This window comes from Acidobacteriota bacterium (assembly GCA_012729555.1).
Classification (GTDB): Bacteria; Acidobacteriota; UBA6911; order UBA6911; family UBA6911; genus UBA6911.
Genome location: JAAYCX010000011.1, coordinates 57,672 through 115,342, shown reverse-complemented (window position 1 = coordinate 115,342; position 57,671 = coordinate 57,672). Strand labels below are relative to the sequence as shown.

At 68.8% G+C, this 57,671-nt stretch carries 41 protein-coding genes and 1 pseudogene (2 of these 42 cut by a window edge); 14 read left to right on the top strand and 28 right to left on the bottom strand.

The features are described from left to right. The 3 genes in view from GXY47_02665 to hrpB are tightly spaced (at most 31 nt apart) and all read left to right on the top strand, a layout consistent with a single transcriptional unit that may run on beyond the window. Positions 1-283, top strand: partial view of a DinB family protein gene (locus GXY47_02665; protein ID NLV30032.1) — the 3' portion only. 185 nt of this gene lie to the left of the window's left edge; the window shows 283 of its 468 coding nt (coding positions 186-468); the start codon falls outside the window, past its left edge; it ends in the stop codon at positions 281-283. 31 nt (positions 284-314) lie between these two features. Next, positions 315-2,939 (top strand): serine hydrolase, encoded by a 2,625-nt coding sequence (locus tag GXY47_02660; GenBank protein ID NLV30031.1) that lies wholly within the window; start codon positions 315-317, stop codon positions 2,937-2,939. Positions 2,940-2,956: 17 nt separating this feature from the next. Further along, positions 2,957-5,518 (top strand): ATP-dependent helicase HrpB, encoded by a 2,562-nt coding sequence (gene hrpB, locus GXY47_02655; GenBank protein NLV30030.1) that lies wholly within the window; start codon positions 2,957-2,959, stop codon positions 5,516-5,518. 6 nt (positions 5,519-5,524) lie between these two features. Here the strand turns inward: hrpB and GXY47_02650 are convergent, their stop codons facing one another. After that, positions 5,525-6,085: a UpxY family transcription antiterminator gene (locus GXY47_02650; GenBank protein ID NLV30029.1), complete on the bottom strand. Its 561-nt coding sequence runs from the start codon at positions 6,083-6,085 to the stop codon at positions 5,525-5,527. Positions 6,086-6,367: 282 nt separating this feature from the next. Between GXY47_02650 and GXY47_02645 the strand changes: the two genes are divergently transcribed. The 4 genes from GXY47_02645 (at position 6,368) to GXY47_02630 (ending at position 14,556) form a co-directional block, all read left to right on the top strand. After that, positions 6,368-8,770 (top strand): M1 family metallopeptidase, encoded by a 2,403-nt coding sequence (locus GXY47_02645; protein NLV30028.1) that lies wholly within the window; start codon positions 6,368-6,370, stop codon positions 8,768-8,770. 189 nt (positions 8,771-8,959) lie between these two features. Continuing rightward, positions 8,960-10,672: a hypothetical protein gene (locus GXY47_02640; protein ID NLV30027.1), complete on the top strand. Its 1,713-nt coding sequence runs from the start codon at positions 8,960-8,962 to the stop codon at positions 10,670-10,672. Between the two features lie 33 nt (positions 10,673-10,705). Beyond that, positions 10,706-12,136, top strand: a complete 1,431-nt coding sequence (locus tag GXY47_02635; protein NLV30026.1) for an FAD-dependent oxidoreductase — start codon at positions 10,706-10,708, stop codon at positions 12,134-12,136. Positions 12,137-12,144: 8 nt separating this feature from the next. Beyond that, positions 12,145-14,556, top strand: a complete 2,412-nt coding sequence (locus GXY47_02630; protein ID NLV30025.1) for a molybdopterin-dependent oxidoreductase — start codon at positions 12,145-12,147, stop codon at positions 14,554-14,556. A 9-nt stretch (positions 14,557-14,565) separates the two neighbouring features. Here the strand turns inward: GXY47_02630 and hydF are convergent, their stop codons facing one another. From hydF to GXY47_02520, 22 genes and pseudogenes are all read right to left on the bottom strand, one after another. Beyond that, positions 14,566-15,780: a [FeFe] hydrogenase H-cluster maturation GTPase HydF gene (gene hydF / locus GXY47_02625; protein ID NLV30024.1), complete on the bottom strand. Its 1,215-nt coding sequence runs from the start codon at positions 15,778-15,780 to the stop codon at positions 14,566-14,568. Continuing rightward, a complete protein-coding gene (locus tag GXY47_02620) occupies positions 15,777-17,189 on the bottom strand; it encodes an aspartate ammonia-lyase (GenBank protein ID NLV30023.1) in 1,413 nt (470 codons plus the stop codon). The genes hydF and GXY47_02620 overlap by 4 nt, the downstream gene beginning before the upstream one ends. Positions 17,190-17,212: 23 nt before the next feature. After that, positions 17,213-18,637, bottom strand: coding sequence for a [FeFe] hydrogenase H-cluster radical SAM maturase HydG (hydG, locus tag GXY47_02615; GenBank protein NLV30022.1), 1,425 nt, complete (start codon positions 18,635-18,637; stop codon positions 17,213-17,215). Between the two features lie 11 nt (positions 18,638-18,648). Beyond that, the gene (locus GXY47_02610; GenBank protein NLV30021.1) at positions 18,649-19,788 is read right to left on the bottom strand and encodes a response regulator; all 1,140 of its coding nucleotides are present in this window, start codon (positions 19,786-19,788) and stop codon (positions 18,649-18,651) included. Between the two features lie 16 nt (positions 19,789-19,804). Then, the gene (locus GXY47_02605) at positions 19,805-20,188 is read right to left on the bottom strand and encodes a response regulator (protein NLV30020.1); all 384 of its coding nucleotides are present in this window, start codon (positions 20,186-20,188) and stop codon (positions 19,805-19,807) included. Between the two features lie 30 nt (positions 20,189-20,218). Continuing rightward, positions 20,219-22,216, bottom strand: a complete 1,998-nt coding sequence (locus GXY47_02600) for a 4Fe-4S binding protein (GenBank protein ID NLV30019.1) — start codon at positions 22,214-22,216, stop codon at positions 20,219-20,221. A 49-nt stretch (positions 22,217-22,265) separates the two neighbouring features. After that, a complete protein-coding gene (locus tag GXY47_02595) occupies positions 22,266-22,682 on the bottom strand; it encodes a response regulator (protein ID NLV30018.1) in 417 nt (138 codons plus the stop codon). A 64-nt stretch (positions 22,683-22,746) separates the two neighbouring features. Then, positions 22,747-24,462, bottom strand: coding sequence for a 4Fe-4S binding protein (locus GXY47_02590; GenBank protein ID NLV30017.1), 1,716 nt, complete (start codon positions 24,460-24,462; stop codon positions 22,747-22,749). 66 nt (positions 24,463-24,528) lie between these two features. Further along, entirely contained in the window at positions 24,529-27,795 is a 3,267-nt protein-coding gene (locus GXY47_02585) for an FAD-dependent oxidoreductase (GenBank protein NLV30016.1), read from the bottom strand. Beyond that, positions 27,785-28,258 carry an NADH-quinone oxidoreductase subunit NuoE gene (nuoE, locus tag GXY47_02580; protein NLV30015.1) on the bottom strand — a complete coding sequence of 158 codons (474 nt, stop codon included), beginning with the start codon at positions 28,256-28,258 and terminating at the stop codon, positions 27,785-27,787. Before nuoE ends, GXY47_02585 begins: the two co-directional genes overlap by 11 nt. Beyond that, entirely contained in the window at positions 28,255-28,938 is a 684-nt protein-coding gene (locus GXY47_02575; protein ID NLV30014.1) for a redox-sensing transcriptional repressor Rex, read from the bottom strand. Before GXY47_02575 ends, nuoE begins: the two co-directional genes overlap by 4 nt. 104 nt (positions 28,939-29,042) lie before the next feature. Next, positions 29,043-33,728 carry a TolC family protein gene (locus GXY47_02570; protein ID NLV30013.1) on the bottom strand — a complete coding sequence of 1,562 codons (4,686 nt, stop codon included), beginning with the start codon at positions 33,726-33,728 and terminating at the stop codon, positions 29,043-29,045. Positions 33,729-33,740: 12 nt separating this feature from the next. Beyond that, complete coding sequence (locus GXY47_02565; protein ID NLV30012.1) at positions 33,741-35,021, bottom strand: efflux RND transporter periplasmic adaptor subunit; 1,281 nt, start codon at positions 35,019-35,021, stop codon at positions 33,741-33,743. Positions 35,022-35,518: 497 nt separating this feature from the next. Continuing rightward, positions 35,519-35,686, bottom strand: a pseudogene (locus GXY47_02560) (helix-turn-helix transcriptional regulator). Positions 35,687-35,814: 128 nt separating this feature from the next. Next, a complete protein-coding gene (locus tag GXY47_02555; GenBank protein ID NLV30011.1) occupies positions 35,815-37,269 on the bottom strand; it encodes a response regulator in 1,455 nt (484 codons plus the stop codon). A gap of 3 nt (positions 37,270-37,272) precedes the next feature. After that, on the bottom strand, positions 37,273-37,713 hold the full coding sequence (locus tag GXY47_02550) for a response regulator (protein NLV30010.1): 441 nt from the start codon (positions 37,711-37,713) through the stop codon (positions 37,273-37,275). Continuing rightward, complete coding sequence (locus GXY47_02545) at positions 37,710-39,704, bottom strand: 4Fe-4S dicluster domain-containing protein (protein NLV30009.1); 1,995 nt, start codon at positions 39,702-39,704, stop codon at positions 37,710-37,712. Before GXY47_02545 ends, GXY47_02550 begins: the two co-directional genes overlap by 4 nt. Before the next feature lie 33 nt (positions 39,705-39,737). Further along, entirely contained in the window at positions 39,738-41,432 is a 1,695-nt protein-coding gene (locus tag GXY47_02540) for a 4Fe-4S binding protein (GenBank protein NLV30008.1), read from the bottom strand. Then, positions 41,429-43,438, bottom strand: a complete 2,010-nt coding sequence (locus tag GXY47_02535) for a 4Fe-4S binding protein (protein NLV30007.1) — start codon at positions 43,436-43,438, stop codon at positions 41,429-41,431. Before GXY47_02535 ends, GXY47_02540 begins: the two co-directional genes overlap by 4 nt. A gap of 2 nt (positions 43,439-43,440) precedes the next feature. Then, positions 43,441-43,893, bottom strand: coding sequence for an NAD(P)H-dependent oxidoreductase subunit E (locus GXY47_02530; GenBank protein NLV30006.1), 453 nt, complete (start codon positions 43,891-43,893; stop codon positions 43,441-43,443). Positions 43,894-43,918: 25 nt separating this feature from the next. Next, positions 43,919-44,311: a response regulator transcription factor gene (locus GXY47_02525; GenBank protein ID NLV30005.1), complete on the bottom strand. Its 393-nt coding sequence runs from the start codon at positions 44,309-44,311 to the stop codon at positions 43,919-43,921. Positions 44,312-44,415: 104 nt separating this feature from the next. Beyond that, positions 44,416-45,099 carry a redox-sensing transcriptional repressor Rex gene (locus GXY47_02520; GenBank protein NLV30004.1) on the bottom strand — a complete coding sequence of 228 codons (684 nt, stop codon included), beginning with the start codon at positions 45,097-45,099 and terminating at the stop codon, positions 44,416-44,418. 162 nt (positions 45,100-45,261) lie between these two features. On the opposite strand from GXY47_02520, the gene GXY47_02515 reads away from it, so the two are divergent. Continuing rightward, positions 45,262-46,269, top strand: a complete 1,008-nt coding sequence (locus GXY47_02515) for a hypothetical protein (protein NLV30003.1) — start codon at positions 45,262-45,264, stop codon at positions 46,267-46,269. Between the two features lie 32 nt (positions 46,270-46,301). Here GXY47_02515 and GXY47_02510 read toward each other — a convergent pair whose 3' ends face one another. Next, positions 46,302-48,071, bottom strand: a complete 1,770-nt coding sequence (locus GXY47_02510) for a hypothetical protein (protein NLV30002.1) — start codon at positions 48,069-48,071, stop codon at positions 46,302-46,304. A gap of 205 nt (positions 48,072-48,276) precedes the next feature. Between GXY47_02510 and GXY47_02505 the strand changes: the two genes are divergently transcribed. The 3 genes from GXY47_02505 (at position 48,277) to GXY47_02495 (ending at position 51,747) form a co-directional block, all read left to right on the top strand. After that, complete coding sequence (locus GXY47_02505; protein NLV30001.1) at positions 48,277-49,161, top strand: aldo/keto reductase; 885 nt, start codon at positions 48,277-48,279, stop codon at positions 49,159-49,161. Positions 49,162-49,173: 12 nt separating this feature from the next. Further along, positions 49,174-50,403, top strand: a complete 1,230-nt coding sequence (locus tag GXY47_02500) for a hypothetical protein (GenBank protein ID NLV30000.1) — start codon at positions 49,174-49,176, stop codon at positions 50,401-50,403. Between the two features lie 150 nt (positions 50,404-50,553). Then, entirely contained in the window at positions 50,554-51,747 is a 1,194-nt protein-coding gene (locus tag GXY47_02495) for a hypothetical protein (GenBank protein ID NLV29999.1), read from the top strand. A 4-nt stretch (positions 51,748-51,751) separates the two neighbouring features. On the opposite strand, the gene GXY47_02490 is transcribed toward GXY47_02495, so the two are convergent. Together GXY47_02490 and nadA are read right to left on the bottom strand one after the other, a co-directional pair. Next, on the bottom strand, positions 51,752-52,696 hold the full coding sequence (locus GXY47_02490) for a hypothetical protein (protein NLV29998.1): 945 nt from the start codon (positions 52,694-52,696) through the stop codon (positions 51,752-51,754). Positions 52,697-52,784: 88 nt separating this feature from the next. Continuing rightward, positions 52,785-53,759, bottom strand: a complete 975-nt coding sequence (gene nadA, locus GXY47_02485; protein NLV29997.1) for a quinolinate synthase NadA — start codon at positions 53,757-53,759, stop codon at positions 52,785-52,787. A 117-nt stretch (positions 53,760-53,876) separates the two neighbouring features. On the opposite strand from nadA, the gene GXY47_02480 reads away from it, so the two are divergent. From GXY47_02480 to GXY47_02470, 3 genes are read left to right on the top strand one after another with little or no spacing between them, the layout of a single operon-like run. Continuing rightward, positions 53,877-54,257, top strand: coding sequence for a transcriptional regulator (locus tag GXY47_02480; GenBank protein ID NLV29996.1), 381 nt, complete (start codon positions 53,877-53,879; stop codon positions 54,255-54,257). Between the two features lie 58 nt (positions 54,258-54,315). Beyond that, positions 54,316-55,284 carry a cysteine synthase A gene (gene cysK / locus GXY47_02475; GenBank protein ID NLV29995.1) on the top strand — a complete coding sequence of 323 codons (969 nt, stop codon included), beginning with the start codon at positions 54,316-54,318 and terminating at the stop codon, positions 55,282-55,284. A 21-nt stretch (positions 55,285-55,305) separates the two neighbouring features. Continuing rightward, a complete protein-coding gene (locus GXY47_02470) occupies positions 55,306-56,619 on the top strand; it encodes a bifunctional O-acetylhomoserine aminocarboxypropyltransferase/cysteine synthase (protein NLV29994.1) in 1,314 nt (437 codons plus the stop codon). Here the strand turns inward: GXY47_02470 and GXY47_02465 are convergent. Together GXY47_02465 and GXY47_02460 are read right to left on the bottom strand one after the other, a co-directional pair. Then, complete coding sequence (locus GXY47_02465; GenBank protein NLV29993.1) at positions 56,598-57,398, bottom strand: formate dehydrogenase accessory protein FdhE; 801 nt, start codon at positions 57,396-57,398, stop codon at positions 56,598-56,600. The genes GXY47_02470 and GXY47_02465 overlap by 22 nt on opposite strands. Further along, on the bottom strand, positions 57,395-57,671 hold the end of the coding sequence (locus tag GXY47_02460) for a formate dehydrogenase subunit gamma (protein ID NLV29992.1). Its footprint extends 356 nt past the window's final position; only the last 277 of its 633 coding nucleotides appear in the window; the start codon falls outside the window, past its right edge; the stop codon is at positions 57,395-57,397. Before GXY47_02460 ends, GXY47_02465 begins: the two co-directional genes overlap by 4 nt.

Sequence of the window (57,671 nt, the reverse complement as noted above, 5' to 3'; positions counted from 1 at the left end):
CTGGCCGCAGCAGGCCGAAGGACAGGGGATGCCCTCCTGCAGCGCCCGGGACGCCCTCTCCATGCTGGAGCGGGACAAGGCCACCCTCCGCGCCCTGCTCGACGCGGTGACCGAAGAGGAATTCGCCGAGAAGGTGGTCTCCACCCCCTGGGGGGCCTCGGGGAAGCTGGAGAGAATGGCCTTCTTCTTCCAGGAGCACTTCACCAACCACAAGATGCAGCTGTTCACCTACCTCAAACTGCTCGGGCTCCCCGTCAACACCCAGACCCTCTACATGGGATAGGCCCGAACAGCCCGTTGCCGAGCGAACGAAAATGGACCGGTTGCCCAAACCCGCGAAACTGTTTTCCCCCCGGACGGTCGTCGCCATCCTCTGCGTCTGGCTTCTGGCCACCGCCTTCCAGCGCGACCCGGGCGAAGCCTGGGCCGAAAAAACCCTCGAGGCTCTCTCCCTGAGGGACAAGATCGCCCAGCTGGTGCAGATCCGGGTTCCGGGCACGTTCACCAACCGCCGCAGTCCCGAATTCCGGAAAATCGCATCGGACATCCGCGAGCACCACGTGGGCGGGCTGGTCCTGTTCGCCGGCGACATCTACGAATCGGCCGTCCTGCTCAACGAACTGCAGGGGCTTTCGCGGCTGCCGCTGCTGGTCGCCTCCGATTTCGAGCGCGGGGCGGCGTTCAGGATTTCGGACACGACCCCCTTCCCCTGGGCGATGGCGCTCGGCGCGGCGGGGGACGAGGGGCTGGCCCGGGAGCAGGGCCGGGTCACGGCCCGCGAGTCCCGGGCCCTGGGGGTTCACTGGATCTTCGCCCCCGTGGTGGACGTCAACAGCAACCCCGACAACCCCGTCATCAACATCCGGTCGTTCGGCGAGGACCCGGAAACGGTCGCCCGCCTGGGCGCCGCCTTCATCCGGGGGGCGCGCGAGGGGGGCGTGCTGACCACCGCAAAGCATTTTCCGGGGCATGGGGACACGGCCGTCGATTCGCACATCGGCCTGCCGGTGATCCGGGCGGACGCCCGCCGGCTGCACTCGCTGGAATTCGTCCCCTTCAAAAGCGCCATCGCCGCGGGGGTGGACTCCATCATGACGGCCCATGTCGCCGTCCCGGCGGTGACGGGAGATCCCGGGACCCCGGCCACCCTCTCCGGGAAGGTCCTCACCGACACCCTGCGGGGTGAACTGGGGTTCGAGGGTCTGGTCGTCACCGACGCCCTGGAAATGGCGGGGGTGACGGGGCACACCTGGGGCGGGCGGGCGGCCGTGGCCGCCATCGCGGCGGGAGCCGATGTCCTGCTCCTGCCCACCGACGCCCTCGTGGCCATCAACGAGGTCGAGCGCGCCGTCCGGCGCGGGGAGATTTCCGAAGCCCGCATCGACGGTTCGGTCCGCAGGATCCTCGAGGCCAAGAGCCGGATGCGGCTCCATCTCCACCGGCGGGTCGAAGTCCCCCCGATCGGCGAAGCCGTGGCCGCCCCGGAGAGCCTGGCCCTGGCCCAGGAAATCGCCGACCGCGCCGTCACCGTCGTCAGGGACGACGCACGGCTGCTGCCCCTCGACCCGCTCGAGGACAGGAAGATCTACAGCCTCGTGCTGACCCCCGAACTGGACTCCTCCCCCGCTTCCGTTTTCCAGGCCGAACTGCGCCGCCGTTTTCCCTCCGCGGCCACGGCGTGGGCCAACGCCCGGATCCCCGCCGAGCAGGAGGCGGCCATCCTGCGGAGCGCGGCGCGCGCGGATGTCGTCCTCTGCTCCATCGTCGTCCGGCTGGCGTCGGGCAAGCCCGCCCGCTCGGTGCCCGCCGTGCAGCGCCGGCTCCTGGCGCAGCTGGCCGCCTCCCCCCGGCCCGTGATCTGGATCGCGCTGGGCAACCCCTACGTGCTCGAACTGGCGCCCCCTTCGGCGACGTCCCTGTGCACCTTCAGCTATTCCGATTCCTCGCAGATCGCCGCCGCGCGGGCGCTTGCGGGCGCCGTCCGCGTCGCGGGGAGGATGCCCGTTACGATCCCGGGGCAGGCCGATGCCGGCTCCGGGGTCGAGATCCCGAAGCTCGAGATGGTGCTCGAACGGGCCGATACGGCGTCGACGGGGTTCCCCCCGGGCGCCTTCGACCCCACCCGGAGCCTGCTCCGGGGCCTGACCGGGTCCGGGGTGCTGCCCGGCGTCGAACTGGTCGTCGGGCTCGGGGGGAGGATCGTGCTGGAGGCGTCGATGGGAAGGACGGGGTCGGCGCCCGACGCGCCGGCCGTCGGGCCGGATACGATCTTCGACCTGGACGCCCTGTCCGGCCCGGTGGCGGCCACCATGGCGGCGGTGCCGGCGATGGAGGACAGGGGGTTCGACCTCCGCTCCGCCGTCGCCGATTACGTCCCCGAAGCCGGGGATACGGCGCCCGGGAAGGGGGAGATCCGGGACCTCTTCGGCTCCCTCGGCGGCCCCGAAACCGCCGGCGCGGAACTCTTCGCGGAGGCGGTCTCCCGCTCCCTGGGCGTCCCCTGGAGCCGCTTCGCCGCCGAAAACCTCCTCGCGCCCCTCGGGATGAAGCACACCTCCCCCGTCCCACCGCCCCCCCTCCAGGGAAGGCGCCCCCCCCTGCCGCTCGACCTGTACAGCACCGCGGGCGACCTGGCGACCTGGGCCCAGATGCTGCTCAACCGCGGACTGTACGCCCATCGCCGTTACGCCCATGCGGCCACGATCGCGACGCTTACCGGATCGCGGGGCCCCTGGTCGAAACCCTCCGCGGCGGACTGGACCGCGGCCCTGGGGCGCACGGCCTTCGGGCACAACGCGCCGAACGGCTCCTTTTTCTGGGCCGACCCTTCACGCGGGGCGTTCGCCATCCTGCTCGCCAACGGGCGGAAGGGGGAAGCGGCGGTGCTCGAGGCCCAGGGGGCGATCGGCGCGGCGGTCCTCGCGGCGCTCCCGGATTGACGCCCGGCGCCTTCGTCATGGAAACGCCGTCGGAACCGCTCCCCATCGACCCCCGCCTCCCGGACATCGCTGCGGCCCTCGCGTCCGCGGGGGCCCTGGTGCTGACGGCGCCCCCGGGGGCGGGAAAAACGACGCGGATCCCGCCTTTCCTCTACCGGGAAGGGTTCGCCGCCGCGGGCGAAATCCTGGTCCTGGAGCCGCGCCGGCTGGCGGCCCGCATGGGAGCGCTGCGGGTCGCCCGGGAACTCGGGGAAAAGCCGGGGGAAACCGCGGGCTACGCGATCCGGTTCGAGACCGTCGGCGGCCCGCGCACCAGGATCCGCTTCCTGACCGAGGCGATCCTGGTGCGGCGCATGACGGAGGATCGCGGCCTCGAGGGGGTTTCGCTCGTCATCCTGGACGAGTTCCACGAGAGGAGCCTCGCGACCGACCTCGCGCTCGCCTTTCTCCGCCGGCTGAGGCGGCGCGCCGGGCGCCCGAAGATCCTCGTCATGTCGGCGACCATGGACCCCCGACCGGTCGCGGAGTTTCTGGACGGCGCCCCCGTCATTTCGCTCGCGGAGACGCGCTACGACCTCGACATCGCCTACGATGAGACGATCGACCGCCGGCCGCTCGAGGAGAGGGTGGCCGGCGCGGTCCTGGGCCTCTTCCGCTCCGGCCTGGAGGGCGACATCCTGGTCTTCCTCCCCGGCGCCGCCGAAATCCGCCGCGCCGGGGAGGCGCTCCGCCCGGCCGCCGGCCGCCTCGGATTCCGGATCCAGCCCCTGCACGGGGACCTCCCGGCAGGGGAGCAGACACGGGCGCTCCAGCCGGGGGAGGGACCCAGGGTGATTCTGTCCACCAACGTGGCCGAGACATCGATCACCATTCCCGGCATCGGCGCCGTCGTCGACAGCGGGCTCGCCCGTGTCTCCACCCATTCCGCCTGGAGCGGCCGGCCCAGGCTCGCCACCGCCAGGATCGGCAAATTCAGCGCCGCGCAGCGCGCGGGACGCGCGGGACGGACGCGCTCCGGACGGGTCCGCCGCCTTTATACCCGGCACGATTGGAGTACGCGCCCCGATGCGGACCCCCCCGAAATAAGCCGCGCCGATCTCTCGGAAACCCTCCTCGTGCTCCATGGCTCCGGGGTCCGCGACACCGGCGCCTTCCCCTGGCTGGAGCCCCCGCCCCCGGCGGCGCTCGAGGCCGCGCGCACGCTCCTCGGCCGGCTGGGTGCGATCGACGCGGCCGGCCGCATCACCGCCGACGGGCGGCGGATGCTCCGGTTCCCGGTCCACCCCAGGATTGCCCGGATGATGGTGGAGGGGGAAGCGCAGGGGGTGGCCGAAGACGCGGCGCTGCTCGCCGCCCTCCTCGGGGAAAGGGACATCCGCCTCGACGCCCGCGCCCGCTTCGGCGCCCCGGGCGCGGCGCGCAGGGGCGCCGCCTCGGGCCTGTCCGACCTCCTGGACCTGGCGGACCTGTTCCGCGAGGCGGAGTCGGCCCGTTTTGACCCGGAACGGATCCGGGCGCTCGACCTGGACCCGCGCGCCGTCGGCGCCGTCCGGCTCTCCCACCGGCAGCTCGCGAGGATCTCTTCCCTCGCCCCGGCGCCCCCCCGCCCTCCTCTCACCCCCGGCGAGCGGGAGGAGGCGCTTCTGGTCGCCCTGCTCCGCGCCTTTCCCGACCGGGTGGCCCGGCGGCGGCGCCCCCACTCGCACGAACTCCTGCTGGCCTCGGGAGGAGGGGCGCGGCTGTCGGACCGGAGCGTGGTGCGCGAGCGGCCGTTCCTGGTCGCGGTGGATATCGAGGACCGCCCCGACCCCTCCGCCCCCGCAGCGGCGCTCCCCATCGTCCGGCTGGCCTCCTCCGTCGAGATCGAATGGCTGGCCGCGCTCTTCCCCGATGCGCTGGTCGATAAGACCGAACGGGTGTGGAACGCCGCCGCGGGGAGGGTGGACGAGGTCCGGAGAACGATGTACGAGCGGATCGCCCTCGAGGAGTCGATCCGGCCCGCCCCCCCGTCGGAGGAGGCTTCGCGCCTGCTCGCCACGGCCGCCGCGGATCGCGGCATCGGGCTCTTTCCCGATCACGCCTCGGTCCCCGGGCTCGAGGTCCGCGCGGCGCTCCTGGCCCGCCACTTCCCCGACAGCGGGTTCCCCCCGCTCGGCGCCGAAGCCGTCGCCGCCGCCGTAGAGCGCCTCTGCCGCGACCGCCGCAGCCTCGCCGAACTCGCCTCCGCCAGCCTCGTCGCCGCGCTCGTCGAGCCGCTCTCCGGACGCCAACGCGCCCTGCTCGAGCGGGAAACGCCCGAACGGATCGGGCTCGCGCGGGGGCGCTCGGCGCGGATTCATTACGAACCGGGGCGCCCCCCCTGGATCGCATCGCGCATTCAGGATTTCTTCGGCATGACGGCGGCGCCGGCGATCTGCGCCGGGCGGGAGGCCCTGACGGTGCACCTGCTGGCCCCAAGCGGGCGGGCGGTCCAGGTCACGCAGGACCTGGCCGGTTTCTGGAAAAACCACTATCCCGCCATCCGCCGGGAACTGGGCCGGCGCTACCCGAAACACCCCTGGCCGGAACGGCCCGCGTGATGCGGACTAGAGCGGCCGGACGTCGGCAGCGTTTATGTCGACGGCGACGGCCTGGCGGATCAGGTCCACCTGGAGCACGAACCGGAGGCGCCCCCGCTTCTCGACCAGGATGCCGACGACGCCCTCGAGCGGACCGGCCGTGACTTCCACCCGCGTCCCCACCCTCACGTAGGGGTAGGGGTCGGCGGCGACGCTGGCCTCCAGGAAACGGCGGACGGCGACGATCTGCTGGTCGGGAACCGGCTCGGCGCGCCCCTCGAACCCCACGAAACGCACCGCGCCCGGGAGCTTCAGGACGCGGTGGCGGTTCTCCGGGGTGTCGGCGTGGCGGACGAACAGGTAGCCCGGAAAAAGGGGGAGCCAGACCTTTTTCCTGCGGTCCTTCCACCGGCTGAGGACTTCGCGCATCGGCAGAAAGACCTCGATCCCCCGCTCCGCCAGGGCGGCCAGCATCTTCTTTTCGAAACGGCTCCGGGTATAAAGGGCGTACCAGCGGGGCGCCGGCACGGCATCCCCCCCGGGCGGCGCGGGCGGGGTGCCGGATAACGGGTCATGCGGTTCGGCCATGGCTCTGGAACGTCACCCTTCCTGAAACGATGAGGGCCTCCCGGGGGAGAACGGGTTGAATATAGCCGCCGGGCCGGGGCGTGTCAACCGGCCCCTCCGGGGCGCACCCCGGTCCGGACAAATGCGCCCGCACTCTCAGTTTCTTCATTTGATTTATGGATATTTCGTATATCATAGCGGCAGTCTTGGACATTGCACACAACCGAGCCGGGATCCCCCGCACCCCCCGGTGCGGGAACGGACCCGGAGCATTAGGCCCATTGTCAGCAACAGGAGGATTCGATGCATCTGCCGAAACGGTTTCACCGCTATGGTCCCCTTCCCGCCCTGATCGTGTGCTCGGCGCTCTTCGCCGTCGGGATCCCGGCGCAGGAAGCCGCCCCGACGAACGGCCGCGCCCTCTACGAGGCCCTGAAGGCGTTCGATCTCCAGGGGAAGGCGGCGGTGAGCGGCCTCACGCTCAAAAAAGACCGCGCCGAAATGGTCTTCAACGGGGACTTCTATTTCGCCGCCCCGGTCAACGGCCGGGTTACGGGTGCGGTCTTCATCGGCAGCGGGAGTTTCAAGGCGCCCGCGCCCGACATCTCCTATGAAAAAGAGGCCATGGTGCGCTTCATCGACACCGACACGGCCGAGAGCGATTTCCGCACCGCCGTGCTGCGCTTCAGCGACGACACCTTCGAGCAGATCGGGAAGGGGATGGAGCCGGGAGCCGCGGTGCCGGACGACGCCCGGAAGCTGGCGGCCGAGCTCGGGCCGAGGCTGCTCAAGGAAACGGGGGCCAACGTCTCCGCGCGCCTCATGGTTTCCCTGGCCAACGCCGAATCCCCCGGCGTTTTCCTGGGGCAGTTCGACAAGGGGAGCCGCGGGCGGTTCACCTATCTCGTCGACCCGCAGACGCGCCTTCCCGGCTCGGCCTTCGGCATCAACGGGGGGGAAAAAGTGCTCCTGTTCGCCTACGCCCCCTACGTCTACACCAACGACATGTGGATCGCCACCTACTCGGAGGAGAATTTCGCCCGGAACCAGGCCAGCTATTCCGACAGCTTCGACCTGGTCGCCCCGCTCCATTACGACATGGAGATCGATGTGCGCGACGCGCGCAAGATCCTGCGCACCAGGATGCGGATCGATTTCCAGTCGCTGGTCGACGGGCTGCAGGCGGTCCCGATGGACGTCAACGAGGGCCTGACGGAGTTCGACAACGTCCGGCTGAAGGAGGCGATGCGGGTAACGTCGGCCCGCCACGGGGGGAAGGACATCCCCTGTATCCAGGAGGACTGGGAATCGGGACTGACGATCCTTCTGCCGAAGGCGATGAAGAAGGGGGAGGCCTTCAGCGTGGAGGTGGCGCTCGAGGGCGACTTCATCGACAACCAGGACAAGTTTCTGAACTGCTACTACCCCCAGGACAACAACGGCTGGTACCCGAAGCACGGCTACCTCAAGCGCTCCACCTTCAATGCCCTGTTCCGCCACGACAAGAACGACCGCGTGGCCAGCATCGGCAAGCTGGTCCGCGAAGGCACCTGGCCCGATTCCGGTGACGGCCTGACCGAATTCCGGATGGACACCCCGGTTTCCTTCATCTCCTTCGCGGCCGGAAAGCTCGTCCGCCACACCGATCACCGCAAGCTGCAGTTCGGGGAGATCGATCTCGACTTCTATTCGGTCCCGGCCTCGGTCAGCAACGTCAAGGAGGAATTCATCCTCGCCGAGATGGGGAACGTCCTGAACTATTTCAGCGAGTACTTCGGGGCGTACCCGTACCCCTCCTTCAAGGCGACCATCCACCCCTTCAACTTCGGACAGGGGTTCCCCACCATGCTGATGATCCCCAGGGCGGACGAGGCCAACTACGCGGTCTTTTCCTTCATCGCGCATGAAACCGCGCACCAGTGGTGGGGCAACATCGTCGCCTGGCGGTCGTACCGCGACCAGTGGCTGAGCGAGGGTTTCGCCGAATACTCCGGCATGCTCTACACCGGGTTCCGCGACAGCATGAAAAACCAGAGGGAGTTGATCGACGACGCCCGCTACGTGCTCCCCTTCCCCCCGAAAACCGACCGGGGGGTCGGCAAGGAGAAGCTGGCGGAAATCGGGCCCCTCATCCTGGGGCAGCGCCTGAGCACCCGGAACACGATGAACGTCTACAGCGACCTGATCTACAACAAGGGGGCGATGGTGCTGCGCATGCTCCACTTCCTGCTCTCGGACCCCAACACCGGGTCGGGCCAGCCGTTCTTCGACATGATGTCCGATTTCGTCAAGCAGTACCAGAACCGGGCGGCCACCACCGAGGACTTCATGCGCGTCGCGGGCGCGCATTTCGCCAACGCTCCGATCGGGAAGATGTTCGGGTTGAAGGATCTCGGCTGGTTCTTCCAGCAGTGGGTGTACGAGGCGAAACTGCCCAATTACCGGATGGAATACAGGATCGAGCAGGGAGACAACGGCTCCGCCGTGGTCACCGGGACCATTTTCCAGGAGAACGCCGGACCCAACTGGTTCATGCCGCTCCCCGTCGTCTTCAAATTCCCGGGGGACCAGATGGGGCGCGCGGCGGTCTATGCCAACGGGCCGGAAACCGCGTTCAAGATCCCCCTGCCGATGAAACCCTCCTCGGTCGCGCTGGACCCCGACCTGTGGATCCTGTCGGAAAAAACCAGCACCAAGAAAAAGTAGTCCCCGGAGCCGGCCGCCGCGGGCTGCATCCGCGGCGGCCGGCTTTCCCCGCCCCCTTCCCCATCAGGTCTTGCCACCCCCTCCCCCTTCTGTGGTACAAAGGGCCGGCAGGGACACGGGGCGCCTCCCGCCGGTTCGGCGGCGGCACCCCGGTCACGGGATACACCCTCCAGGGAAAGACGGGGATCGATGGATAAAAAACTGGCGCCGCTCCTCGATCCGCGCGGGCACCAGGAACGGCCGACCGTTCCCCTGGCGCCCCGCGGCGGCATCGAGGACCTCAGGCGGGGCAAAATTCTCTTTTACGACAACACGAAACTGGGCTTCTGCAACTACGACGAAGTCTTCGTCCGCATCCGGGAGCGCCTCCGCGGGCTGGGAATCTCGAATTTCGTCGATTACCGGGAAACCGTGCGCGGCAAGGACACCCGGGAACTGGAGGCGTACGCGGCGATGCTGGCCCGGGAAAAGCCGGCGGCCGCCGTCGTGGCCCTCGGCGACATGGGGACCTCCCCCGCGACCTGCATCGTCACCATCGCGCTGGAGAAGCTGGGCATCCCGAGCGTCTACATCACAGCCCCCCCCGGCGGGGACCTGGTCGAGGGGGTCGCGGTCTACCGCGCGGGGAACCTCTGCCTGTGCAAGATCGACATCTACCAGGCCAGCACCCGGGAAGAGGTGCGGGCCCAGGTCGACCTCAAGTGGGACTTCATCATGGACTCGCTCGCGGGGACGCCCGAGCGGGTCCGGGAGGCCGCCCGCATCGATTTCAAGATGGACCTCGTCCCCCCCGCCGCCGACGGGCTGCTTCCCGTCACCGCGGGGATCGAGCCGCGCGAGGAGAGGGTGTACGAACCGGGCTGCTACATGGAAGAGATCATGGAGTACCTCGACCGGGAACACCTGGGGGACGGCCTGCCGGTCATCCCCCCGACCGCGGCACGCCTCGAAAGGATGTTCTCCTGCTGCCCCTTCGCGCCGGGAACCCCCCTCTGGCGCGAAGTCGGACCCGCGGGCAAGGACGTCACGGTCCGCGACGTCGCCGTCGCGGCGGTGATGGCCGGGTGCCGGCCCGAGGCGATGCCGGTCCTGGTGGCCGCGTTCCGGGCGATGGCCGACCCGCGCTACAACCTGCTGCAGTCGGTGACGACGTCCCACCCCGGGGGGAACCTCGTCCTGGTCAGCGGCCCGATCGCCCGGGAGATCGGGATCTCGGGCCGGCAGGGGTGCCTGGGTCCCGGGTATCCGGCCAACGCCACCATCGGGCGGGCGGTCAACCTCGTCATCCTCGACGTGTGCCGGGCGGTCCCCGGCGTCTGCGACCTCGACTGCCTCGCCTCCCAGGCGGAGTTCACCTACTGCTTCGCCGAGGAGCCCTCCCTGGCCCAGTGGCCGATGATCAACGAGGAGCGCTGCGACGCCCGGACCACGACCGTCTACGTGCTCAAGGCGGAGCCGCAACACGACATTATCGATTTCCTGAGCCTGGACGGCCACGACCTGCTCGACACCCTGACCGACTGCTGCACGACGCTCGGGACCAACAACGCCTACATCCCGGGGCCGCTGGTGCTGGTCCTGACCCCGGATCACGGGATGATGCTGAAAAACTCGGGGTACACCAAGGACGCCATCCGCGAGCATATCCACCTGAGGGCGGTCCACGACGTGCCCATGGTGCGTAACCGCGGGCTGGTCCCGGTGCGCCCCCCGCAGTTCGCCCACCGCCACCCGATGCCGGTGACCCGGTCGCCCCGGGACATCGAGGTGGTCGTCGCCGGGGGGCGCGGGGGGCATTCGGGCGTCATCCTCCCCTGGGCGCTGCACAGCGAGGGGATCGTCCTGCCGGTGACCCTGCCCGACGGCACCCCGGCGCGGAGCATCGAGCAATTCAGGAACTGACCAGCCGCCCGCGGGGCGCAGCGGAGAGAGTGCATGGAAATATACGGTGAATACGATGTCGTCATAGCCGGCGGGGGCACCTCGGGGGTAGCGGCCGCCATCGCGTCCGCGCGCGCCGGCGCGCGCACCCTCCTCATCGAGCGCCTCGGCGCCCTCGGGGGGCAGATGAACGTGTCCGGGCCGCCGGGGTTCGCCTACGCCTACATGTTCAACCCGCGCCGGGAGCAGATCATCGCCGGGATCATGGAGGAAACCCACCGGCGGCTGCTCGAGGCGGGGCACGCCCTGCCCCACACCACCCCCGATTTCCGCGTCGGCTACAGCTTCGCCCTGGTGGACCCCGATTACTGGGGGCTCCTCGTCTTCCAGATGATGGCGGAAAACAACGTCGAACTGCTGCTCCATTCCCTGGTCGTGGACGCGGTCATGGAAGGGGACGCGATCCGCGGGGTGATCGTGGAAAACCCCTCCGGCCGGCAGACCGTGCTCGGCAAGGTCGTCATCGACTGCACCGGGGAGGGGGAGCTGGCCGCGCGCGCCGGGGCTCCCTGCGACCAGGTCCCGAAGGAGGAACTGGAGCCGCACACGGTCTCCTTCACCGTCGACGGGGTCGACTGGGACAAGGTGCTGGGCTACGTCAAGGAGAACGCGGCCTACGAGTTCAACGCCATGACCCATCCCTACCTCGGCTGGACCGAAGAGGAGATCGTCGAGAGGATCCGGCGGGTCGAGGACGTGAGGGAAATCACCAATTTCATGGGGTATTACACCCTGCGGGATCGCGCGGTGGCCGCCGGGGAGTACCACCCCTACAGCGGCGTCGGCTTCTTCATCATGCCGCGCGACAACGGGGTCCTGCAGGCGCACTTCCAGCATTCCTCGCAGGTGGGCAACGCCGACCCCACCGACGTCCGCGACCTGACCCGCTGCGAAATCGAGTGCCGGGCGCAGATCCGGATGGCCCTGGGCTTCATCAAGCGCTACATGCCGGGGTTCGAGAACTCCTACCTGACGCGCGTCTGCCCGGAGCTGAGGATCCGGGAGAGCCGGCGGATCGTGGGGGACTATGTCCTGTGCAAGCGGGACGTGGCCGAGGCGCGCAAATTCCCCGACGTGATCGGGAAGAGTTCCTTCGCCAGCGGGGCCAAGCACGTGGCCACGGCCGACACCATCTCCTACGAGGGGATCGTCTACCCGAAGGACGGCGGCTCCTACGACATTCCCTACCGCTGTCTGGTCCCCCGGAAGGTCGAGAACCTGCTGGTGGCGGGAAAGGCGATCTCGACCGACCGCGCCTCCTATGCGCGCTTCCTGCAGCTGACCATGGTCACGGGCCAGGCCGCCGGCGTCGCCGCCGCCCTCGCGGCCCGGCAGGGGATCACTCCCAGGCGGCTCGAGGCGGACGTCACGGAACTCCAGCGGGTCCTCCAGCAGCAGGGGGCGATCCTGTTCGGGACCCACTAGGGGGGGGGATGGAATACAGGCCGTGGACATGGAAGGTGCCGGAGAACTACCGCGAGACGCAGCCGTCCATCCGCCGGCAGGACGCCTGGGAGAAGGTGAGCGGGAGGGCGGCCTACACCCGCGACATCACGCTGCCGGGAATGCTGTACGCCAAGATCCTGACCTCCCCATACGCCCACGCGCGGATCACGCGCATCGACTGCGCGCGCGCCCGGGCGCTCCCGGGGGTCCGGGACGTGCTCCAATTCACGGACCCGGACATCGCCCATGACAGCGCCACCGGGGCCTGGTACGAAATCTCGGGCAACTACGACATCCTGACCCTCCCCGGCACGGCCGACTTCTTCCAGCACCCCATGGGGGTCGCGATCACGGCCGACAGCGAGGAGGTCTGCGACCGCGCCCTGCGCCTCGTCGAGATCGAATGGGAGGAGATCCCCTTCGTCCTGGACATGGAGGCGTCGGTCCGCCCGGACGCGCCCAAGATCATGGCCGACGTCCGGCGCACCGGCGCCCATGCCCGCGAACCCAATACCATCCTGGCGGAGAGTTTCACCCTCGGGGATCCGGACCGGGGATTCGCCTCGGCGGACGGAGTGATCGAATACAAGGTCACCCGGGAAATGAACGCGCCGGTGGGAGCCGAACCCGCGGTATGCATCGCCCAGTGGCGGGGGGAATTCGTCGACCTCTGGGTCCACCACCACGACATCCCGCACTGGTTCCTCGTCAACCCATCCGACGCCCGGGAGCGACCGGTCCCCCCCCTCGCCGAGTGGTCCAAAATCACGGCCACCCTCCCCTACCAGGGGTGCATGTTCGGCGGCTTCGCCTGGCTCGCCTACTCCGCCTGCTTCACCCGGCTGGCCGTCATCCTCGCCCGCCGGGCCGCGGGGAGACCCGTCAAGCTCCTGTACGACGAGAGCGCCCATTACTGCCTGGGGGACGACGGCGGCACCTACAGCTGCAAGGTCGGCGCGAAAAAGGACGGGACCATCGCCTCCGCCGCCTGGCACGTCGTCGGCCCGCGCAACGCCCTGGCCGAGAAGACCTACGAGGGGACGGCGATCCCCAATCTGCGGGCCACCTGCGAGTGGGGGCTCGTCAACCGGGGGCACCAGATGTGCTTCCGCCACGGGGCCAACAGCTGCGTTCCTCATGGGGTCATGTTCGACCGGGTGGCCGCGGAGTTCGGGCTCGACCCCACGGAGGTGGCGCTGCGCAACGACGGCTGCCGGGGTCGCGGCCGGGACTGGGTCACGCGCTACCAGAGGGAGAACGGCTTCCCCGAACGCTGGAGCCTGCGCGAGGTGATCGAGAAGGGGAAAGCGGCCATCGACTGGGACCGGAAATGGCACCCGCCGGGAGCGCGAAAGCTCCCGGACGGGAAAATGCACGGGATGGGCTTCATGCAGGTGCTCGAATGGACCTGGCAGGCGCCCGCGAGCGCGATGTCCTGGGCCTGCCTGATGCTGCGCAACGGCATCGTGGCCATCGTGGGGGTCCGCAGCGACATCGGCTCCGACACCGAATCGGGCGCCCGGCACGTCGTCGCCTCGGAACTGGGGCTGAAATACGAGGACACCGTGATCCAGGAGCGCCGCTCGGACAACTCGAGCTTCTACATGTGGCAGCCGGGCGGTTCCTTTTCCACCGCCTATATCAACACCCAGCTGGTGATGGCCGCCCGCGAGCTGAAGCGGAAGATCCTCGAGTACGCCGTGAGGCCCACCCCCGCGTACAACTCGAGCCACTTCTTCAAGACCGCCGGGCCCCCGGCGTTCCCCGGCCTCCGCCCGGAAGAGCTCGACGTCCGCGACAGCTTCGTTTTTGAAAAAGCCCGCCCGGAAAACAGGAAGACGGTGCGCGAGGTGGCCGACATCTTCTGGGACGCCGACCCCGCCCTGTCGCATCCCGTGGTCGGAACCGTCGCCGGCCTGACCGCCGACGGCAGCCCCGATCCGACGATGTACGTCATGGGGCGCCAGGCGCATTTCATCGAGGCCGGGGTCGACACCGACACCGGGATGGTCGACATCACGCGCATCGTCTGCGTCAACGACGTGGGCCACCTGTTCAACCCGCGCGGGGCGCAGGCCCAGCAGTACGGCGGCGCCGTGATGGGGCTCGGCCGGAGCGCCACGGAGGAGCAGATCTGGTGCCCGCGCACCGGGGTGGGGCTGAACTTCGACCTGGTCCAGTACCACATCGGGACGATGAACGACTACCCGCCGGCCGAGTGCCATGTCACCGAAAGCCACCTGGGATACGCCGCCTTCGGCGCCTTCGGGGTGGGGGAAAACGTGGGGGCGGCCATGTCGGGAATCACGGCCTCGGCCATCTACAACGCCACGGGGAAATGGGTGACGGACTATCCCACCACCCCCGACCGGGTCCTCCGGGCGCTCGGCAGGATCTGACGGCCGGCGTCAGCGCCCGCGCCCGAGTCCCGGGAAGGGGGACAGCGCCCGGTCGAGCGCCCCGAGCGAGTAGGTGATCGCCACCCCGTAGTTGGTGATGGGGACCCCGGCCTCCCGGCAGCGCAGGATGCGGGAGATCACCTCGCGGCGGTTGAGCATGCAGGAGCCGCAGTGGACGACCAGCCGGTACGACCCGATGTCCTCCGGGAAATCGTGCCCCTGCAGGTGGACGAAGTCGAGGTCGGTCCCCGTGTATTGCCGGAGCCAGCGCGGGATCTTGACCCTGCCGATGTCCTCCCCGATGGGGTGGTGGGTGCACGCTTCCAGGACCAGGACGCGGTCCCCCCGCCGCAGCCGGTCCACCGCCTTCACCCCGCGCACGAACTCCCGCAGGTCCCCCCTGAGCCGGGCGAAGAGGATGGAAAAGGAGGTCAGGGGAACGCTGTCCGGCACGTCCCCGGCCACCTTCAGAAAGACCTGGGAGTCGGTTACGACCAGCGCCGGGGGCTCGCGCAGCCCGTCGAGCGCGCCCCGGAGCTCCCGCTCCTTGACCACCAGGCAGCAGGAGTCGTGGTCGAGCACGTCGCGGATCGACTGCACCTGCGGAAGGATGAGCCGGCCGCGCGGGGCCTCCAGGTCGATGGGGACCACCAGTACCACCACCCCCCCCGGGGAGATCAGGTCCCCCAGGATCGGCGGCGCCTCGAGGAACGCCTCGGGGGCCGACCGGATCAGGGCCTCGCGCAGCTGCGGCAGTCCCCTCCCCTCCCGGGCGGCCGTCGCCACCACGGGGACCTTCCGCCCCTCGAGGTCCCGCAGCGTCTCGGGCGCGGCGGCTCCGATATCCGCCTTGTTGAACACCACGATGACGGGCATCTTCCGCTTCTCGAGTTCCCCGAGGACCCTTTCCTCGAATTCACCCCAGCTCCCCGCCTCGGCCACCAGGATCCCGAGGTCGGTCCGTTCGAACACCTGCCGGGTGCGCCCCGCGCGCAACTCCCCGAGGGCGCCCACGTCGTCGACCCCGGCCGTGTCGATGAAGAGCACCGGCCCGAGCGGCAGCAGTTCCATCGGCTTCTCCACCGGGTCGGTCGTCGTTCCCGGGACATCGGAGACGATCGAAACCTCCTGGCGGGTGAGGGCGTTGAGCAGCGAGGACTTCCCCACGTTGCGGCGGCCGAACAGGCCGATGTGAAGCCGCATCCCCCTGGGCGTATCTTTCATTCCTTTTCCTCCGGCGGCGGGGACCCCAGCCGCGTGACACTGTCGGGCGCGATCAGCTCCTCGAACTCCGCTTCGGTCAGCCCCCCGTGCGCGAGCGCCGCCTCCCTTACGCTCTTCCCCTCCTCCCGGGCCAGGCGGGAGATCTCCTGCGCCCTTTCGTAGCCGAGCGCGTCCGCCAGGGCGGTCCACGCGGCGGTGGACGCCTCCACCCCCCTGCGGCAGCGCGCCTCGTCGGCCTGGAGGCCCCGGATGCAGTGCTCGCCGAGGATCCGGGCGGCGCGGGCCAGCAGGTCCAGGTTTTCGAGCAGGCAGTCCGCCACCAGCGGCAGGAACGGGTTCAGTTCGAGGCACCCCATCCCGCACGCCTGGCCGAGCGCCTGGTCGTTGGCCGCCACCCGCAGCGCCGCCTGCGTCACCGCCTCCGGGATGACGGGGTTCACCTTGGCCGGCATCAGCGAGGAGCCCGCCTGCCTGGCCGGCAGCCGGATTTCTCCGATCCCCGCCTCCGGGCCGGAAGAGAGGAGCCGCAGGTCGGACGCGATCTTCACGAGGTTGGTGGCCGAGGCCTTCAGGATCCCGCCCACCTCCACGTAGGCGTCGGCGTTCTGGGTGCCGTCGATCAGGTTCTCCGCCCGGGCCAGCCCCAGCCCCGTGATCTCCCGCAGGCGGTCGACCACTCGGAAGATATACTCCCTGGGCGCCGCGATCCCGGTCCCGATGGCGGTCCCCCCCAGGTTCACGACCCGCAGGCGCTCCTCGCACTTGTAGATGCGCCACCGGTCGCGGGCGATCGCCTCCGCCCAGGCCCCCATCGCGCACCCGAGCGTCGTCAGGACGGCGTCCTGCATCTCCGTCCGGCCCACCTTCACCACGTGGGCCAGCTCGAGCTCCTTGGCCTGCAACTCCCCGAGGAGGCCGATCACCTCCCCCTGGAGGCGCCGGAGCGAAAAGATGGCGGCCACCCGGAGCGCGGTCGGGTAGGTGTCGTTGGTGGACTGGTGCCGGTTGAGGTCCTCGAGCGGGTGGATCCGCGCGTAGTCCCCCGGCGCGGCGCCCAGAAGCTGGAGGGCGCGGTTGGCCAGCACCTCGTTGACGTTCATGTTGGTCGAGGTGCCGGCGCCCCCCTGGAGCGCATCCACCAGGATATGCCGCTCGAGCACGCCGTCCATCATCTCCAGGCAGGCGGCCTCGATGGCCCGGAACGTCCCTTCGTCCCAGCGCCCCAGCTCGTGGTTCACCCGCGCGGCCGCCAGCTTCACCGCGCCGTAGGCGCGCACGAGCCCCGGGTGGACGGGGCGCAGCGAGAGCGGGAAATTCTCGACGGCCCGGGCGGTGTGAATGCCGTAGAGGGCGTCCGCGGGCACCTCCCGCTCCCCCAGCAGATCGTGCTCCGTCCGGCAACCTTCCATGTCGGCACCCGCGGATCGTGGATTCAGAAAAGGAGGTCCCGGTCGCCGGTCGCCCGGATGCGCTCGAGCCGTTTCTCGATCTCGTCCCGGTTGGCCTCCGGGCCGAGACGCCCGAGCTCCGCGCGGATGAGGGCCTCCCCGGCCCGCCGCGTCGCGGGCGACGCGTAGTCCACCAGGTATTCCTGGAGCGTCGTGAGGGCGTTGGGGGTGCAGTAGCGCTTGATGAAACCGGGGATGGCGAATTCCATGAAGTGCTCGCCCGTCCGGCCCAGCCGGTAGCAGGCGGTGCAGAAGCTGGGGAGGTACCCGTCCTCGATCAGTTCGTGCATCACCGCGTCCAGGCCCCGGGTGTCCCCCAGCTCGAACTGCTCCCGGTCCCGGACCTGGCGGGAGTCCCGCTCGGTGTACCCGCCGATCTCGATGCGGCTGCCGGCGTCGATCTGGGAAACCCCGAGCTTGAGGAGTTCGCGCCGGAGCCCGGCCGGCTCCCGCGCCGTCAGGATCAACCCGGTGTAGGGGACGGCCAGCCGCAAGGTGGCGATCACCCGGCGGAAGTCCTCGTCGGCGATCGGTCCCAGCCCGGCGAACTCCACGCCGCTGGCCGGGCGCAGCCGCGGGAAACTGATCGTGTGGGGACCGACGCCGTGCCGCCGGCGCAGGTACTGCGCATGCGCCACGAGCCCCAGGACCTCGAAGCGCCAGTCGTAGAGGCCGAACAGGACGCCGATGCCGACATCGTCGCACCCCCCCTCCATGGCCCGGCTCAACCCGTCGAGGCGGTAGGCGTAGTCCCCCTTGCGGGTGCCGGGGGCGTGCATGCGCCGGTAGGTCTCGTGGTGGTAGGTCTCCTGGAAGATCTGGTAGGTGCCGATCCCCGCGCCCTTGATGGTGCGGTAGCCCTCGACGTCCATCGGCGCCGCGTTGATGTTCACCCTGCGGATCTCTCCGTGCCCCTTCCGCACCCCGTAAACGGTGCGCACCTGTTCGGCTATGAACTCCGCGTCGTACCTGGGGTGCTCGCCGAAAACCAGGATGAGGCGCTTGTGCCCCGCGTCCTCCAGCCGCTCGACCTGCCCGCACAGCTCCTCCGGCGTGAGGGTGCGGCGTACCGCCAGCCCGTTGCTGCGCCGGAAGCCGCAGTAGACGCAATCGTTGACGCAGTCGTTGCCGACATAGAGCGGAGCGAAGAGCACGATGCGGTTGCCGTAGACCGTTTCCTTCAGGGTCCGGGCGGTGCCGAAAACCATCTCCAGCAGCTCCGGGTCCTCGACCCTCAGGAGCGCGGCCGTCTCCTCGACCGTGAGCGGCTCCTTGCCCAGGCTCTTGGCGACGATGTCCCGGACCCTCTCCCGGTCGGGCGCCGGCTGGTCGAGGAGCCGGGCGAGGAACTCGTCGTCGATGAAATCGACCGCCCCCGGGCTGGTTTTCAATGCACTCAATCCAGGCATACCCTGCTCCGCTAGCGGGAAGCGCTCGGGACGTCCCGGCGGAGCACCACGCTGAAGGTGCTGCCGGCGTCCGGCTGGCTCTTCACGGCAATATCCCCGTCGTACAACGTGACGATCTTTTTGAGTGTCGACAGGCCCAGGCCGCTTCCCAGTATGTGCCGGGTCTTGTCGTTCTTGATGCGCGAGAAATCGCTGAAAAGGCGCTGGCACTCCTCCGGCGTCATGCCGATGCCCGAATCCTCCACGGCGATACGGACCTCGCCATCGGAGTCCCGGACCCGCACTCCCACGCGGCCCCCGTCCCGGTTGTATTTCACCGCGTTGGAGACGAGGTTGTTGAAGATCATCTCGATCTCGGCCCGATCCGCCTCCATCCGGGCCCCTTCCGGCACGTCCAGTTCGATCGCGATGCCGCGCCGCGCGGCCTCGCCCCTCACGTTTTCCGCCGCCTGGCGCGCGAGCTCGCCCAACTCGACGGTCGCGATCGCCCGCTGGCGCTGCCCCGACTCGATCGAGGTCATGTCGAGCAGGTCCGAGATCAGCTTGCGCATCCCCTCGATGCGCACGAGGCAGCGGTCCACGATATGGTCGTAATCCGCGAGACGATCGCCCACCGCCCGCTCGCGCATCATCTGCAGGTAGCCCTCGATGGCGGAGATGGGCGATTTCATCTCGTGCGCGAGGACGCTGACGAACTGGAAACGCACCTGCCGCTTTTCCTCGGCCAGGCGCCGCGCCTGGCGCTGCAGGATCAGGTGCCGCGCCGCCTTCCGGACGGCGCCCCGGAGTTCCTCGGGCGTGAAGGGCTTGGCGAGAAAATCGTAGGCCCCCCGGCGCGTGGCCGTCACCGCGGTATCGAGCGAGGCGTAGGCGGTGATCATGATGACCAGCAGGTCCAGCGGCTGCTTCATGAGACGGTCCAGGATGTCGAGTCCCGTCGTATCCGGCAGCTTGTAGTCGAGGACCAGGATGTCGGTCGGGCCCTCGTTCATCTTCTCTTCGAGTTCCTTGCCGTCGGCCGCCGTGCGGATGCTGAAGCGGACGTCCCCGTTGATGTCGTGCAGGTGCAGGTGCATGTCCCGCAGGGCGCGCTCCGCCCCCCGCCGCATCCCGTATTCGTCGTCCACGATGAGTATGTTCAGGAGATCCACTGCCGGCGTCCTTCCGTTATGCAGTCTCTTTCAGGAGACCGTCGACCTCGTCGGCCAGGATGCGGGGATTGATCGGCTTTTCCAGGAACTTGCTCACCGGCAGCCAGGTCTCGTCGGGCCCGAAGCTGAATCTCAGGTCCATCTCCTTGCTGATGCCCGTCAGCATGACCAGTTTCATCGCGGGATAGAGAGCATGGAGCTGGCGCGCCAGCTCGAAACCAACCGTCTTTTCCTCCATCATGACATCCAGCACCGCCAGTTCCGGCGCGTCCGCCTCGGCGGCCTTTTTCGCCTCGGCGGCCGAAAACGCGGCCGTGATCCTGTGCCCCCGCTGGGAGAGCGCCGTCCGATTCATCTCGATTATGTCCTGGTCGTCGTCGACCAGCAGAATGTGAGCCATTGCAGTCTCCTTTCGAGAACCACGCCCGGCCTATTCGTCCCGCGACCTGCGCGGAAGCCTGACCGTGAATTGAGTCCCCGTCGGCCCCGCCGACGGGTCGCTGTTGGACACCATGGTGATGTCCCCCCTGTGCATCTTAACAATTCCGTAGGTAACGGCAAGCCCCAGCCCGGTCCCCTTCCCGATCTGCTTGGTGGTGAAGAAGGGCTCGAAGATCTTGGACTGGTTGTCCTTCGGCACCCCGATGCCGGTGTCGGCGACGGAGAAGCGGACCCCGTCCGCGTCCCCTTCGGCGGTCACCAGGACGGCCCCGCCGTCCGGCATCGCGTCGCAGGCGTTGCCGAACAGGTTGGTCAGGACCTGGTTGATCTGGTCGGGGTCGAGGTCGACCACGGGGTCCTCGATCGGGGTCTCCACCCGCGCCTGGATATGGGCGGGAAAGGGGTAGGCCTTGACCGCGTGCCGCAGCAGTTCGCCGAGGTCCACCGTCCGCAGGACCGCCTTGTTCTGGCGGGCGAAGTGGAGCAGCCGCATCACGATCTTCTTGCAGCGGTCCGCCTGCTCCGCGATCATGTCGAGGTCTTCCTTCCACTCCGTCTTCTCCCCGGCCTCCTCGAGCAGCATGTGGGCGTGCATCAGGACGATGCCGAGAGGGTTGTTGACCTCGTGGGCCACCCCGGCGGCCAGCTGCCCCATACTGGCGAGCCTTTCGGAGTGCATCAGCGCTTCCTGCGTGCTGACCAGCTGCTCGTGGGACTCCTCGAGCTGCTGGTTGGTGTCCCGGAGCTTCTCGATGGTGTACGGCAGGCACATCTCGGTTTCGGCCAGGTGCCGGTGGATGGCGATGGCGTGCTCGACGCAGGTGTCGTAGCCGCACGCGCCGCAGTTGAGTTCGTCCTCCGGCCTGAGCTTCCCCATGCGCGCGAGGATGGCCGTCACCTCCTCCCGTGAGGGCTGCGCGATGCGCTGGTCGTAGGGGGTGAACCTGCGCGCGAGGTCGACGTCGCCGAAGCGCTCCATGTCGGACTCCCACCGATCCTGCCGCTCCCCCCGCCAGCGGTTCTTGACGTACCGGCCCACCAGGTTCCGGCGCCAGAACAGGGTGGTGTCGACCGTCATGCCCGCCCCCATGATGCAGCCGTTGCAGCAGAGGACCTCGAGCAGGCGCACGTCCAGGCTGTTGGATTCGGCCGCCTGGATCGCTTCGACGAAATTGGTCCGCCCGTCGGTGGCCATGATCTCGCCCTGCATCAGGTCTTCCCGGATATCGGCCGCCTGCAGCAATCCCCGGCTGATGGGGAAAAGGCCCCCGGGACCGCTCCAGGGGGGATCGAAATCCCCCGGAGCCACCGCGCCGGGCGTGATCCCGGCGCTCGAGAGCATCTGGCGGAACTCGGCGAACGTCAGCACCGCGGCGACCTCGCCCTCCACCTCCTGCCCGGCCGCCTCCCCCTTCTTGGCGATGCAGGGCCCGATGAACACGACCGGGACCCCGGGGCCGTAGAGAGTCCGGAGCACGCGCGCGGTCGCCACCATCGGGGAGACGATGGGTGCCAGCCTGGGGACCAGGTCGGGATAGTACCTTTCGACGTACCCGACCAGCGCCGGGCAGGTGGAGGCGATGTAGCGGTTGCCGGGGGAACTCTCGAGCAGCTCCCGGTATCCCCGGGCCACGAGATCGGCGCCGAACCCGACCTCGTGAACGTGGCGGAAGCCCAGGGCGCGCACCATCCCGACGACGGCCTCGGGGGGGCATTCCTCGAACTCGGCGGCGAAACTGGGGGCGATGACGGCGGCCACCGCGCCGTGGCTTCCGAGCAGCTCGGCCACGTCACGGGTCCCGTCGAGCACCTGCTTGGCCCCCTGGCTGCACACCCGGGCGCAGTTGCCGCACCCTATGCAGCGTTCGGGGATCACGCGGGCCTGGCCGTCGGAGATGCCGATGGCTTTGGCGGGGCACTCGCGCACGCACGTGTAACATACGCGGCAGCGCTCCCTGATCGTCTGTACGAAACAAGCCGCCTGCATGTCGGTTCCCCCAGGTTCCGGCCTGCCCGCCGCGGGGCGGGCGCCCGCTCTATGTGTGGCCGCCCGCCGCGTCGGCGGCGGGTTCCCGCAGCAGCCGGCGCACCTCCGACCTCAACTGCTCCGGCCGCACCGGCTTGTCCAGGATCCGGTCCACCTTGATCCACGACTGCGCCTCCGGGTAGAGCGCCGAGAAGGACAGCCCCGTGGCCCCGGCGACGGCCGTCAGCAGGATGAGGGGCGTGCCGGGGTACAGGTTGTGAATCTGGTGGCTGAGCACGAAGCCGGAATCCTTCTCCTCCATCATCAGATCGAGGATGGCCAGGTCCGGCTTGAACCCGAGCAGCTTCTCCTCGGCCGCCGCGCGCCCCTCCGCGCCCGCGACTTCGTATCCCGCGGCCGTCAGGATCACCGTCATTTGTTCGAGGAGATCGAAATCATCGTCCACGACCAGTATCTTCTTTTTCACTCTCGTCCTCTCCCTTGCCCGGCATCTCCGGGGCTCCCGGTCCCGCACCCGTCGCGCGGAAGCTCTATAGTATATCCCTGGCGTTGTATTGTGTATGGAGGAGTTGGTGGCTTTTCTTCCCGAGCGGCTTGCCCAGGAACTCCTCGTAGAGCCTCGCGACCTGCGTGTTCTTGTGGCTGACGCGCCCGGATTCGCTCTGGTCGATCCGGTACAGCGCCTGCATCCGCGCGCGCGCCGCGTCCGGGTCGGACCCGATCGGCTGGCCGCCGCCGTTGATGCACCCCCCGGGGCAGGTCATGAACTCGACGAAGTGCAGGTCCTTCCTCCCCGCCCGGATCTCCTCCAGCAGCCGGCGCGCGTTCCCCAGCCCGCTGACGACGGCGGCCCCGACCTCCAGGCCGCCGATTTTGGCCCGGATCTCCTTGGCCCCCTTCATGCCGCGCAGCGGCTGCACCTCCAGCCGGGCCGGCTCCTTTCCGGTGAGGAGGAAGTGGGCCGTGCGGACCGCCGCCTCCATCACACCGCCGCTGGCGCCGAAAATCTTCCCCGCCGTCGACCGCTCGCCGAAGGGGGTGTCGGCCGACTGCGCTCTCATCGCCATCAGGTCGACCCCGAACATGCGCAGCAGCTGCGCCGCCTCCCGCGTGGTCAGCACGTAATCGACGTCGGGGACGTAGCCGGGCGCCATTTCGGGCCGGCCGCACTCGAATTTCTTGGCCGTGCAGGGCATGATCGAGACGCTCACGATGCGGGCGGGGTCGATCTTCTCGCGTTCGGCGAAATAGCTCTTGATGATGGCCCCCATCATCTGCTGCGGGCTCTTGCACGTGGACAGGTTCGGGATCAGGTCGGGATAGAACTGTTCCACGAACTTGATCCATCCCGGCGAACAGCTGGTGAACATCGGCAGCACGCCGCCGTCCGCGACCCGCCGGGCCAGTTCCGACGCTTCCTCCATGATGGTCAGGTCGGCCGCAAAGGAGGTATCGAACACGCGGTCGAACCCCACGCGGCGGAGCGCCGCCACCATCTTGCCGTCGACGTCCTGCCCCGGTTCGACCCCGAATTCCTCGGCCAGGCTCACGCTGACCGCGGGGGCGTGCTGGACGACCACCATCCTGTCCGGGTCGGCCAGGGCGGCGATGACCTCGCCCAGGCTGGAGCGCTCCGACAGGGCGCCCGTCGGGCAGGCGATGATGCACTGCCCGCAATTGACGCAGGCGGAGACGTTGAGGCCCTGGTCGAACGCGGTGCCGATATAGGAGCGGCACCCCCGCCCCACGAATTCGATCGCCCCGATCCCCTGCACCTCCTCGCAGACGCGCACGCAGCGCCCGCACAGGATGCATTTTTCCGGGTCCCTGACGATCGGCCCGGAAACGTCCCGCTCCATCGTGTTCTTCTTCCCCCGGAACGACCGCTGACGGACCCCCATGGTCTGGGCCAGCTGCTGCAGGTCGCACTTTCCGCTCCGGGCGCAGTAGAGGCAGTCGTCGGGGTGGTTGCCGAGCAGGAGTTCCACGATCGTCTTGCGCGCCTCGAGCACCTTGAGCGAACGGGTCTGGAGCTTCATTCCCGGGGCCACGGGGTAGGAGCAGGAGGGGATCAGCCCGGGCGCGCCTTCCATCTCCACGACACACATCCGGCAGGCGCCGCTGGGCGGCAGCCCCTCCATGTGGCAGAGCGTCGGGACCTGGATCCCTTCCCGTTTGAGGGCGGAGAGAATGGTCTCCCCCTCGCTGGCTTCGATAGTCCTGCCATCCACTTGCATCTCGATCATCGGTTCACCTCAATCCATGCGTCCTGTCAGTACAACCGGTTCCCTGGGCCCCGTCCGTCCTTTCGGTCATTGCGGTTGCGTGAATTCCAAATCGCAGCGGGCGCAGCGCCGCGCCTCGGCCATGGCCTGCGCTTCGGTCGGGCAGAGTTCCACTTCCGCGAAACACCCCCTTCTCCGGGCCTCCGGAAGGAGGGGAAGCTCCAGCCGCGGCAGGTCCTGCCCCTCCTCGTCCACTTCCCCGACCGGCTGGATATAGACCGTGGGGAGCTGGACCTTCGGGAGGACCTTCATCAGCTTTCCGGAAACGTAGCGATCGATCATCACCGCCGCCTTCCGGCCCGAGGCGATCGACCCGATCACCGTGCTGGGGCCGGTGACGACGTCCCCCCCGGCGAACACCCCGTCCCGGCCCGTGGCCCAGGTCTCGGGGTGGGCCTCGACGGTGCCCCAGGAACTGAAGCCGAGGCCCTCGAGCCCCTCCGTCTCCGGTTCCTCGCTGATGGCCACGATCAGGGTGTCGAGCGGCACCCCGAACTCCGAGCCCTCGATCGGTACCGGCTTCTGCCGCCCCGAGGCGTCCGGGGCCCCGAGCCCGTTGCGCAGCAGCCGGAGCCCCGAAAGGCGCCCCTCCTCGCGCTCGACGGCCACGGGAGTCACCAGTGTCTCCAGCACGACCCCCTCCTCCAGCCCGGCCGCGATCTCCTCCGCGTAGGCCGGCATGCTCTCCCGGGTGCGGCGGTAGAAAACGGTCACGCTCTCCACCCCGGGCTGCCGCACGGCTACCCGGGCGGCGTCCATTGCGCTGTTGCCCCCGCCGATGACGCCGACGCGCCCCCGGGCCATCGCTTTCCCCTCGAGGTTGTAGGCTTTCAGGAACCGGACGCCCGGAACGATCCCGGCCGCCTCTTCCCCGGGTAGATCCAGCTTCTTGCTGCCGTGCGCGCCCGTGGCCACGAACACCGCCTTGTAGCCGTCGGCGAACAGCCGGTCCAGGGTGAAGTCCCGCCCCAGCGCCTGCCCGTAGCGCATCTCGATATTGGGGTTGAGCAGCCGGGCGATCTCGCGCTTGAGCCCTTCGCGCGGCAGCCGGTATTCGGGGATCGCGGCCATGAGCATGCCGCCCGCCTGCGTCTCCCTTTCGAACACCGTCACCTCGTGCCCCATCCGCGAGAGGTCGCCGGCGGCCGCCATCCCCGCGGGACCGGCACCGACGACGGCGATGCGGGCCGCGTCCGCCCGCGGGACGATCACCGCGGTCTCCGCCTCGGGGACGACGGTGTCGACCACGAAGCGCTTCAGGCTCCGGATGGCGATCGGTTCACCCCCGGTGGCCCCCGCGCGGCACACCGACTCGCAGGGGTGGTGGCACACCCGCGCGCAGGCCGACGGGAAGGGGTTGGACGCCCGGATGACGCGGTAGGCCTCCTGGTATTCGCCGCGGGCGATGTGCGCCACGTAGCGCCAGACTTCGGTCCCGACGGGACACCCGCTCTGGCAGGGGGCACCGACCAGTTCCTTGCACGACCCGGCCGGGCAGCGGCGCTCGAACATATGCGCCTCGTACTCGTCGCGGAACCACTCGAGCGTCGACAGGACCGGGTTCGGCGCGCTCTGCCCCAGCCCGCACAGGCTGGTCGTCTTGATGGTCTCGGCCAGCCGCTTCAGCTGCATGATGCCCTGCACCCTCAGCAGGGGGTCGAGGTCGCTCTCCTTGTGGCGCGGGCGCGTCACCGCCTCGAGGATCTCCAGCATCCGCCGCGTCCCCTCGCGGCAGGGGATGCACTTGCCGCAGCTCTCGGACTGGATGAATTCCATGAAGTACTTGGCGAAATCGACCATGCAGGTGGACTCGTCGACGACGACGAGCCCGCCCGACCCCATGATGGTGCCGAAGGCCTTCAGTTCCTCGTAATCGGTGCGCAGGTCGAGATGGGCCTCGGGAACGCATCCCCCCGAGGGCCCGCCGATCTGCACCGCCTTGCACCGCTTCCGGTTCGGGATGCCTCCGCCGATGGTGTACACCACCTCTCGCAGCGTCGTCCCCATGGGGACCTCGACCAGGCCCGTCCGCCGCACCATCCCGGAGAGGGCGAACACCTTGGTCCCCTTGCTCCCCTTGGTCCCCATCCCCGCGTACCAGTCCGCCCCCCGGTCCATGATGACGGGGAGGTTGCTGAGGGTCTCGACGTTGTTGATCACCGTGGGCTTCCCGAACAGCCCCTGCACGGCGGGGAAAGGGGGCCGGGGGCGCGGCATCCCGCGCCTGCCCTCGATGGAGTGGATCAGGGCCGTCTCCTCTCCGCAAACGAACGCCCCGGCCCCCATCTTGAGCCGGATCGAAAGGTCGACGCCGCTGTCGAGGATGTTGGAGCCGATCAGCCCGGCCCCCTCCGCCTGCGCGAACGCCTCGTTGAGGCGCTGGATCGCCAGCGGGTATTCCGCCCGGATGTAGACGTAGGCTTTGGTCGCCCCGATGGCGTAGGCCGCGATCAGCATCCCTTCGAGGAGCCGGTGCGGGTCGCTTTCGCATACGGCGCGGTCCATGAAGGCGCCCGGGTCCCCCTCGTCGGCGTTGCAGATCAGGTATTTCTGGTCCGCGGCCGCGCTGCGGGCGAACTTCCACTTCATCCCGGTCAGGAACCCGCCCCCCCCGCGCCCCCGAAGCCCGCTCCGGAGCACCTGGTCGATCACCTCCTCCGGGGTCATGCCGCGCAGGATGCGCGCGATCGAGCTGTATCCCCCGTGGGCGATATACTCGTTGATGTCGCCGGGGTCGATGACGCCGCTCGCGGGGAGCACCACGCGCACCTGGCCCGCGAGAAAGGGATGGTCCTCGAGGTAGCGCACCCCGTCCCAGGGCTCGGCGCCGCGGGTGTGGTACTGGCCGAGCGCCAGGTCCCCGGGCACCCGGTCGTCGAACATTACCGCCTCGAGCAGCGCGTCGACCCTGTCGGCGGTCACCGAACCGAAGCTGACACGGCATTTCCCGGGCATCTGGATGTCGACGATCGGTTCGTCGGAGCACATCCCGTTGCAGCCGACCTCGACGACTTCCCCCTTTTTGCCCCGCCGCTCCAGGAATTCCTTCACCGCGGCGATGGTCCGGGCCGCGCCCGCCCCCAGGCCGCAGGTCCCCGCGCCGATGAAGATGACCGGATGCGCAACCCGCTCGCGCCGGAGCGAGGCCAGCAGCTGCTCGAGCGTCCCGGCCTCCCGGGCGCCGGCGAACGGTTCCGACTTGAGGTCGCCCAGCAGGCTTTCGGAGATTTCGCGGAAACCGACCCAGCATTTTCCCGTCGGCGCCAGCGTCCTGTCGAAGGAATTAAGACTCATTTTTGGACTCCGTTTCTCTGCATTCCTGGATGATTTTGACCAGCTTCTGGGGGGTGACCTTCGCGTAAAACTCGCCGTTGAGGTTCATGACCGGGGAGAGTCCGCACGCTCCCATGCAGGCCACCGTTTCCAGGCTGAACAACCGGTCGCGCGAAGTCTGCCCCGCCTTGAGCTTCAGCATCTTTTCGGCCATTTCCAGCACCCGGTTGGATCCCTTGACGTGGCATGCGGTCCCCCGGCAGACGGTGAAGTGGTACTTGCCGCGGGGCTGGAACCGGAATTGGTTGTAGAATGTCGCCACCCCGTAGATCTTCGTGGCCGGCAGCCTGAGGTGTCTGCCGATCCGGGCCACCGCTTCACGGGAGAGATACCCCTGGCTTTCCTGAACCTCCTGCAGGATGGGAATAAGGGCGTCCCTGCCCGCCCGCGGGAATTTCTTCAGGACCGATTCCACGTCGTTCATGATGTGCTCTCCTTTATCGTCGATGGCGCCTGGGCCGGCGAGGCCGCCTGTTCCGTTTTCAGGGACCGGCGCGCAAAAAAGGCCACTCTGTCCAGAGACATGGCCAGGTCGATGTTCTCCACGTAAACCCCCGCGGGCACCTCGAGCGGGGTCCGGGCGAAATTCAGGATGCCCCGGATCCCGGCGGCGACGAAGACATCGGCCACGTATTGGGCTTCGGTGTCCGGGACCGCGATGATGCCCACGCTGATCCCCTCCCGGCGGATCACTTCCCCGGCGCTGTCGATCGAGTGGCACCGGCACCCGTAAATCAGCCGGTCGAACTTTTCCGGGTCGGCCTCGAAGCTGGCCGTGACCCGGAGGTTCGGCCGGCGGCCGGTGAAGAATTTCAGAAGGGCGAGACCGATGTTTCCCACCCCCGCGATGGCCGCGCGCTGTTCGCTCGAGGGGAAAACGTAGGCCTCGATGCACTCGATCAGCCGGCGCACCTCGTACCCCCGTGCCGGGGTGCCGCTGTACCCGAGAACCATGATGTCCCGGCGGACCTGGGCTGCCGTCACCTGCGCTTTGGCCGCAAGGAGGTGGGAGTACGCGTACGTCTGCCCCTCGGTCTCGAGGTCTCTAAGCGCTCTCCAGTAATGAGTTAAGCGCCCTATGGTCCGATACGATGCCCTGTTCAATTCATCGCTCCGTTATTTCTTTCGCATTGTGATTCGTTTCACACGGCATGTCAAGCAAAAACTGGCCATCACGCGAATTCCTGGAATGCCGCGCCCGGTCGGTCCTATTCCGAAAGCCGGATATGGTGGGTTTGAAGGGTCCGGGCCGTGGCCCGGTCCAGGTTCGCCGCCGCCGCGGCGAGGTCCGCGCGGGCACGCACCTCCCGGCTCCGGGCCGCGATAAAGGCAGACTGCCGCTCGAAGACCAGGAACATGGTGGAGGTGCCCGCCTCGAACTGCCGCTGTTCGCTCCCGTATTGATCCTCGGCCGCCCGGCGCGCGGTGACGGCCGCTTCGTACCGGATCCCGGCCGCATTCCACTGTTCGAGCGCGTTGCGGACATCGGCCTTCACGTACATCTCCGTTTGCCGGCGCAGGAGCTCGAGCCGCCTCCCTTCGGCCCGGGAGGCGGCCGCGTTCCCGGCCGCCGCGCGGTTGCGCAGGGGGAGTGAAATCTGGATCCCCACCTTGGCGGTAGGATAGCGTCCGTCCCAGATATTGGTGAGCGACTGGCGGTTTCCTCCCAGCAGGTGCTCCGGGACCGATCCCACCGGGAAGTCGCCGAAGGGATTCGCCGCCTGGCGGCTTCCGGCCAGGCCCGACGCCGCGAAAGTGGCGACGGCGTCGACCTGCGGCTTCTTCTGGTCCTGCCAGTAGCGCGTGTCGATGGCGTTGATGGCGATACGGAGCGCGCTCTCGGTCAGTTCGGGCCGCCCGGCGAGTGCCTGCCGGAGCGCCTCGGCGGGATCGGGCGGCTTGAAATCGGCCGCGGGCGGTGTTTCGGGAACCAGGGCGGTCTCCCACAGGGGATCCTCCGGGCCGGACGCGATCATCTGCTTCAGGTTGTTTTCCGCGGCCGTGAGGGCCTGTTGCGCGGCGGCCAGCCCCTGCAGGAAAGTCGCCACCTGGGTCTCGGCGGCGACCACTTCGATCGGCGCCAGGATCCCCTGCTCCGCCTGCCGGCGGTTGCTTTCGTATTGCGCCCGTGCCAGCTCGACCGCCTCGCGCTGCACCTGGAGGTTCTGCCGCGCGTAGGCGAGTTCCCAGTAGAGTTCGACCCCCCGGGTCACCCGTTCGATCACCTTCTGCCGCAGCTGTTCCCCGCCCAGCTCCCGGTTGCGGCGGGCCACCATCAGGGCGCGCCGGCCGGAATCGATGCGCAGGCCGCGCCACAGGGGCTGACTGTAATTGAAGGTCAGCGACGATGGGTACTGCGGGTTGAGCTGGCTGAAGAGGCTGTCGCTCTCCTCCTTGGCGTCGGAAAAGACCAGGCTGTAGGTCGAACCGATCCACGGCAGGTTCCCGCTGATCTTCGGATTGAACGACAGCTCCTTGTTGACCAGCCGGCCGCTCGACGATCCGCCGATGGCGGAGGCGATCGGGATCGCCGTCTTGGACCTGAAGGCTTCGAAGCCGAGCACCGGGTCGAAATGCCCCTTGGCGGTCTCGATTTCGTACCCGGCGCTCTCGAGGGCGATGCGGGAGATGGCGAGTTCGGGATCGTTGGCCAGAACCCACTCGATCACCTGTCCCAGGGCGACCGGGAGTTCTCCCTCTATCCCGATGCGGGGGCGCATCGGGTCCTCCCCGGGTGCCTGGGCGGCCCCGGCCGTCCGGGGGAGGAACGAGATGGCCAGGACCGCCGCGACCAGGGCGGCCGCCGCCGCTTTCGCCGCCCGCTTCGCGGGCCAGCGGATGAAACGGCGCGAGCGGAGCCAGAGCCCGAGGTCCTCCCAGAGCGAGTAGAAGACCGGGACCGCCAGGAGCGTAAGACCGAGGCAGAGGGTCTGCCCTCCCGCCACCATCCACCCGATGGAGTGGTTGGTACCGGCCCCCGCCCCGCGCGACAGCAGGAGGGGAATCATGCCGCACACCAGGGCCATCGTGGTCATCAGAATCGGCCGCAGCCGGTCCCGGTTGGCCTGGATGATGGCCTCGTAGCGCTTCATCCCCGCGGCGCGCAGGCCGTTGGTATGATCGATCTGGAGGATGGCGTTCTTCTTCACGATGCCGAAGAGCAGGAGCAGCCCCAGCCCCGACATGATGGTGATGTCCTGCCCGGTCACGAGCATGGCCAGGAGCCCGAACGGCACCGCCAGCGGCAGCGAGATCAGGATCGTCACGGGATGGATGAACGACTCGAACTGCGCCGCCAGGGCGATGTACATGAAGATGAAGGCGAGCGCGAACGCCACCGCGAAGTTGTAACCCGCCTTCCCCATTTCCCCCGTCATCCCCGTCGCGCCCCCCCTGTAGCCCGGCTCCATGTCGAGTTCCTCGATGAAACGTTCGAATCCCGCCACGGCGGTGGACTGGGAGCCCCCCGGCCTGAGGTTGCCGGAGATCTCCACGATCCGCTGCCGGTTGAGCCGCTCGATGGCCGAGGGGCCGAAGCTCTCGCGCGCCCGCACGACCTCCCTGAGGCCGACCGACCCGGTGGAGGAAGCCACCGCGAGCTTTTCCAGCCCCTCGACGCTGCCGCGGAAACGCCCCTCGGCCTGCACCACGACGTCGTACTGGTCCTCCCCGGCGTTGAAGGTGCCCACGGTCTGGCCCGCAACCAGGGTATTGAGCGCCTGCTGGACCCCCTGGACCGAAACCCCCAGGTCGGCCGCCCGCTCCCGGTCGATATCCAACCGCACCTCAGGCTTGCCCGAGCGCACCGAACTGTCGATGTCGACGAGGTCCGGGAGGGTCCGTGCCCGGGCCACCAGCCGGTCGGAATATTCCGACAACCTGGCGATGTCGGGCCCCTGCAGGTAGTACTGGACGTCGCTCATCCCGCCCGGCCCGATCCCGCTCGAGGCGGCCACGGAGAGGAACACCTCCTCCGCGTGGTTTTGAAGCATCTCCCGGACCCGCGTGGCCATGTCGTTGGACGACTCGTCCCGCTCCCCGATGTCCACCAGCTTGACGTAGATGGAAGACTCGTTGGTGCCCCCGCCCGAGTCCCCGCCCACGGTGTTCAGCGTGTGGGTCACCCCCTCGAGCCCGCGCACCCTCCGGGCGATGTCCTCGGAATAGCGCGTGGTTTCGGCGAGCGAACTCCCTTCGGGGAGGCGGATGTTGATGTTGAACTGCGACTGGTCGTCGCGGACGAACATGTTCTTGCCGCTCAGCATGAAGAGCGGGACGATCGAGAGCATCACCCCGACGCAGGCGAGCACGACGGTCTTGCGGTGAGCCATCGCCCAGACCAGCGCGCGGGTATAGGTGGCGTCGAGGAAGCGGAAGAACTTCGCGTCCTTCGACCGGCGCCCCGTCCCTTCGGCCGGCGGGCGCACGAAGCGCGAGCAGAGCATGGGGGTGAGCGTGAAGGACACCAGCATGGAGACCACCACGGCCCCGGCGCAGGTGAAGCCGAAGGCGCTCATGAAGCGTCCCGTCATCCCCCCCATGAACCCGACCGGGACGAAGACGGCCAGGAGCGAGACCGTCGTCGCCAGCACGGCGAGCCCGATCTCCTTGGTCCCGCGTTCGGCCGCCTCGAACGCCCCCATCTTCTTCTCCTCCATGTACCGGTAGATGTTCTCCAGCACGATGATGGCGTCGTCGACCACGACCCCCACCATCAGGGTCAGGGCGAGCATGGTGATCTGGTTCATGGTGTAATCGAAGATGGCCATCACCGAAAAGGCGGAGATGATGGAAACCGGGATCGCGACGGCCGCGATCAGGGTCGTGCGCCAGTTGGCGAGGAAGAAGTAGAGCACGATGCAAGCCAGCAGGCTCCCCTCGAACAGGTGGTTGCGGATGTTGTTGATGGCCGCCTGGACGAAGATCGACTGGTCGCTGATGATTTCGACCCTGACGTCCCTGGGCAGTTCCGACCGCACCTGTTCCAGCCTGCGCTTGACCGCCTCGGCGACTTCCACGGTGTTGGTCCCCGACTGCTTGTACACCGCCAGCTGCACGGCCGGGTTGCCGTCGAGGCGCACGGCCGAAGTCGGCTCCTCGCTCGAGTCCTCGGCGCGCCCGATGTCACGCACCTTGACGCTGTAGCCGCCGCGGGTCGCGACGGCGATGTCGTTGAACTCCGCCGGCTCGGTGATCTTGCCCGAGGTGCGGATCGTGAAATCCCGGGCGCCCGAACGGAGGCTGCCGCCCGGCATCTCCATGTTCTGGCTCCGCACCGCCGCGATCACCTCGGTGACCGTCAGGTCATAGGCGCGCAGGCGGTCGGGGTCGAGAATGATGCGGATTTCCCGGTTGGCCCCCCCCTGGATCCGGACCTGCCCGACCCCTTCGGCGTTCTCGAGCTTCTGCTTGAGCAGCTTGTCGGCGATCAGGGTGACGTCGCGGGTGGAGCGCGGGGCGCTGACGGCGATCTGCAGCACGCTGGAGGCGTCCGGGTCCATCTTGGACACCACCGGGACCTCGGCGCTCGCCGGCAGCTCGTTGATGACCTGGTTGATCTTGTTCTGCACCTCCTGGGCGGCGACGTTCCCGTCCTTGGACAGGGCGAACTCGATCCGGACCAGGCTCATCCCCTCCGAGGAGGTGGAGGTGAGCTCCTCGAGCCCGCTGATGCTGTTGACCGCATCCTCGATCTTCTTGGTGATCTCGTTTTCGACCTCCTCGGGGGAGGCCCCGGGGTTGACCACGGTGACCATCACGAAGGGGGCGTCGATCTTGGGCATCCGGTCCACGCCGAGCGAGAAATAGGTGAAGACGCCCGAGACGATGAACGCGAGGATCAGCATCGTCGCAAAAACCGGGCGCTTGATGCAGAGTCTGGCAAGGGAGTGCATGACTGGAGTCCTTTATGGACGGGTGGAGACGGGGGCGCCGTCGTACAGGTCCGTTTGGTTTGAGAGAATCACCGTTTCGCCGCCTTCGAGCCCGCTGAGGACCCGCACCTGGTCGCCGTCGGAATCCCCGCGGAGCACCACCCTCAGGCGCGCGACCCCGTCGGCGACGATATAGACGTGGCTGGCGTCGGTCGTGTTGTCGTAAAACACGGCCCGCTCCGGAACAAAGACCGCCCGCTCCGTCCCCGGCAGATTCACCCTGGCGCTCGCGAACATGCCCGGCCGGAGCTCGGCCCGGGGGTTGTCGAACCGGGCCTCGGCGATGAAGACGCGGGAAATGGAGTCGACGGCCGGCACGACGGCGCTGACCCGCCCGGCGAAATCCCGCTGCGGGTAGGCGGCCACGCGCGCGGTCACCCCCATGCCGGTCTTGACGAGAGCCGCCTGTTGTTCGGGGATCTCGAGCCGGAGCTTGACGCGCGCGATCCTCACCAGGGTCGCCACCTTGTTACCGGTTCCGAGCCACTGCCCGACGGCCGTAGGCCTGTCGGTGACATAGCCGTCGAACGGCGCACGGATGGAGGTGTCCTCCAGGTTCTTCCGGGCCTGGGCCACCTGGGATTCCGCCGCGGCCAGGGCGGCGCGGGCGGCCTCGATCGCCCCGAAGTTCTGCCGCGCCGCGTTGAGCTGGCCCTCGTACTGCCTGCGGGCGGAGTTCGCGGCGGCCTCGGCCGTCTCCTGCTGGGTGCGGAACTTCTCAAAGCTGCTCTGGGAAACGTCCCCGCTCCGGACCAGGTTTTCATAGCGCCGCGCGTCGGCGGCGGCCAGCCGAGCCGACGCCAGGGCCGACTCGTAGGCCGCCCTTGACGAGGACACCTCCGGGACCGATTCGGGGTCGAACGCGCCCGGCCCGCTGTGGCCCACCCGCGACTCGGCCTGGCGCAGCATGAATTTCGACTGTTCCAGGGCGGCGCGCGCCTGCTCGAGCCGGAGTTCGGCTTCGCGCTGTTCGAGCCGGCAGATCACCTCGCCCTTTTTCACGAAATCGCCCACGTCCACCGGGGTGGCGGCGACCCGCCCGCCCGCGGCCGGGGCGAGATCGGAAGTCTCCTCGGCGATGAAGGAGCCGTTGGCGCTGAAGGAGGAGGCGACCTCCTTCACGAGCGCCTTGCCGACGGCATATTCGGCCTCCGGCGCGGAAACCGCTTCCGCCTTGCGGGCGGGGCCCTGCGGGCCGGAGCATGCGGACAACGACAGCACAACCATGAACAGGAAGATGGGAATTCGTGACATGTTCAGCTCTTCGCCTTTCTGTGGCCTGCCTTGGCGACCCCGCGCCCTTTGCGGCCGGCAGGCGCCGGGGATTTTCGGATCCCCCCGAGCAGGATCCGGGCGAACTGCCGCGCCAGCTCCTCGTCGGGAAGGTCCAGGGTCGGCGCATTCATGATCCGGGTGATCTGGCCGTACTGGTGCGCCAGGGCCCCCAGCGCGATCAGGAGGGTGTGCGGGTCGCCCTCGACCAGCGCGCCCTCGCGCTGCCGACGCCGGATGTAGGCCACCAGCTTCTCGAACGTGGCGGCGTACTGCTCCTTCATCCGGGCCAGCCCCTGCCCGTGCCCTTCCAGGGCGGCGAACAGGATGACGCGTTGCAGCGCCGTGTCGTTGACGTAGGCCTCGAGGATGCGCCGGATGAAAACGACCGCCAGGCCCTCGTCGTCGCTCCGCTCCATGCAGGCCTCGACCTGCTCCCGCCACGAGTCCTCGTCCCCGGTGTCGAAGTGGAGTTCCAGCACCGCGCTGTAGAGCGCCTCCTTGGAAGGGAAATGCTGGAAGATAATGGCCTCGGTCACCCCCGCGGCGGCGGCGATTTCCCGGGTGGTCGCGCCCTTGAACCCCTTGCGGGAAAAAACGTTCAGCGCGGCCTCGAGCAGCTGCTGCTGGCGGTCGGGTGCGGACATTCGCTGGGGTGCCGGGCGCGCATCGTTCATAGGGGGCCAATATTAAGTAAGCGCTTACTTACTTGTCAAGACCTCTATTACGTCCCGGACCCCCCTCCCGTTACGCCGACCGTGCTCCCGACGCCGGGTCAGCAGGGAAAAATCACGCGGAACTCGCTCCCCTCCCCCGGACGGCTCCGGACCGCCAGGCGTCCCCCGGCGCGCTCCACCAGCCGCCTGACGATCGCCAGCCCCAGGCCGTTCCCCTCGACCCCCCGGGTCTCCTTCCGCTTCTCCCGGAAAAATTCCTCCCCGAGCCTGGCGAGGTTGCCGGGTTCGATCCCGATGCCGGTATCGCTCACGGCGATCTCCAGCCCCTCCCCCGAACGGCCGGCCCGGACCGTGACGCTCCCCGAGGCGCGGTTGTACTTCACGGCGTTGCCCACCAGGTTTGTCAGGAGGGTGCGCAGGTCGTCGGCCGGAATCGTGCAGGGGGGGAGTTCGGGCGCGAGATCGACCTCGATGCGGACCGACCGCGCCGAGGCCCGGTCGCGCCAGAGCTCGACCACCTCGCCGACGACGGTCGGGGTGTCGGCGGGAGCGTCGGGTCGCCGGGGGGCTCCCTCGTGTTCGATGCGCGAGAGCGACAGGAGGTCGGAAATGAGTTCCCCGAGGCCGTCGATCCGCTCATCGGCGCGGTCCAGGAAGGAGAGGTAGGGCCCGAGGTCGTCCCCCAGGCTGCGGTCCCTCATCACCTCGACGATCGATTTCAGGGCCCCGAGCGGGGCGCGCAGCTCATGGACCAGGGTGCGGGTGAAACGGGCCTTTTCCAGCGCCATCCTCCGCACCGAGGAGATGTCCACCGCCGTCACGATGCGCCCGAGCATGGCGCCCTCGTCGTCGTAGAATCCGCTCACGGTCACGAACAGGCGCCGCTCGCCCCGTTCCGCCTCGAAAACCGCGGGCGCGGGGTTTTGCGGGTCGAGTGCGGCCACGGCGGGGGCCAGCACGCCGCCGCCCAGGGCCGGACCCACCTGCCGCCCCAGGAGTTCACCGGCCGCCGCACCCAGCATCTCCTCCATCGCGCGATTGGCCAGCACGATCTCCCCCTCCCGGTTGACGGCCAGCACGCCGTCACGGAGGCTCGCCACCAGCGAGTGGGTCTGGCTCTTCTCCGAGGCCAGTTCGCGCAGGCTGGCCGCGTGGGCCGCCCGCAGCTCGCCGGCCTCGTCGCGCAGCTTCTTGTAGCCGAGCAGGGTGTCGACCGCCCCGAGCAGGTCGTCCGGGGAAAAGGGTTTTGGGAGGAAGAGGTCGACCCCCTGCCGGGTGGCGAAGACGGCGGTTTCGATGTTGGCATAGGCCGTGATCATGCACGTCATCACCTCCGGGCACCTCTGGCGGATCGACCGCAGGAGCGTCAGGCCGTCCACGTCCGGCAGCCGGTAGTCGATCAGGGCGACATCGTACGGCTGCTGCGTAATGAGTTCCTGCGCCCGGCGCCCGCAGTCCGCGGTATCCACCTCGTACCCTTCCAGGGTCAGGATCTCCCCTACGCCCGAAAGGATCCCGGGCTCGTCGTCCACCACGAGGATGCGTGCGGCCATGGCTCACCTCCCCCCGGCCGGTTCGTCCGGGCCGCCGAGCCGCTCACGGACCACGGCCAGGAGGCGGTGGGCGCTGACGGGCTTGTCGAGGAAGTCATCGAGGTGCGACCACTCCCGGAGCGCCTCCCGCTCCCGGGCGAACCCGATCCCCGTCTCCGAGGCGACGCCCGAGAGCATCACCAGGGGGGTGAGGCGGAAGCGCTCCTCGCGCCGGATGCGGTGCGCCAGCCGGAATCCGCTGTCGGTGTGCTCCATCATGAGGTCGAGGAGGATCAGGTCCGGTGTTTCCTCCCGGAGCAGCTCGAGCGCGGCGTCGGTCCCGCCGGCCGTGAGCACCGTGTATCCGCGGGCGCCGAAGAAAGCCTTCTGCGCCTCGAGGAAAACGGGATCGTCGTCGATGAAGAGGAGTGTGTGTTTCCCGGTGTTCGCTTTCAGTTCGTTCATGACGTCATGCTCCTTGTCTGCCGCGCCTGGCTCGCGGGCAGTTCGATGAAAAAGGCGGCCCCTTCCCCCGGCGCCGACTCGAACCAGATCGACCCGTGGTGCATCTTGACGATGCCGTAGGTGATCGCGAGCCCGAGGCCGGTGCCCCGGCCTATGCTCTTGGTCGTGAAAAAGGGCTGGAATATGCGGTCGTGGTCTTCCGCGGGGATGCCGCAGCCGTCGTCCCGGACCGCCAACCGGACCCGGTCGCGGGCGCCCGCCCATTCGAGCGACACCGTCACCTTCCCGCCGCGGTCCCCCAGCGCCTCGATCCCGTTCCGCACCAGGTTCACGACGACCTGCGTCATCTGGTCGGCATCGATGTCGGCCTCGATCGGTTCGGGGACCGGCTCCAGCGACAGGCGGACGCCGGCGCGCCCGAGGGCCGCGGCGTCGAAGGACTTTTCGAGGACCCCGGCCAGGAACCGGTCCAGCCGGCAGGGAGAGAACCGCACGCGGTTCTGGCGGGCGAAATCGAGCAGGCCCGCCACGATCCTCTTGCAGCGCTGGGTCTCCTTCTGCACCAGGTCGATGTCCCTGGCCACCGCCGCCCCGCCCCCCACCTTGCGCTCGATGAGGCCGGCATAGAGGAGGATGGTCCCCAGGGGGTTGTTCAGTTCATGGGCGATCCCCGCCGCCAGCTGCCCGAGCGAGGCCAGCTTTTCGGTGCTTACCAGCTGGCGGTGGATTTCGCGCAGGTCCCGCCAGGGCACGTGCAGCTCGTGGCACACCCGCTCGGCCTGGTCGATCAGGAAGGGGAGGCACATCGCCTCCTCGGCCAGCCCGTTGACCACCGCCGCCGCCTTGGCCCTGCACGTGGGATAGCCGCAGGCGCCGCAGTTCAGCTCGTCCTCGGGCGTGAACTTGTTCGTGCGCGCCAGGACGTTGCGGATCTCCTCCTCGGTGGGTTCCGCGAGGCGCCGGTCGTCGCGGGAGAAGTCCCTCTCGAGCCGTTCCGGGGGGGCGCCCCCCCCCGTTCCCGGCCGCGCCTGCCGGGCGAAGTCGCAGATGCTCGCACGCCGGCGGTGGCGGGCGGCCGCCCGCGACATGCCCGGCCCCTCGTGGCAACCGTGGCACATCAGGGCCTCCACCAGGCGTGGACGGATTCCCCCCGATTCCATGTCGGCCAGCACCTCGTCGGTTTCGCGCCGCCCGGTGGCCACGACGAAGCGCCCGTCGAGCGGGTCGGATTCCAGGCCGGCGCTGATCAGCAGCCCCCCGACCAGGGGGAAGGCGCGGCCCGAGCCCGCCCGCGGCGGGTCGGCCGCCGACGGCTCCGCGCTTCCCGGTTCGATGCCCCGCTGCGCGAACAGGCGCCGGATTTCGCTGAAGGTCAGGACCTCGTCGACCACCGGGGGCAGGAGCGGGTCCCTGGCCTCCACCTTCTTGGCGATGCAGGGGCCGATGAAGACGCAGCGCACCTCCGGGCCGTGGATCGCGCGCACCTCCTCGGCGATGGCGATCATGGGAGAGACGATCGGGGCCAGCCGGGGGACCAGGTCGGGGTGATACTTCCGGATGCGCTCGACGATGGCGGGGCACGCGGTGGCGATCCAGGACCCTCCGGGGTCCCGGGAGAGCAGTTCCTCGTAGGCGGCCGAAACCCGGTCCGCCCCCCTGGCCACCTCGACGACATAGCGGAACCCGGCGGCGCGCAGGGCCCCCACCACCCGGTCCGGCTCGATCCCGGCGAACTCGGCCGGATAGGAGGGGGCCACGAGCGCCGCCACGGGGAGCGCCCCCGACAGCAGGGCGTTCGTCAACTCCACGCCCGACACGTAGGTCTTGGCGTTCTGGCTGCACACGGTGGTGCAGCGTCCGCAGGCGATGCAGCGTTCCGCCACGACCGACGCCTGACCGTCGACGATGCGGATCGCCTTCACCGGGCAGGAGCGGACGCAGGTGTAGCACCGGCGGCAGTTCTGTTTGATGGTCTCGATGGCGGTGAACATGATGACGCTCCCTTTCCGCGACGCCGCGCCCCGCTAGGGTCGCTCGCTCCGGTCGCTGTAGCCCCGGTGGAGCCACTGGTGGCCCTTCCGGCTCCCGGCCCCGCCGAGGACCTCCTCGTACAGGCGAAGCACCGCCCGGTTTTCGTGGGCCCCCTGCAGCTTCTCCCTCCGGTCCGCGTCGCGGATCTTGCCGCGCAGCGCCTTCAGGCCCCCTTCGGAAACCGACCGGGGCTGTCCCCCTCCGCCGATGCAGCCTCCCGGGCAGCTCATGACCTCGACGAAATCGAGCGGCAGCGTTCCCGCCTCGACCTGCTCCAGCAGCGCGCGCGCGGCCCCGAGTCCGCTCACCACCGCGCAGCGCAGTTGCCGCCCGCCCAGGGTGACGGTAAAGGTCCGGAGCCGTTCGTCCCCCTGGAGGGGCGTCAGCACCGACGGGCCCAGCCTGCTGGAATCCCCTTTGAGGTGGGCCGCTGTCCGGAGCGCCGATTCCAGCACGCCCCCGCTCCCCCCGAACAGGCGACCGCCGCCGCTGGCCTCCGCGAAAGGCTCGTCGAGTTCCGCGGGCTCGAGGTCCGCATCGAGCCGCAGGCCGAATTTCTCCAGCAGCGGGCCGAGCTCCCGCGTCGTGAGCACCGCGTCGAGGTCCCCGACCTCCACCGCCTCGTACTTCTTCGCCGTGCAGGGCATGACGGCGACCGAGAAAAGGCGGCGTCCCGGCTGCGCCGCCCGCTTCCTGATGAGGGTGGCCGCCATCTGCTGGGGCGATTTGCATGTCGAGAGGTTCCCGATGAAGCGCGGACGGTGCAGCTCGACGAACCGGACCCAGGAGGGGCAGCAGCTGGTGAACATCGGCAGCGGCCCCCCCCGCTCCAGGCGGCCGAGAAACTCGTGCGCCTCTTCCATGACCGTGAGATCGGCCGTGAACGCCGTGTCGTAGACCGCGTCGAAACCGATCCGCCGCAGCGCCCCGCTGAGCAGCCCCAGCGCTTCCGGAACGCCCCGCAGCCCGAGCTCCGCGGCCAGCGTGGCGGGAACGGCCGGCGCGATCTGGGCGACCACCCGGGTCCCGGGATCCGCCAGCGCCTCGACCAGGCCGGCGAACGCGCTCTTCTCCCGCAGGGCCCCGGTCGGGCACACCCTCACGCACTGTCCGCAGAACACGCAGTCCGAAACGTCCAGGCCCGCGTCCGCCCCCGGCCGGACAAGGGTGCGGAACCCTCGGCCCGCGTAGTCGATGGCGCCGATCCCCTGCACGTCTTGGCACACCGTCACGCAGCGCCCGCACAGCACGCACTTGTTGGGATCGCGCACGATGGCGGGGGAGGAAACATCGACCGGGTGTCCCTTGGGCCCTCCGCCGTAGCGGCGCCCGCGGATGTCCATCCCGGCGGCCAGGCGGGAAAGCTCGCAGTCCCCCGAACGTTCGCAGTACAGGCAGTCGTCCGGGTGGCTCGCCAGCATCAGTTCCACGATGTTGCGCCGGATGCGCAGGACACGCGGGGAATGGGTCCGGACGGAAAGCCCCTCCCGGACCTTCATCGTGCAGCTCGTCTCGAGCCGCGGTTGCCCCTCCACCTCCACCAGGCACACCCTGCACGAGGCGTGCGGCACGGAGGAGTGCTCCATGGCGCACAGGTGGGGGATCCGGATGCCTGCCCGGGAGGCGGCCGCCAGCACCGTTTCCCCCTCGTGACACGCCACCGCTCTTCCGTTGATCTCGATATTCACAGTGTCACCTCCCGCCACGGCGCCTTTTCGATGGCGTCCTTCGGACAGACCGGGACGCAGGCGCCGCAGCCGATGCAGCGGTCCTCGATGATGTAATGGGCCTGTTTGCGCTCGCCGACGATGGCCCCCTGCGGGCATTCCTTGCGGCAGATCCCGCACCCGATACAGAGGGCGTTGTCGATGGCAAAGGTGCGCAGGCCTTCACAGGCCCCCGCGGGGCAGCGGTGCTCGTAGAGGTGCGCCTCGTACTCGTCGCGGAAGTAGCGCAGGGTCGAGAGCACCGGGTTGGCCGCCGTCTGGCCGAGCCCGCACAGCGACCCCTCCCGGATGGTTTCCGCCAGTTCCTCGGCCGCCATCAGCCCCCGGAAGCGCAGCAGCCGCTCCATTTCGCTGTCGACCGGTTTCCGGCAGAGGGCCTCGAGGATCTCGTACAGGCGCGTGGTCCCCTCGCGGCAGGGGGTGCACTTGCCGCACGATTCCGACCGGATGAAGTCCATGAAGTACTTGGCCACGTCCACCATGCAGGAGCGTTCGTCCATGACGACCAGACCTCCCGACCCCATGATGGCCCCCCGCTCCTGCAGCGCGCGGTAGTCGACGGGCACGTCGAGCCGGTCGGCCGGGAGGCATCCGCCGCTCGGTCCCCCGATCTGCACCGCCTTGAGGCGGTGGCCCGGCAGGGCGCCCCCCCCGATCTCCTCCACGATTTCGCACAGGGGCATGCCGATCGGGACCTCCACCAGGCCGCTCGAGCGCACGGCGCCCGACAGGGCGAAGACCTTCGTGCCCGAGGCGCCCGCGCCGATGCCGGAAAACCATTCCGGGCCCCTCTCCAGGATGGGAGGGACGTTGGCCAGCGTCTCGACGTTGTTAAGGACGGTGGGTTTGCCGTAGAGCCCCTTCTCGGCGGGATACGGGGGGCGGGGACGCGGCATGCCGCGCCGCCCCTCGATGCTGTGGATGATGGCCGTCTCCTCGCCGCAGACGAAGGCTCCCGCCCCCGGCTTGATCCGCACATCGAAGGAGAACTGGCTGTCGAGGATGTTATCCCCGAGCAGCCCCGCCTCCCGGAGCGCCGCGATGGCCGCCTCCAGCCGCTCGATGGCCAGCGGGTACTCGGCTCGGCAGTAGATGTATCCCTTCCGCGCCCCGATGGCGTAGGCCGCGATCTGGAGCCCCTCGAGCACGCGGAAGGGGTCCCCCTCGAGCACGGCCCTGTCCATGAAGGCCCCGGGGTCCCCCTCGTCGGCGTTGCAGATGACGTACTTTTCGGCGCTCGCCTGGTCGTGGGCGATGCGCCATTTGCGCCCCGTCAGGAATCCCGCCCCCCCCCGGCCGCGCAGCCCCGAGGCGACCAGGGCATCGCACACCTCGGCCGGAGTCATGGAGGAAAGCGCGCGGCTGAGGCCTCGGAGCGCCCCCCGTGCGAGCGCCGCGTCGAGCGACACGGGATCGATGATGCCGCAGTTGGCCAGCACCACCTTCTGCTGGCGGGCGAAGAAAGGGACCCGGCCGATCTCCGGCAGGGAGGCCAGGGGCCCCGTCGTCCCGTCGTGCCGGCCCAGGGCGAGCGGGTGGTCCGGTCTGCCCCGCAGCAGCACGTCTCCCAACAGGCCGTCCACATTGTCGCGCGTCACGCCCGCGTAGGCGATGCGGGGGCCGCCGGGAAGGGCGATATCGACGAACACCTCCTTCTGGCAGTAACCGATGCAGCCGACATCCACGATGGCGGCATCCAGCCGGTTTTCCCCCAGGAAGGCCTCGACCCGTTTCCGGATCGCCCCGGCGCCGTTGGCAAGCCCGCAGGTGCCCATGCCGAGGAAGATCAGGATCCCCTCCCCCCCCCGGCGCGCACGGGCGAGCCGATCGGCGCGCAGCTGACGGCACCCGGGGCCGTCGTGGCACAGCGGGCCCTTTTCGATGCACGCCACGGCGTTCACGCAGGGGGACGAAGGCCGGTGCCGGCAGGCGTCGCAACAGGGCTGCAAAAGTTCGCTCTTGTTCATAATCACCTCGAAAGATCGTCGATCATCCTGTCCAGCTTCTCCTCGTCCACGTTGCCGTGGAATTCGCCGTCGACCCGGACCACGGTCGCGATCGAACAGGCGCCGAGGCACGCCGGGGTCAGCAGCGTGAAGCGACCGTCGCGGGAGTTCCCGTTCTTCTGCAGCTTGAGCCTCCGGCGCAGGTGGTCGCACAGCCTCCCGCTCCCGCGCACGTGGCAGGCCGTGCCGCGGCAGATCTCGATCACGTGCTCGCCCAGCGGGTCGAGCCGGAACTGGTTGTAAAAAGTGGCGACGCCGTAGACGGTGCTCCGCGGCACCCCGAGCGCGCGGGCGATTCCGGCTATGGCCGGGTCCGTGACGTACCCGAACTCCTTCTGCGCCGCCTGAAGGAGCGGGATGAGGCTCGAGGGGCTGAGCTCACCCTGCCGGTCGATGATCTCGGCTATGGTCTGCATATCTCCTCCTTCCGGTCTTCCGGGATCAGGCGAGCAACCGGCGGACCGCCTGGTCGATGTCCGCGAGCGCAGCGGGCTTTTTGATGAACTCCGTCGCGGGCCAGTCGCGCCCCATGACGAATTCGAACGATCCCGACCTGCTTTCGAGGTAATCGGTGAATCCGGAGAGAATGATGATGGGGATTTCCCCCTTTTCCTTGTCCTCCTTGAGTTTATAGGCAAGGTTGAATCCGTCGGCGTCGCTGTCCATCATGATGTCGAGGAGGATGATGTCGGGCCGGGCGTTTTCGATCTCCCGCATCCCGTCCCCGCCGCTGTGGGCCGTGCGCACGCCGAAGCCCCGCGCTTCGAAGTACGCTTTCAGCGATTGGGTGAGATCCCTGTCGTCGTCGATAACGAGAATGTCTTTTCTATTCATGATCTCTCTCCTTCTGTTCAATGCCCGTTAATTTTACCACTGAGGCTTCTCTGTTACCAGGTTCACTGTGTATATTTTCACACCTAACTTCAAAAATTTTTCCCTTATCCCTCTTCCACCCGGTTTTTCACCAGGAACGAAAGCTTTTCCAGCTTGGCCGAGATATCCTCCATCTCCACGTGCACTCCGCGCGGCACGCGGATGATGGCCGGGACAAAGGAGAGAAAGGACTTCACCCCCGCCGCCACGAAGCGGTCGACGATTTTCTGAAGCCCCTGGGGCTGGCAGGCGAGGATGGCGATGTCGACCGGGCGCCCGGCCAGGATCCCTTCCGCCTCGGCGATATCGAAGCAGCGCCTCCCGGCGATCACCCTCCCGATCTTGGCGGGGTCGCTGTCGAAGACCACCTCCACCGAAAACCCGCGCTCGACGAAGCCGCCGTAGGCCAGGAGCGTGCGTCCGAGGTTGCCAACCCCCACCAGGGCCACCGGTTGGATCTCCGAGGTCCCGAGCAGGCCGGAGAGCACGGTGATCAGGTGCCGGACGTTGTACCCCCGGGAGATGTTTCCGAAGGAACCGAACAGGGAAAGATCCCGCCGGAGCTGGGCCGGGGTCACCGAGACATATTCGGCCAGCTGGTGCGAATAGACGTACTGTACCCCCTGCCCATGCAGGTCCTCCAGGACCCGCCGGTAGGTCGAAAGCCTTTCAATCGTCTGCAGCGCGATTCGCCGGCCGCCGAACTGCGCGGAAGAGGCGGTCTCGACCTGCTTTCGGATCGATTTCATCGTGCTCTCTCCTTCCACTGTTACTGTGTACTCATTCACAATTATTGTCAAGAAATTTTCTCTCTTTTTCCGGACCCCGGTGGCTGCACTTTTTGTTTTCCCCGCCCCACCGGGCGGGGCTATGATAGAGCGATCCCTGATTCCAAGGAAAGGCGGGAGTTCATGCATCGATCCCGGAAACTGCTTTTTGTCCTTCTTCCCCTCCTCGCGGCCGCCGGCTGCCGGAATCAGCCCCACCCGCCGCGGGCGGGAATCCCGGTTTCCGTGGCCCCCGTGGAGCGGGTTGCCGTCCATACCGAATGCGATCGCGCGTGCCTTGCGGGCTTCATGGACCTCTACCTCGAGGCCCTCGTCGCCCACGACGCCTCCCGGCTTCCGGTGACGCGCAACGTCAAGTACACCGAAAACGGCGTCCGCCTCAACCTGGGCGACGGTTTGTGGAACACCGCATCCGCCATGCCCGACTACCGCGTCGACGTCATCGACGAGGAAGCGGGCTCGGTCGGGCTGCTCGGCATCCTCGATGAAAACGGGAACCGGAACTGGTTCGCCGCGCGCCTCTCCGTCGACGGGGGGCGTCTCATCTCCGCAATCGAGAACCTGGTCGTCCGCAACATCTCCATGGACGCGCCGGCCGGCGCGGGCCGCCGCACGCACACCGAGCCGCACCCTCTCATGAAGCAGGTACTGCCCGAGGAAGGGCGTCTGTCGCGCGCGGAGCTGGTCGCCATCGGCAACAGTTATTTCACGGGACTCGACACCGACAACCACGGCCGGAACGTCCCCTTCGACCCCGATTGCCAGCGGCGCGAAAACGGGATGGTCATGGCGAACGACCCCGACTCCCCGGAGGGCTCCATGCAGCACATGGGGTGCCGGGCGCAGTTCGACACCGGTTTTTCCGTGATCGTGTCCGATATCCGCGAGCGCCGTTTCGAGGTCGTGGACCCTGCAACGGGCCTGGCCTTCGCGTTCGGCTATTTCGACCATGACGGGAGCACCGCACGGTACTCAACCTCGCTCGACGGAAAGAAGGTGGACGTCGACCCGATGTTCCGGCAACCCTCTTCCTTCTACATCGCCGAAATCTTCAAGATCCGCCAGGGGAGGATCCGCCAGATCGAGGCCGTCCTGACCACGGTCCCCTTCGGGATGGAGTCGGGCTGGTAGGCCCTCCAGCGGGGCGTCGTCCGGTCCCTCCCTCAGTCGATGACGAGCCAGCGGAACCAGATCGGGTGGTGCTCCCGGTACCACTCGAGCACCTCGCGGATGCGCCGCTGCTTGTCCGGCGGGAGCACCGCCTCGTCGATGCGGGAGAAGCGGACGCGGATGCGCCCGTCCTCGAGGTAGTCGAGGGCCTCCGAACAGAGCGTCTGGAGCTCGTTCCGGATCCTCCCCGAGTCGGAAATCTTCACCGGCCGGGCGCGGAAATCCTCGCCGTAGTAGAAGCGGTCGAGCAGCGGGGAGAAAACCAGCCGGCTCTTCTCGAGCGATTCCTCCAGGCGCAGCCGCAGCGTGACGCGCACGATCCCCTCCCGGGACAGGGCCGAGGTGGTCACCCGGTACGCCCCGGGCCCCACGCACTCGACCCCTTCGGCGCCGCTGTAGGGGTCGGGCAGCATGTGCCCGGCGACGGCCAGGAGGTTCCACTCCTTGAGCGGGAAGAAATCGTCGATGGCCACGGCCGAGTCCCGGAGCGGCATGCGGGCCTCGCGCGCCCGCTTCATGTCCTCGAGGTAGGAGGCGACCAGGCCGTCCCCGGGCTCCAGGCCCAGGACCGCGGCCAGCCGCCGCCGGCAGTCCCCGTCGGCGGGGTCGATCCCCATGACTTCGCGCTCCCGGTCCCAGCCGACCTTGAAGCGGGAGGTGAAGACCGACATGGAGGTCCGGGTGCCGAGGACCGGGTCGAGGCTCGAGGCCTGGACCGCCTCCGCCGTGCCCGCGTACCCGTCGAGGATGAAAAGATGGAGCCGTCCCTCGGCATCCCGCCAGGGCCCGATGGAGCGGGCGGGGGCGTAGGTGCCGGAGCTCGTGAAGACCCGCCCGCCGGTGGGCAGCGCCCAGCCGTCCTCGACCAGGTGCGCCCCCACCGCCCGCCACTCCTCCCAGAGCGAACGGAGGCGTCCCTCCCGGGCCCTGCCCGTCAGGGTCCACACGTGGACGTTCGCGCTCTCGATGCCGGGATAGGTGTCCGCGATGGCCTCGTAGACCAGGGCCCGGGGGGTGCGATAGGAAATCAGCCGGGACCGGCGCGCCGCCGTGTCGTGGACCGCGCTCGGGAGCGCCAGGGTCCCCATGTACCCCTCGTAGGGGCGGCTGACGACCAGGGGCTGGTCGTACAGGTGCAGGACCGTCATCGGCCCCGTGACCGCCCCTTCGGCGAAGCGGGAGGTGTTTTCCAGGGTGTCGATGGCGGCGCCCCAGACCGTCAGCCCGGCCGCGCGCACGTCGTCCCAGAAGCGCCCCCACCCGTAGCGGCCGTCGTTGAGCAGCCGCCGCACGAACCGGTCGAGCTTCAGGGCCACCATCGGGCGGGCATAGACCCGGCCGAACCCGAGCAGGGGGTTCGACCCCTGCTCGGGCGTCTCGCCGGCCTTGGGCATCAGCCCCTCCCCCATGCTGACCAGGAGCGCGTGGTTTTCCGGAAGGCCGCGGGAGAGATACCAGAGGGCCTCGCTGAGCGCGTAGGCGCTCTGCGCATCGGCGTCCTTCTTGATGCGGTTGACCTCCGCCTTTGTCTTCCCCCTCCCTTCACCGTACCGCCCGAAAAGCCTCGTTCCCAGGGCCGTGACGGCCGCCGCCATGATGAAGGACCGCCGGAGCCCGTCCCCGACAAAGAACCCCTCCCCGCTCCCGGAGCCGGGGCGGAGGCACTCCTCGTCGACGTCCTCCAGCCACAGATGGAACCTCCCCAGGATCGGCCGGGTGTCGAAAGCCCACTGGGCGATCCGGTCACGCCGCGCGTTCTGCATGCGTCACCTCGCTTCGGGTCGCAGGATCCGATACTGCGTATTATAGCCCTTTCGGGCCCCGCCGGAAGCGTTTCAGGCCCGCCCGCCGATTGCGCTTGCACCGACCGCCGGGGATCCCTCACAATGAACGCATCGCAGGCCCCCGCTTCCTGAAAGGGATACGACCATGGACAGACGCCCCCCATCCATGTCACGCAAGGAATTTTTGAAGAAATCATCGTCCGCCCTCCTCGTCGCGGGCCTGGTCGGCGGCGATCCCTCCGGGGCGGACACCCCCCGGGGCGCGCAGCCGCGGACGCGCCCCCTGGGACGCACCGGCCTCGAGATCTTCCCCATCGGCTTCGGCGCCACCCGCACCATGGAACCGTCGCTGGTGCGGGCGGCGGCCGAGGCGGGGATGAATTTCTTCGACACCGGCCGGTCGTATTCCGGCGGCCGCAACGAGGAGATGGTGGGAGAAGCGCTGGCGGGACGCCGCGGGAAGGTGGTCGTGCAGTCCAAGCTGGAGCTCCGTCTCGCGCCGGGGAGCGGCGCCGATCCCGCACCCGCCGACGTCCGGCGGGTCACGGGCGAAATGGGCCGGTCTCTCGAGGCCAGCCTGAGGGCGCTGCGCACCGACTGCATCGACATCCTGCTGATCCACAACGCCACCGACCCGGGGCTGGCCCACCACGAGGCGGTGCGCGCCTTCTTCGCGGGGGCGAAAAAGGTGGGAAAGATCCGGGCCCACGGCTTCTCCTCCCACGGCAACCAGATCGCGATGCTGCGGGCGGCGGCGCGCGTGAATTTTTACGACGTCGTCATGGTCCCGTACAACCACAAGGGTTCCTACGTCCACTCCAATTCCGGCCGCTCCGACGCGTGGGACCAGGCGGAGCTGGAAGCGGCGATCGGACAGGCGCGGGAACGCGGCATCGGGGTGGTGGCCATGAAGACCTGTTCCGGGGGCCCCCGCCCCCCCGCGGGGGGCGGCAAGCCCGATTTCACCAGCGCGCTCGGCTGGATCCTCGAGAGGGGACGCGTGGACGGCATGGCCGTCGCCATGGCCAATTTCCAGCAGATCCGCGAGGACCTCGCGGCCTATACCTAGGGGGATACCGCAATGAAACAGCAGACCCGCCTCCAGCGTCGCGAATTTCTCCGCTGCTCCACGGCCGCGGTGGTGGCCGGGCTGGGCGGAAGCCTTCCCCGCCCCGCCCGGGCCCAGGCATCGATCGAGGAGGCGGTCGCCACGGTCGGCCGCCTCCCGCGCACCGAACTGGGCAAAAGCGGCCGGAAGGTCTCGGTCCTCTTCGGATACGCCGGCATGCCGGCGCCGCTCGTCGAGGCCGCCGTCCGGTGCGGCATGAACTACTGGCACATGGCGAACCGCTGGGGGGATTCGGGGGTCCCGCCCGCCATCCTCAAAAACCGGGAAGCCCACTACTGCCAGGTCACGGTGGACCGGGTCGGGGGCAATCACGAGAGCGGCCGCATCGACGAGGAGGCCCATTACGCCTTCGTGCGCGAAAGCCTGGACAGGACCGGGCTCGGGTATTTTGACGATATGCAGCTGCACTTCGGCTATCACAGCGCCGCCGAGCTCAAGGCCGACCGGGGTTTCGTCCGCGCCTTCGAACGGCTGAAAAAGGAGGGCCGGGTGCGCCACCTCTGCCTGTCGCAGCACGGCTACGCCGGGAACTCCCGCGTCCCCGGCGGGGAGAGCGCGGCCGAGGTGCTTTCGGCCGTCATGCGTGACGGCGTCTACGAGCACGCCCAGCTCATGTATTCCTACGGCGAGGACCCGGCCACGACCCGTTTTCTCGAAGCGGCCCGGAAAGGGGGATTCGGCACCACGGCCATGAAGACCTCCCGCGGCATCGGCAGGATGAGGGAAGACCCGGAATTCATGCGCCGCCTCCCGGCCGGCACCACCCCCCACAACGCGCTGACGCGCTGGCTGACCGCCGGTTCGAACGTCGACACCGCCATCATCCGGGTCCGGAACCTGGAGGAATTCGTCGACACCTACTCCGGTGCCGGCCGCCCGCTCCGGGCGGCCGACCTGCGGGCGCTCGAGCTCATGACCGCCCGCGCCGACCGGACCGCCTGCCGGTTGTGCACCGAGTGCCAGCCCCACTGCCCAGAGCGGGTGCCCATCGCCGAGATCCTCCGCTTCGCCCGTTACGCCCTGGACGACCGCGATCTCGATTCCGCGCGGGAACTCTACTCGGGCCTGGAGCGCCGCGCCGACGCCTGCGCCGGCTGCCGCACCTGCATGGGCCACTGCCCGCAGGGGCTGGAAATCCCCGCAACGCTCGCCCAGGCCCACGCGCTTCTCCGGCGGGCGTAGGGGAGGCGCGGGGCCGGGGGCGCCAAGTGGCCTTGGCGGGGGGCAGGTCGCGCGGTTGTGCTTGACCACCCCCTTCCTTATGTGCCATAAAGCAGAAATGCGGCCCGGGCCGCGAGGCACCCACACCAGTCACCAAAGGAGCTTGACCCCATGGCATCCCCGACAAATCTGAGCAGAAGGCATTTTCTTTCCGGAAGCGCCCTGGCAGTGGCGCCGATCGCGCTCTCCGGAATCGGCGCCGGCCAGGCCCTGGCCCAGGGCGCGAAACCGCAGGCGAAGGGAAAGATCCTCCGGCGCAAGCTGGGGCGCACCGGCATCGAGGTGCCGATCGTGAGCATGGGCGTAATGAACGCGGACAACCCCGCGGTCGTGCAGCAGTCGTATGAAATCGGCGTCCGCCTCTTCGACACCGCCATGGGGTACCAGGCGGGACGCAACGAGGAGATGATCGGGACGGTCATCAAGAACCTCGGAGTGCGCAAGAACGTCACCATCCAGACGAAGATCCGGGTGCCGCGCCTCGGACCCGACGTCCCGGCCGACGAGGTCGCCGCCCGGCTTCGCGCCGATTTCGACGGTTGCCTCAAGCGGCTGCAGAGCGACTACGTGGACATCCTCATGCTGCACGGTCCGAGCGTGGCGCAGATGAACGACCCGGGGGTCCGCAAGGCCCTCGCCGAGGCCAAGTCCTCGCGCCGGGCGCGCTTCGTGGGGGTGTCGACCCACTCGGCCCAGGCCGATGTCCTCAACGACGCCGCCAAGACCGGGTTTTACGACACCGTCACCGTTTCGGTCAACTTCACCCAGGCCGGCGACTCCGCCCTGCTCGGCGCCATCAGGAAAGCGGCCGCTGCCGGCGTCGGCGTCATCGCCATGAAGACCCAGGCATCGGGCCGGCGCGGGTTCCAGCCGGGGCCGCCCGTCAACCAGACCGCCGCCCTGAAATGGGTCCTGCGGCACGAGGAGATCACCACCGCCATCCCGGGATACACCAATTTTGCCCACATGACCGAGGATTTCTCCGTGGCCTACGGGCTGGAGTACAACGAAGAGGAGCGGAAATTCCTGGCGGAGAAGAACCTGCAGGCGGAAATGGCCTACTGCCAACAGTGCAGCCAATGCGTGCCGACCTGCCCCCGGGGGGTGGACATCCCCACCCTGATGCGCACCCACATGTACGCAGCGCGCTACGGCAACTTCCTGCACGCGCGGGCGACCCTGGACGAGATCGGGGGGAGCGCCCGCCTGGCATCCTGCGGCGACTGCGGCGACTGCGGCGCGCGCTGTTCCAACTACGTCCGCATCGCGGAGAACATCCGCGACCTGAAATCGATGTACCTGTAGAAACCTATTTCGCGCGGAGGCAGGCCGCGGCCTGCCCGAGCGCGGCATCGGCCGACGGGCCGCCGAGGGCGATCGCGATCCTGCCGCCGCTCCGCAGCGCGGCCATGGGGCCGTAATACGCGTCGTTGCCGACAAACCCGCCGTCCCCCGGGGAGGACACCTCCCGGAGCACTTCCCCCCCGCCGGCGGTGAAGATGCGGTATTTATCCATGGCCTCCCGGGCGGCCGCCTCGCCCCCCGGCGAGAGGACCACCACCCGGGTCTCCCCGCCCCCGCTCCGGTACCTGGCCTCGAACGCCTCCCGCAGATACGTCTGCCCCAGCACGTCGGCCGGAAGGAACCGGATCGAATGAGGGACCAGGTCTTTCTCCGGGAAGAGCGCCACCTCGGGCGGGAGTCCGCCGGGAGCCCCGATCCTTTCCGCCAGGCGGAGGGCGAACTTTTCCATTTCCCGCCGGAGCTCCTCCGACTCCTCGTAGACCGCCAGCTTGGCGTAGTAGGGGCCGGCCCAGAAGTTGAGCCCCGTCTCCCCGATGTAGCCCTCCGCCCCGATCGGCCGGAAATCGGCGTCGGACTGAAGTTCGGACCGGTAGATGCCGAACGCGTTGCGCGCGTCCGCCAGCCGGTAGAGCTCGAGCAATATCGGCGAGGATTGCGCCGGGCTGCCGTACTCCGCCGCCGCCACCTGCCGGAACCCGTAGACGAAGTAGCTCTCCGCGGCGCCGTTGATCAGCTCGAACAGGTCGTCCTCGCCGAAAAACCGCACCTCCCCCCGGCGCGCCCACCCGGCGACCCCCGGGTCCTCCGGGACCAGGCCCATCATCCCCGCGGCGTCCGCCGGGGCGGCGACCTCCGCCGGTCTTTCCGGAGCCTTGTCCTTCCTGGAGCAGGACGCCAGCATCCCGGTCGCAAGCATGATTCCCAGAGCCAGAACGTTCAGCCGCCTCATAGCCGTCTCCCCCATCGGGCCGCGCCGCGGACCGCGCCCCTCTATCGATTCCCGGACGGACCCGTCCCGTCCTTCCCGCGCTCGACTTTCATACTAACGGCTTCCCCCCGGCCGGGGCAATGGTTTCTTCCCTCCCCAGCTCGAGCATGCGCTCGAGCGCGCGCAAAGCCCCGAGGGCGACCTCCGGCGGCACCGTGATGCGTTCCCCGCCCGTCCCGTCGAGCGCGCGCCTGACCGAGAGCAGGCTGCCCCGCTTCATGTTGGGACAGACCACCTCCTCGGAGACGGGGTAGAAGCGCTTGCCCGGGTTGTGCTTCCTCAGGGTGTGCAGGATCCCGGTCTCGGTGGCGATGATGAACTCCCCCGCCCCGCTCCCGGCGGCGCGGCGCAGCATCCCCCCGGTCGACAGGACGGCGTCGGCAAGCGCGCGGCACTCGCGCGCGGCTTCGGGGTGGATGAGGACTTCCGCGCCGGGATGCGCCTCCCGCGCCGCCCGGATCATGTCGGGGCGGATCCGCAGGTGGGTCGGGCAGAGGCCGTTCCACAGCACCATGTCCCTCCCGGTTTGCTCCCGGATCCAGTCCCCCAGGTGCCGGTCGGGGACGAAGAGGATCCCCCTCTCCGGCGGGAGCCGCCGGACGATCTCCACGGCGTTGGCACTGGTGACGCAGACGTCCGACAGTGCCTTGATTTCGGCCGTCGAGTTGACGTAGCAGACGACGAGGTGATCGGGATACCGGGTCTTGAGCCGCCGGAGCTGCGGCGCCGCGATCATGTCGGCCATGGGGCACCCCGCCCGCGGCTCGGCGAGGATGACGGCGCTGGCGGGGTTGAGGAGCGCGGCCGTTTCGGCCATGAAACGGACCCCGCAGAAGACGATGCGCTCCGCCCGCGCCCGCCGCGCCTCCTGGCTCAACCCGTAGGAGTCCCCCACGTAGTCGGCGCAGTCCTGGACCTCCGCCGGCTGGTAGGTGTGGGCGAGGATCACAGCCCCCTTCTCTTTCCGGAGCGCGGCGACCTCGTCGCGTAGATTTTCCGCCCGCAGGCCGGTGTCCGATTTCATGGCGGCTCCCTCCAGTTGCCCGTTGACCCCATGTACCACTTTGTGGTACTTCTAGCGCGTTCAGAGTAGCATGCGCTCCCGGCATTCACAAGCCGGGAGTGGGAGTGGAGAGAGGGCATGGACAAAGCGCAGTTTTCGCGGGCCCGGGCGGAGTTGGGAAAAACCCAGGCCCAGATGGCCGAACTCCTGCAGACGTCGCTCAAGGCGGTCCAGAGCTACGAGCAGGGGTGGCGGACGGTCCCGCCCCACGCGGAAAAGCAGGTCCTCTTCCTGCTCGCGCTCAAGGCCGGCGATGCGAAGCGGGAAGAGTGCTGGACCGCGCTCCGCTGCCCGCCCGAAAGAAGGCGGCGGTGCCCCGCGTGGGAACTGAAGGCCGGCCGTTTCTGCTGGTTCGTCAACGGCACCCTCTGCGGGGGAAAGCCGCAGGCTACCTGGCGGGACAAGATGAAGATCTGCGGGTCGTGCCGGGCGATGGAATCGCTGGCGAAATTCCGGTGACCCGCCCGGACTCCCGGCCCCCGGCAGCGGGGGTCCTTATCACGTGAAGGAGACGCCGATGGCCAAGATATTCGAGGACAACTCCCGTTCGATAGGCAACACCCCCCTGGTCAGGCTCCACCGCGTTGCGGCCGGACTCGACGCCGCGGTCCTGGCGAAAATCGAGGGGCGCAACCCCTCCTACTCGGTCAAATGCCGCATCGGCGCCGCCATGATCTGGGACGCCGAACGCAAGGGGATCCTCCGACCCGGATCGGGCAAGGTCACCATCGTGGAACCGACCAGCGGCAATACCGGGATCGCCCTGGCCTTCGTCGCCGCCTCCCGCGGGTATCCGCTCGTGCTGACCATGCCCGAAACCATGTCCCTGGAACGGCGCCGGCTGCTCAAGGCCTTCGGCGCCGACCTCGTCCTGACCGAGGGGCCACGGGGGATGCCGGGGGCCATAGCCCGGGCGGAGGAGATCGTCGCTTCCGATCCGCGGAAATACTGGATGCCGCAGCAGTTCCAGAACCCGGCCAACCCGGAGATCCATTTCCAGACTACGGGACCGGAGATCTGGAACGACACCGACGGCCGGACCGACATCCTGGTCTGCGGGGTGGGGACCGGGGGGACCATCACCGGCGTCGGCCGCTATTTCAAGCTGGCGCGCAAACGCCCGCTCTGGAGCGTGGCGGTGGAACCGGCCGAGTCCCCCGTGCTCACTGCCGTCCGCGCCGGGGAGGCGCCCAAACCGGGGCCCCACAAGATCCAGGGGATCGGCGCCGGTTTCGTTCCCGGGGTCCTCGACCTCGGCCTCGTGGACGAGGTCGAGCGGGTGACGAGCGATGAGGCCCTCGACATGGCCCGCCGCCTCCACCGCGAGGAGGGGATCAGCGCGGGCATTTCCTCCGGCGCCGCGGTGGCGGCCGCCGTCCGGGTGGCGGCGCGCCCCGAACACGCCGGGAAACAGGTCGTCGTCGTCCTCCCCGACGCCGGGGACCGCTACCACTCGTCGATCCTGTTCCAGGACATCACCGTCTAGACCGAAAGGACACCAACGCCCATGAGCGCCGACTACCGACTGGCCACCCTGGCCCTTCACGCCGGGCAGGAACCAGATCCCGCGACCTCCGCCCGCGCCGTACCGATTTACGCCACCTCCAGCTTCGTGTTCCGGGACTCCGGCCACGCGGCCGATCTCTTCGCGCTGCGCGAGTTCGGCAACATCTATTCCCGCATCATGAACCCGACCAACGACGTCCTGGAGAAAAGACTCGCGGCCATCGACGGCGGCGGCGGCGCGCTCGCCTTTGCGAGCGGCCAGGCGGCGATCATGGCCGCCATCCTCACCCTCGCCCGCGCGGGCCAGAACTTCGTTGCCTCCACCCGACTGTACGGGGGAACCTGGACGCTGTTCACCCAGACCCTGAAAAGACTCGGGGTCGAGGCCCGCTTCTTCGACCCGGGGCGGCCGGAGGAGATCGGGAGCCTGGTGGACGAAGGCACCCGGTGCGTCTATGTGGAATCGATCGGGAACCCCACCAACGACATTCCCGATTTCGGTGCAATCGCCGGGACCGCCCGCCGGCACGGGCTGCCCCTGATCGTCGACAACACGGTGACCCCCGCCCTGTTCCGGCCCATCGAGCACGGGGCGGATATCGTCGTGTATTCCACCACGAAATTCATCGGGGGGCACGGCGTCCACATCGGCGGCGCCGTCGTCGACAGCGGCCGCTTCCCCTGGACCGCGGAGCCGGCGAAATGGCCCGAATTCACCGCTCCCAGCGAGGCATACCACGGGCTGGTGCTGTCGGAGGCGCTCGGGCCGCTGGCGCACCTGGCCTTCATCGTTCACGCCCGCACGCACTGGCTGCGGGATACGGGCGCCTCGATGAGCCCGTTCGGCGCCTTTCTCTTCCTCCTGGGTCTGGAGACGCTCCCCCTGCGGATGGAACGGCACGCGCGCAACGCGCTCGACCTGGCCCGCTGGCTCGAGGCTCACCCGGCCGTCGAGTGGGTGAACTATCCCGGCCTGGAAAGCCACCGCCACCATCGGCTCGCGCTCCGGTACTTCCCCGACGGGGCCGGGGCCATCCTGGGGTTCGGCATCCGGGGAGGGAGCGCGGCGGGGGTCCGCTTCATCGACAACGTCAGACTCGCCAGCCACCTGGCCAACATCGGGGACGCGAAGACCCTCGTCATCCACCCCGCCTCGACCACCCATTCGCAGCTGACCGAACGCGAGCGGGCCGACGCGGGCGTCACCCCGGAGTACATCCGCGTCTCGGTGGGGATCGAGGATATCGAGGATATCCGGAAGGACTTCGACCGCGCGCTCGCCGCCGCGTGGGCTCAGGGGCCGGGGAGCAGGTAGGGGTTGGCGCCCGCACGGGCGTACCCTTCGCCGGACAGCCGGATGTCCAGGGCGACCGTGGCGGCGTCGTCGGCGAACGGCTCCGCCCCCGGGGCCGACTCGAGGTAGAACAGCTTCAGGTAGGTGCGGCACCGGCGGCAGCATTCGGCCTTCACCCCCGCGGCGCCCCCCTCGAGCGCCAGGTAGGCCATCGCCTCGGTCGACCCGCAGGCGGAGCAGCAGAGACGCGGCAGGTACCACTCCGTCGCGCAGAGGGCGCAGACGAGATGGCGCACCCCGATGTCGCCCGCCACCACGCCCGCCACCGGCGGGGCCCCGCAGACGGGGCAGCAGTCCCGGGACGGCTTCCCTTCCGGGACCCCCGCGCCGGCGGCGCGCGCCGTCCAGACCGCCTGCAGGGCCGCGCCGATGAAGGGGGCGAAGGGCAGATCGGCCTCCGTATAGCTTCCCGCCAGGATGCGCCCGGCCGCCGCCTCGAGTTCCTCACCGGAAAAAGAGGCCAGCCGCCCGATCGCGGCGCGCGCCTGCACGGGAAGCGGGACCCGCCGCATGGCGCCGAGGATCGTTTCCAGCGCCGCGCGCCAACCGGCGCCGCACCCCGGGAGCGCCTCCCCCTGGGCCCGGCACAGCGCCGCGCACGCCCCGAGGTAATCGGCCATCGCGCCCGCCCCCGCGAGCGTCCGGAAACGCTCCGCGCGCGCGGCGAAAACCGCTTCGGGGTCGGGGAGGCGCACCTCGACGATGTCGGGGATCCCCGCGGCCGCCATCGCCCCCTTCACTCCTCCCTCCCCGAGATTTCGCGGAACCAGGCGGGGTGGTGGAATCTCGCCCAGGAGGGGGAGACATACCCGCGCACCATGGCGCGGATAGACCCGCGCGTCCAGTAGGCGGCGTACCAGTGAACGCCGATCCCGACGAACATCGCGAAGGAGCAGACCGCGTGCACGAGCGCGGCCCAGCGCCGGAGGGGGGCGGGGAAAACGGGGGCGAACCAGGGCTGCCAGATGACGACGCCGCTCAGCAGGAGCAGGGCGATCAGCGGGACCATCGAC

Coding starts and splice junctions, on each gene's coding strand:
- GXY47_02590 (NLV30017.1), bottom strand. CDS start 24,462: ATGATCGAGATGCAAGTGGATGGCAGGACTATCGAAGCCAGCGAGGGG.
- nuoE (NLV30015.1), bottom strand. CDS start 28,258: ATGAACGACGTGGAATCGGTCCTGAAGAAATTCCCGCGGGCGGGCAGG.
- GXY47_02515 (NLV30003.1), top strand. CDS start 45,262: ATGCATCGATCCCGGAAACTGCTTTTTGTCCTTCTTCCCCTCCTCGCG.
- GXY47_02535 (NLV30007.1), bottom strand. CDS start 43,438: ATGAACAAGAGCGAACTTTTGCAGCCCTGTTGCGACGCCTGCCGGCAC.
- GXY47_02630 (NLV30025.1), top strand. CDS start 12,145: ATGGAATACAGGCCGTGGACATGGAAGGTGCCGGAGAACTACCGCGAG.
- GXY47_02555 (NLV30011.1), bottom strand. CDS start 37,269: ATGGCCGCACGCATCCTCGTGGTGGACGACGAGCCCGGGATCCTTTCG.
- nadA (NLV29997.1), bottom strand. CDS start 53,759: ATGAAATCGGACACCGGCCTGCGGGCGGAAAATCTACGCGACGAGGTC.
- GXY47_02645 (NLV30028.1), top strand. CDS start 6,368: ATGCATCTGCCGAAACGGTTTCACCGCTATGGTCCCCTTCCCGCCCTG.
- GXY47_02565 (NLV30012.1), bottom strand. CDS start 35,021: ATGTCACGAATTCCCATCTTCCTGTTCATGGTTGTGCTGTCGTTGTCC.
- GXY47_02530 (NLV30006.1), bottom strand. CDS start 43,893: ATGCAGACCATAGCCGAGATCATCGACCGGCAGGGTGAGCTCAGCCCC.
- GXY47_02480 (NLV29996.1), top strand. CDS start 53,877: ATGGACAAAGCGCAGTTTTCGCGGGCCCGGGCGGAGTTGGGAAAAACC.
- GXY47_02640 (NLV30027.1), top strand. CDS start 8,960: ATGGATAAAAAACTGGCGCCGCTCCTCGATCCGCGCGGGCACCAGGAA.
- GXY47_02525 (NLV30005.1), bottom strand. CDS start 44,311: ATGAATAGAAAAGACATTCTCGTTATCGACGACGACAGGGATCTCACC.
- GXY47_02650 (NLV30029.1), bottom strand. CDS start 6,085: ATGGCCGAACCGCATGACCCGTTATCCGGCACCCCGCCCGCGCCGCCC.
- GXY47_02470 (NLV29994.1), top strand. CDS start 55,306: ATGAGCGCCGACTACCGACTGGCCACCCTGGCCCTTCACGCCGGGCAG.
- GXY47_02570 (NLV30013.1), bottom strand. CDS start 33,728: ATGCACTCCCTTGCCAGACTCTGCATCAAGCGCCCGGTTTTTGCGACG.
- GXY47_02500 (NLV30000.1), top strand. CDS start 49,174: ATGAAACAGCAGACCCGCCTCCAGCGTCGCGAATTTCTCCGCTGCTCC.
- GXY47_02635 (NLV30026.1), top strand. CDS start 10,706: ATGGAAATATACGGTGAATACGATGTCGTCATAGCCGGCGGGGGCACC.
- hydG (NLV30022.1), bottom strand. CDS start 18,637: ATGCCTGGATTGAGTGCATTGAAAACCAGCCCGGGGGCGGTCGATTTC.
- GXY47_02620 (NLV30023.1), bottom strand. CDS start 17,189: ATGGAAGGTTGCCGGACGGAGCACGATCTGCTGGGGGAGCGGGAGGTG.
- GXY47_02510 (NLV30002.1), bottom strand. CDS start 48,071: ATGCAGAACGCGCGGCGTGACCGGATCGCCCAGTGGGCTTTCGACACC.
- GXY47_02605 (NLV30020.1), bottom strand. CDS start 20,188: ATGGCTCACATTCTGCTGGTCGACGACGACCAGGACATAATCGAGATG.
- GXY47_02490 (NLV29998.1), bottom strand. CDS start 52,696: ATGAGGCGGCTGAACGTTCTGGCTCTGGGAATCATGCTTGCGACCGGG.
- hydF (NLV30024.1), bottom strand. CDS start 15,780: ATGAAAGATACGCCCAGGGGGATGCGGCTTCACATCGGCCTGTTCGGC.
- GXY47_02520 (NLV30004.1), bottom strand. CDS start 45,099: ATGAAATCGATCCGAAAGCAGGTCGAGACCGCCTCTTCCGCGCAGTTC.
- hrpB (NLV30030.1), top strand. CDS start 2,957: ATGGAAACGCCGTCGGAACCGCTCCCCATCGACCCCCGCCTCCCGGAC.
- GXY47_02495 (NLV29999.1), top strand. CDS start 50,554: ATGGCATCCCCGACAAATCTGAGCAGAAGGCATTTTCTTTCCGGAAGC.
- GXY47_02585 (NLV30016.1), bottom strand. CDS start 27,795: ATGAGTCTTAATTCCTTCGACAGGACGCTGGCGCCGACGGGAAAATGC.
- GXY47_02600 (NLV30019.1), bottom strand. CDS start 22,216: ATGCAGGCGGCTTGTTTCGTACAGACGATCAGGGAGCGCTGCCGCGTA.
- cysK (NLV29995.1), top strand. CDS start 54,316: ATGGCCAAGATATTCGAGGACAACTCCCGTTCGATAGGCAACACCCCC.
- GXY47_02550 (NLV30010.1), bottom strand. CDS start 37,713: ATGAACGAACTGAAAGCGAACACCGGGAAACACACACTCCTCTTCATC.
- GXY47_02660 (NLV30031.1), top strand. CDS start 315: ATGGACCGGTTGCCCAAACCCGCGAAACTGTTTTCCCCCCGGACGGTC.
- GXY47_02545 (NLV30009.1), bottom strand. CDS start 39,704: ATGTTCACCGCCATCGAGACCATCAAACAGAACTGCCGCCGGTGCTAC.